The sequence below is a fragment of the Carboxydocella sporoproducens DSM 16521 genome, assembly GCF_900167165.1.
GTDB lineage: Bacteria > Bacillota.
In genome coordinates, this window is the sequence record NZ_FUXM01000019.1 from 1 (window position 1) to 41,535 (window position 41,535).

Below are 41,535 nucleotides of genomic sequence, written 5' to 3' on the forward strand. Positions count from 1 at the left end.
TTCTGTTTCTTCATTTTCTAACTTCAGCAGTTCTGTTTGGGAGTCCAGCAGGGCCTGTGCTTTAAGTCTGGCATCATCCGCATAGCGGGAGTTCAGCCCGAAAAGTTCTTGGCCTGACTTCTTGATTTCATGGCGGGAAACACCTCCCAGGAGCCGGTTAAAGGCCCACCGCATACAAGCACAGAAGAGACGCATCTCCGTAGTCAGCGGATCTTCTTCGCCCCGGCTCCACTTCGAAGACCGGTGAGCCGGGTAAATCTCTGGAAAAAACTCCCCGCACACAGTTATGCTAATTTGTTCTTCTCGTGTTTCTCTGGCATTCCTGATCAACTCCCGAAAACCCTGCCGGACTTTGTTGCTTCTCCAATGGATAATATTCCATGCTTTTATAATAGTAAAATAGTTAGGTACAATCAATTATAGTATAGTTTTCTGAAGCTGCTGCATACCTCCCTTGCTCTCCCTCATTATATACAACCAGAGCCAGCAGAAGCAAGTAACCCCCTGCCAGTGGGCAGAGGGTCACTTTATTATGATGCCGCAGTGGTAGTCGCTTGTTTGGCTGGTACGGATTCAACCACTTCCACTTCTACGTCCTCGACCTGCATCCTGGGTGCAATCACTGCGGCAATAATAGTATCGGGATCCTGGGCAATCTGGCAACCAGGCGGAACAGGGATATCCTTGACCCGGATCATTCCGCCTATTTTCAGGTGACTGATGTCAATGGTGATTTCCGCCGGAATATCCTGTGGCAAACATTCCACTTCCAGCTGGCGAACATTAAACTGAATAATGCCCCCGGCCTTTACCCCCTGGGCTTCTCCCACCAGGTGCACCGGTACCTGGGCATGAACTTTGCGGTTTGTTTCCACCTTTTGCAAATCCACATGCAGGAGCTCTTCCGTAACAGGATCCCACTGCACTTCCTTGATCAAAGCGTCAATAGGGCCCGTAGGCAAGCCGGAATCCAGTCTCAGCAAGCGGGTACGGCCGCCCGGACTGTTGAGCAGTTGCCGCAATTGTACTTTATCCACTGCGACCAAAATACTGCCATCAATACCATTACCATATACAACTCCCGGCACCCAGCCGGACCTGCGCAGGCGGCGATTATGCCCTTTTCCGTCTCTCTCCCGAATTCTGGCTGTCAGATTTTGACCAGTCAATGACTACACCTCCAAAAAAATAATACCAGCACCATTTGTTTGTGCTGGTATTATGCCCGTTTTAGATAAGTATTATACCTAGTCGAACAGCATACTCACTGACAGGTCCTCATGAACGCGCAAAATGGCTTCACCCAGAAGCGGCGCAACTGACAGGACCTTGATTTTGTTGCTGCGTTTTTCCTCTGAGAGGGGAATGGTATTGGTTACCACCAGTTCCTTGATGGGAGAGTTTTCAATGCGGGAGATAGCGGGACCGGATAAGACCGGATGGGTACAGCAGGCATAAACCTCTTTCGCCCCCCGCTCAATCAAGGCCTGGGCACCCAGGGTGATAGTCCCGGCGGTGTCGATGATATCATCGATCATGATCACTGTCTTGCCTTCGATATCGCCTATGATGTTCATTATCTCTGCTACATTCGGTTCCGGCCGCCGTTTGTCAATAATGGCAATGGCACTGCCCAGCCGGTCAGCCAGAGCCCGGGCCCGGGTTACTCCGCCCAGGTCAGGGCTGACAACAATAGCGTTCTCCAGGTTCTTGTTGCGGAAATATTCGGCCAGGATGGGAACCCCGGGCAAGTGGTCCACCGGAATGTCAAAAAAGCCCTGAATCTGACCAGCATGTAAATCCATGGTCATTACCCGACGAGCTCCCCCGACGGTAATCAGGTTAGCCACCAGTTTGGCAGTAATGGGATCCCGGCCCCGGGCTTTTCGATCCTGCCGGGCATAACCGTAATAAGGAATAACGGCAGTAATGCGGCGAGCAGAAGCCCGACGCAGGGCATCAATCATAATCAGCAGTTCCATCAAATGGTCATTGGCCGGGCTACAGGTGGGCTGAATGACAAATACATCCGCCCCCCGTACGCTCTCATTGATTTTGACCACGATTTCGCCATCACTAAAGCGGGAAACCTGAGCTTGTCCCAGATTAACCCCCAGATATTCGGCGATTTCCGCTGCCAACGCCGGGTTGGCATTACCGGTAAAAATTTTCATCTGGCGCACACCCATGATTTATGCTTTACCTCCTTCGATTGCTTCGCGCCGAGCTTTAGCCCAGCCTTCCCGGTTTTTTTGCGGCGCCCGGGCCACCCCCAGGGCATCAGCCGGTACATCCTTAACAATAGTGGAACCAGCGGCAACCAGGCTCCCGGCGCCAATAGTTACCGGTGCGACCAGGTTGCTGTTGCTGCCAATAAAGGCGCCATCGCCAATAATGGTTTTTGATTTTTTGTAACCATCATAATTGCAGGTGATGGTGCCAGCCCCGATATTAACCCCGGAGCCAATCTCCGCATCTCCTATATAACTGAGATGGGGCACTTTGCTGCCCTGGCCAATCACTGCATTTTTAATTTCCACAAAATCGCCCACCTTGACCCCGGCCGCCAGGTGGGTACCAGGGCGCAAGTAAGCAAAGGGCCCGATAGTACAGTCATTGCCGATCTCCGCCTGCAAAACCACGCTGAACTGGATCTCCACCCCATCTCCAATCTGGCTGTCCATAATTTTGGTATCAGGACCGATCTGGCAGCCAGCTCCGATAGTGGTTTTGCCTGTCAAGTGGGTATTGGGGTAAATGACGGTATCAGCGCCGATTTTGACCTCCGCCTCTATATAAGTAGTGGCCGGGTCAAGAATGGTTACTCCTGCCAGCATCTGCTGCCGGTTAATGCGTTCCCGGAACAGCCGGTTGGCTTCTGCCAGGGCCACCCGGTCATTGATACCCATCACCTCTGTATCATCTGACAGCTGCCAGGCCGCTACCTTTTGCCCTTGCTGCCGGAAAATAGCCAGCACATCCGTTAAATAATACTCCCCCTGGGCATTGTTGGGGGTGATTTGCTGCAGGGCGGCAAAGAGGGCCTGCGCCTGGAAGCAATATGTACCGGAGTTGACTTCCCTGATGGCTTTCTGCTCCGGGGTAGCATCCTTTTCCTCCACGATGGCTGCCACCTGGCCCTGTTCATCCCGGATAATCCGGCCATAACCTGTCGGATTTGCCATCGTCATGGTCAGTACCGTAGCCACTGCCTCTTGCTGGCGATGGTACTGGGCCAGAGCCGCCAGGGTTTCACCGCGCAACAAAGGGGTATCTCCACACACAACCAGAATATCTCCCTCAAAATCCCGCAATACAGTCTCTGCCTGCATGACAGCATGACCTGTACCCAGTTGTTCTTTCTGTTCTACATATACCTGCTCCGGCCCTAAAGTGGCCTGCACCTGTTCTGCTCCATGCCCGATAACCAGCACCACCGGTTGCGCTCCGGCAGTACGGCAAGCTGCCATGACATGGCTGACCATCGGTTGGCCCCCGACCGGATGTAATACTTTGGGCAGCCGGGACTTCATCCTTGTCCCTTTTCCTGCTGCCAGGATGACTGCTGCCAGCCCTTCCAAAAAAGACGCCTCCTTTATATGAGCTATCCATTTGTTATTATGCCTAACTTTTTGTATATTCAACAGCTTTCCCTTAATTCCTGCCCTTTTGTCGAGAAAAATGGAATTTTAAATAAAGAAGGAATCCCTTCATTTTTGTCGATTCGGTATCTGTGTTATCAATTTTCATGCAACTTCATCTCTCCAAAATATAAACACCCCGCTGACGCGGGGTGTTGCTGTTTAAGCACTGACCTGTTCCTCTACCATTGCCTGTTGATAGGCGTCCAGAACCACCTGGGAAATCAGCTGCCGGAAATCTGAAGTTATAGGATGGGCGATGTCACGGTAATGCCCCTCAGAAGTCTTGCGGCTGGGCATCGCCACGAATAAGCCCTTTTGACCCTCCACCACTTTGATGTCATGGACAACGAAGACATTGGACAGGGTGACAGAGGCAATTGCTTTCAGTTTTCCTTCCGGGCTCAGTTTCCGAATCCGTACATCGGTAATATTAAGCATAGTCTCACCACCTTCCTGGTTGCCTACTAGATATTATTTTCCAATACAGGTTATTTTATTCTCTCCATCCCAAAAAAATCCTGCTTATTTGTGCTAAAAGTTTCATACAAATTCTTACACAATTATTCACATAAGGCTATTACCTCAATCTCAATATCGACATCTTTCGGCAGGCGGGCTACCTCTACCAGGGAGCGGGCCGGCGGATTGGCAGTAAAGTATGTAGCGTAGATTTCATTAATGGTGACAAACTGATTCATATCCTTAATAAATACCGTTGCTTTTACCACCTTATCCAGAGAGCTGCCGGCAGCTTCCAGTAGACCCTTAATGTTATCCAGCACCCGGCGGGTCTGGGTTTGGATATCCCCGGTAACCAGCTGGCCAGTGACGGGATCAATGGGAATCTGACCGGAACAGAATAGCAAATTGCCCACCTTGACCGCCTGGGAATAGGGTCCGATGGCCTGGGGTGCTGCGGTAGTAGAAATAATTTCTTTTGTCATTGCTCGTTCCTCCTTTAACTAACTATTTCCACTTGATAGTGGTTATTCTGCAGTATCGCCAGAATTTCCCCAATATGTTGATTATCCTGGGTTTCCAGTTCCAGTATCACTTCCGCCTGGGTATAGGTTAAAGTCGGACGGGTACGATCATGGGTAATGGAGATGACATTGGCCCTGGTACCAGCGATCAGCTCCAGCAATTTTTGCAAGCTGCCGGGCTTATCCACCAGAATGGTGCGAAAGCGCAAACGGCGGCCAGCTTTGCTGAGACCGCGGTTAATAATGGTCGCCACCATGTTCACATCAATATTGCCACCGGAAAGGACAATCACTGTCCGACCGCTGAAAGGCAGCTTGCCTGCCAGCAGCGCCGCCACTCCTACTGCCCCGGCCCCTTCTACGATGGTTTTGCCCCGTTCCAGCAGCATGAGGATAGCCTGGGCAATTTCCTCATCCGTAACGGTCACAATCTCATCCACCAGGTCATTGATAATCTGAAAAGTTAGTTGTCCCGGTTTTTTAACTGCAATCCCATCGGCAATGGTATCCACCTGAATGGTCTCCTGCCAGCTGCCGGCCCGTTTGGACAGGTACATAGCCGGAGCTCCGGCCGCCTGAATCCCGATCACTTTAATGCGGGGATTGCGACCTTTGATAGCTGTAGCCAGTCCGGCCACCAGCCCCCCGCCGCCGATGGGGGCTACCACCACTTCCGGTTCAATCTCCTCTAGAATCTCCAGGCCGATGGTCCCCTGCCCCGCTATGACTTCCGGGTCATCAAAGGCATGAACGAAAGTGGCTCCGGTTTGTTTCTGAATCTCTTTGGCCTTCTGGTAAGCCTCATCATAGGAAATTCCGCTCAACACTACTCTAGCCCCATAACTGCGGGTAGCGGATACCTTGCTGAGAGGAGCTCCCTCCGGCATGACAATGGTAGCCGGAATGCCTGCAGCACTGGCCCCGTATGCTACTCCCTGGGCGTGGTTCCCTGCTGAGGCGGCTATTACCCCTTTGGCCTTATCTTCAGGGGACAGGGTTAAAATCCTGTTATAGGCGCCCCGCAATTTAAAAGAACCGGTTTTTTGCAGATTCTCATGTTTTAACCAGACTTCCCGACCACTCAGACGGCTGAAGGTAGTGGACAGGTCCAGGGGAGTGCGGTGAGCAACCCCTTGAAGGCGGACTGCCGCCTGCTCAATCATGGTCAAATCTACAATTGCCACAGACCTTCCTCCTCTGCCAGCGGCTGGGTTACCCAGGCCGCTGGCCGGATTTCCACCTGTTTCTTTTCCTCATCAATATTTACCAGCTCCAGCAGGGAGAAATAGTCTCCTACCAGTTTCTGTTCCGGCTCCACAGTAGCGATCAGGACGCCGGTTCCTACTACTTCCGCTTCAAATTCCTGGAGCAGTTCTTTCATGCCCCGGGCCGTACCCCCGGCTTTCATGAAATCATCAATGATCAGGACCCTGGCCTGCCGGGGCAAACTGCGCCGGGCCAGGGCCATGGTCTGAATGCGTCGGGTGGAACCGGAAACATAGTTGATACTCACCGATGACCCTTCGGTAACTTTGCTGTCATCCCGGGCGATGACCAGAGGCACCCCCAGAGCCCTGGCGGTCATCATAGCCAGGGGTATGCCTTTGGTTTCCACGGTCAGGACATATTCCGGCGGCTGGTAGACATAACGAGAAGCGAAGATCTGGCCGATCCAGCCGGCTATTTCCGGATCATAGATAATATCATTCATATACAAAAATCCGCCCGGAATGATGCGTTCCGGCTCCTGTAACCTCTGACAGAGCTCTTTCGCCAGTTTGGCCCGTTTTTCCGCCCCGATTAAAGGCAAAAAACGAACCCCACCGGCTGCTCCCGCTACAGTTTCCACTATCCCCAGCTGTAACCGGGCTATAGTTTCCTTGATCAGCCCAATATCCTCACTGAGGCTGGATTTGGCTACTCCCAGTTCATCAGCAAAATAGGTCAGGGGAAAGAGATGATGGGGTCGATTGAGCAGTTCCTGTACGATAATAATTGTTCTGGCACTGCGTTTAATTTTCACGGGAATCACTCTCCCATTTCCCGAATATTTTATCCATTTGAGGCAAAAAAATTTCATTTTTCCATCATTATAATAAAAAAAACATCCTCTGTCCATGAGGATGTTTAGAAATATTGGCCCTTTTCCAGCCAGAGCCAGTCTTCCTCCTTATCCAGGTCCAGGGCAATTTCCGGATGGGGACAAATCACCGCCTGACCGGAAAATCCTGTCAGTTGCTGGAGCTTGCGGGCAATATCGGCAATGGTCAGGGTTTGCCGCCACCAGCGCCACAGAAAAGTGGGCCCCAGCAATCGTGCCAGGCGCCAGGGCTGCTTGCGGGCGGAAATAAAGCGTTCCAGCAAATCCATGCAGTTATCCATTACCCCGGCCCGAATCAAAAAAACATTGCCTCCGGTAAAAGTGCCTTCAGCCAGACGGACATATGTCCGTCTTACCCCGGGATAAAGGCGGTCATTGTCCTCCTGGCGAACAATAGGATAATAGGCATCATGTTCCCCCTGGCAATCGGTAAGAAATTCCTGCAAATGCCGGGGGGACAACAAAGGCATATCTCCTGAGAGGAGCAGGATATATTCCCGGTTACCCACTCCTCGCCGCCGCAGGGCTTCCCAGCCAATTTGCAGGGATTGAGAAAGATTTTCGCCTCCCTGTACCCAGGCTATCCCCGGGGGCAGGGGCCAGGGCGACTGGGCCACCGGTCCCACAACCAGTGCCTCTTTGACCACCTGGGCTGACCAGAGGCATTCAATAATGCGCTTTAACATGGGCTCCTGGCCTAACGGACGTAAACATTTAGCATCACCGCCCAAAACCAGGGCACGCATTAGCCTTTCGCCCCTTCCTCCTCCATTTTGCGCATCATGTTCAGCATGGTGTTTTCCGCATTTTCGATATGTTCGCGAGCCAGTTGCTGGGCCAGTTCTACATTCCGTTCTGAAATGGCTTCCACGATTTTGCGGTGTTCCTCCAGGGCCACCCGCATCCGACCGGGATGGGACAGAGAAGTCATGCGGAAACGCTGGATCTGTTCCCGCAGGTTGCTGACAATCTGCACCAGCCGTTCATTGCGGCTGGCCCGGTAGAGAATATCATGGAAATCGGTATCAGCGGAAATCAGGGAAGTCAGGTCATCCGCTTCTGTCGATTCCGCTACCTTAACCAGACTGCGCTCTAACGCTTCCAGTTCTTCTTCGGTTATGCGCTCTGCCGCCAGGCCGGCAGCCAGACTCTCCAGCGCGGCCCGCACTTCAAAGACATCAGCAATATCCTTCAGGGAAATGCCAGCTACATAGGCCCCTTTCCGGGGTACCATTACTACAAAGCCTTCCAGTTCCAGCTTGCGGATGGCCTCCCGTACCGGTGTCCGGCTCACTCCCATTTCCTCGGCTAACTGAATTTCCATCAGCCGTTCCCCGGGTTTCAGGGTACCATTGATAATGGCTTCCCGCAGGGATTCAAAAACGATTTCCCTTAAAGGTTTGTAACTATCCAGTTTGACCGGGATTAATCTTCTTTCCATGGAACTATCCCCCTCTCCTGCTCCATTTTACTACATTTGCTCCTCTCCCGGCAATGGCAGGGGCAAACCGGTTTTTGTCCTGATTACCTGTCCGGCCTCCTGCCAGCGTTGAGCCAGTTCCTGATCCTGAGCTTCATCATTGATTAAAGCAAACAGCGTTGGGCCGCTGCCTGACATCAACACTCCAGGACATCCTGCCCTGCAGGCCGCTTCCTTTAGCTCTTTTAAGTCGGGAGCAAGGGCCAGAGTGATCTGTTCCAGGTCATTGGCCAGATGCCGGGCCACCTCCTGCCAGTTTCCGGTCCTTACAGCTGCCAGCATCCGTTCCGTTTGCCCCTGCTGACTTCGGCCCATTCGGGCATAAAGCCCGTAAATCTCTGCCGTAGATACTCCATAAGGTGGTTTTAACAGCAGCAGGGAATGCTGCGGCAGTGCCGGTAAGGGCTGAATCTGTTCTCCTCTGCCGGTGGCCAGGGCCGTTCCACCATAGAGGCAAAAAGGCACATCCGACCCCAGGCGAGCCCCCAGTTCGGCCAGCTTCTCCCTGGACCAGTTCAGGTTCCAGAGCTGATTCAGGGCCCGCAAAACCCCTGCCGCATCGGTGGACCCTCCGGCCAGGCCGGCCGCCACCGGGATGCGCTTCTCTACCAGGATTTCCGCCCCCAGTTTGACCCCACTGACTTCCTGCAGGAGCCAGGCCGCCCGCCAGGCCAGGTTAGTTTCATTCCATGCTACCTCCGGGTGATTTCCCTCCAGAAAGATTTTGCCATCTGAACGCAAACGACAGGTAATGGTATCTGCCAGTTCCAGGGACTGCATCACCATGGCTACTTCATGGTAGCCGTCGGGACGCCGGCCCTTGATTTCCAGAGTTAAATTGATTTTGGCCGGTGCTAATAGCGTAATCTCCATGTCCTACCTTCCTCTAATTTGCAGTTTCCCTTTCATCATAACATATTTATGGTATTCTGCCAATCGCACCGGCCTGGCTCCCAGTTCCTGCAAAAGTTTGACGAGCGGAGCCAGTTTTTCATAGAAAACCACCACCGTCTCGCCGGGAACAGCAGTAAGCAGAGCCTGCTTTACAGCCTCCAGTTCAGGCAAAATCACCTGTATATCCTGCGGGGAAAGCACTGTCCGCAAACCCTGACAGAGCAAAGCTGCCATTTCCCCCGGCTGCCGCCCCCGTAAATTGCTGTCCTCCTTGACTATGGCTCTATGTAAATATTTGCCCGCCACCATCCCGGCCCGGATAATATCCTGATTACGCCGGTCCCCCGGCATGCCAATCACAGCAGTTATAGGGCCAAAGCCCCCGGCTTGCAAGGCACTCAACACCCGGTCAAAACCGGCGGCATTGTGACCATAGTCCACCAGGACCTGGATTTTGCCCAGCTGCCAGAGGTTAAAACGGCCGGGATTGGTTTCCGGGTCACAGCTGAATGTACGTAAACCCCGGGCAATCAATTCCGGTTTGAGACCATAGGCCAGGGCCGCTCCCGCTGCTGCCAGCATATTCTCCAGGTTATGTAAAGCCAGCCCTCCCCAGGCTGCCGGCAGTTCCTTCACCTTTACCAGGGGCAGACACTGGTCCCCCTGAACCCAGAGTACCCAACCCTGCCGTACCAGTAATCCCTGTCCACCTAAGGCCAGATGCCGGGCCAGCCAGGGATTTTCCGCCCTGGTTGTGTACAGGAACAGCTGGCCCTGAAAGCGAGGCCCCATACTGAGTAACTGGGGATCATCAGCATTGAGGATTATCCAGCCCTGCCGGGAAACCACTTCCCCTACCAGAGCCTTAACATCTGCCAGTTCCGCCAGGGAATTGATCCCATCCTGGCCCAGGTGATCCCCGCTGAGATTGGTGTATACCGCCACATCACAATAGCTAAAGCCCAATCCCTGTCGCAGAATGCCACCTCTGGCAGTTTCCAGGACCGCTGCCTCCACCAGAGGATGTTGCAGGATTTCTCTGGCACTGAGAGGTCCACTCATATCCCCGGCCCGAATCAATTGCTTATCAAAATATATGCCATCAGAAGTAGTATATCCCACCTTCTTGCCTGCCAGAGCCAGCAAATGGGCCAGACAGCGCACCACCGTGGTTTTGCCATTAGTACCGGTAACCGCAAAGAGGGGAAGCTTTTGCGAGGGCTGAAGATCTAACCGTGTTATAATCCAATCTGCTATCTCCTTACCTCTCTTTCCGTTCAGATGCATCCGCAATCCGGGAGCAGCATTGATTTCCAGTATACCCTGCTGTTGATCAGCAGGCATGGGGGAATGCAAATCTTCAGCCAGAAAATCCACCCCACAGACATTCAGTCCACTGAGGCGAGCTGCCAGTTCCAGCTGTTTTTTTAATTCAGGGCCAACTTCTTCCGTAACGTCAACAGCTTCTCCGCCACCGGATAGATTGGCCTGAAAGCGCAAGTTCACTTCAGCCCCGGCCGGCAATACCTGCTCCAGAGTATATCCCTGACTGGTCAGACAGCGCAGTACTTCCGCATCAATTTCCACCCGGGTCAATTCCCGGCCATGGCCCTGACCGCGGCGCGGGTCTCTATTCAGTTCCTCGATCAGTTCCCTGATGGTTCGCTGCCCATCCCCTTTGACCCGTGGAGGCAAACGCTCAGCCACCGCTACCAGTTGACCATCCACCAGCAGGGCCCTGAAGTTACGCCCCCTGCCTTCCTTCTCCAGCAACCAGCTGCCTTCCTTCCCTTTCTGCCACCAGCATTCCGCCAGTTCTGCCCCATTCTGAAGATGACAATATACCTTTTTGCCCTGATGCCCAAAATTGTCTTTCAAAACTACCGGATAACCCAGCTGTTCTGCCCGCACCCAGGCTTCTTCCAGGGTTCTGACCGGATAACCGGGCAGTACCGGCAGGCCCTGTCGCTGTAAAATTTCTTTGGTGAGAGCTTTATCCTGAACCAGATCGGCAGAAAGACAAGAGGTATTTTCCAGCAGACTACCTGCCAGCCGCCGGGCATAACGGCCATAACCGATTTGCCAGATGCCTCCACCCAGCTCCATTACTGGCTGTCCCTGACGACGGGCCGCCTGTAACAAGGCCAGGGTCGATGGTCCCGGTCCGAAGCGGTCATAAACCGCTCCCAAATCCGCCAGCACTGTGGACAGATGCGGTACCGGCTTTCCAGTATACCAGAACCGCACCAGTTTTACCGCCCAGGCCAGAGCTGCCAACCCCACCTGAGGTACAAGGCATTCGACGATGATATCAACCAATCCTTCCACTCTCTCCTCGGTACGGCCAAAATAGACATCCTGTCCTAGCTGAACCTGCAGTTCCAGCGCGATATGTTCAATAATATGGCCGGGATATGTTCCTTCTCTCAGCCGTTCGGCAAAGCCGCCGGCATAGCCCCGGGAACAGTGGTGTTCCATAAGACCGGGAAGGTAAGCAAGGATGAGGGCTGCCAAACCAGGAATCCGATCGGAAGGGAGATTATGCTCCGGCGGAATCCGGATAGTGCCCTTCACCACCGGCCGAAAGCAATAAATATTTTTTTCCTCATAACATTGACTGCGGATAATTTTCATTTTCTCTCACCTTCTTTGGTTCAGGTCAAACTTATAACCGGCGGCCAGACTATGCAACCGTACATCAGTCACTGTCAGGGGCGTAAAACCATCCACTTCCGGGGCACTGGAAAAATCCATTTCGCGCCCATCCAGCACGGTGACTGTCCCTTCTCCTACCACTTCGCCAATATTTTCCCTGACGAACAGGGCGGTATTTTCATCCAGGCCCAGAGCCAGTATGCCGGGAAAAGTAGCCAGTACCGTGAGCAAGCGGTTAAACCGCCCGCGCTGGTTAAAATGCTGGTCAATGACAGTATTGGGTAGCCAGCCAAATCCCGGGGCCAGGCTGACCAGTTCCTTGCGAGGACTGGCTTCGGCCCTGCCCCCGGCTATCATTACTGAACCCAGCACAGCGGCTCCGGCGCTGGTTCCAGCCAGGGTACAGCCCTGTCGCCAGAGTTCAGTCAGGTAATCCAGCAATTCCGTCCCTGCCAGCAAAGCCGTGAGACGACTCTGGTCCCCGCCGGTGAAAAAAATCCCCGCTGGTGCTAAATCCTGATAAATAAACTGGCGCACCTGGGCCCGGTTATTGAAATGCAAAATCCTGACCTGTCGCCCCAGTTTTTGCAGGGCTTCTTCATACTGGTGACCGGTTTTCCCCGCCTGTGTAGAAGCAGCTGTGATAACCACCATCTCCCCTGGAGGTGATCTTTTTACCAGCTGCTCCAATATCTCACCCGGTGGATCTTTTTGCTCAGCTCCGCCAATGGCTACCAGCCAACCGGCTTGCATAGGTTCCATCACCTCTAAATTCTGGCAACAAGAAAAGCTTGCCCTGTTTAACTGCTTTTTATGCAGTCTAAAGGGCAAGCTTTAGTTATTTTCCCGTTTCTTTTAAAGCTACAGCGATTCTTAAATTACCATACTGGGTTTCCAGAGGGATAACCAGTTTTTTGATATTTACCGTTGAGATAATTACCCCTCGGCCTACAATTACCGTCGGTGGGGCGATATGACAAATAAACCCATTGGCTTCCAGCTGGGCACTGGCCAGACCGGAGATAACATTACCCAGTTCCGCCACGGCACTTTCCACCATATCATCAAAAACCGGGACCGGTTGTCCTAGCATGCGGGAAACCAGGTTTTTGGCTGTCCTCTCCGCCAGTGAATACATAACCACCCCGGCCAGCTGGCCTGTAACCCCGATTAATACCGTTACATCATCCTGAGTGGTCACAGAAGACTCTTCTATGCTCAGCTGTCCCTTTTTGATTTCCGCCTGGACCTCCTGTTCCAGCACATTATAGGCAGCTTTTACAAAGGGATTGATAAACTCCGCCCTCATTATCTTCTTCCTCCTTATTCATCGAGCAATCCTACAATTACCCTGGTCTGGTACTGGGGATCAGATAGATTAATATCTACTGGCTGGGCCAGGTTCTGTCCCTTTTCATCAGTAAAAAGGCGAATTCGCGGGCGAGTAGCCAGCCCTTTGCCCAGATCTATAATTACTCCCTTTTCTCCGGTAGATAGCAGCACCATTGAACCTACAGGATAGGGTACTGTACAGCGACTGAAAATATCGATCAGTTTATGGTCAAACTCAATGCCAGCTCCACCCATAATATACTCGATAGCTTCCTGGGGACTGATTATTTCCCGGTATGGCCGCCAGGAAACCATGGCACTGTATGTTTCCGCAATTCCAACCAGCTGAGCCAGGGGATGGATTTTTTCCCCTTTTAGGCCCTGAGGATAGCCGGAGCCATCCAAGCGTTCATGGTGTTGCTGGATTATTACTTTTACATGCGCACGGAGATTGGGAAAATTGTTGTTTGCGATTTGCAGAGAGTACTCCACATGTTTTTGTACCTGTATTTTTTCCTCTGGCAGTAAAGCTCCTGGCTTAAACAGGATCTCCTTCGGAATCAGGGCCAGGCCCAGATTCATTAAAAGGGTCCCGGTCACCACATCCTTACTGTTCTGGACAAACCCGCCCAGTCGGGCCATATTAGTTGCGAGAATAGCAGTATTCAGTGCCTGTAAAGGCAAGTAATCCTCTCCGGCCTGGACTTTATAAAGGTTTATTTCCCTAGCCCTCCCATAGATTAATTCTTCATGGAGCTCATGAATTACTTCTTCTATTGCCTTGCTATTCAGGCTGACCGCAAGGCCTTTCTTGCCTATTTCCTGCATGGCTTCCTGCAAGACCTTGATTACCTTAATCCGGGTAATTTCCCGGATGGGTTCTTCTATTTGCAAATCAGCAACCCGGGGATCATCCAGATATACCTGTTGTACTCCCTGTTTTAACAACCGCTCAATATGCTCCCGGGTCAAAGGCAAATTGGCCGGCATAATTAGCCCGCCTGCAGTGCCATAAACCGGTTTGGCCAGTTTATCTCCCGGCTGCAAACGATTAGTGCTGATAACTCGCATTTTGCCTCCCGCCTATCCAATAAACCGTTTAATGGTGGACAGGATTTTGTCCGGCTGATAGGGCTTAACGATAAAATCCTTGGCACCAGCCTTAATGGAATTCATCACCATGGTCTGTTGTCCTAGGGCACTTAACATCACAATAATCGCATTGGGGTCATGTTTTTTGATTTCCTGTACGGCAGCAATACCATCCATTACCGGCATGGTGATATCCATTAACACCAGATCCGGTTTTTCTGCCAGATACTTATCCACTCCTTCCTTGCCATCCCCGGCTTCAATCACCTCATATCCGTTTTCAGTCAGCAATTTAACTACCCGCATCCGCATAAATGCAGCATCATCTACAACCAGTATTTTTGCCATCGAAAGGCTCTCCTTTCCTATATTTCCACTTCAGGTTTCCCTACCACTTTTACAGTTACTTTACCGCTATCTATAAACAGGGATAAAGTGCGGCCATGGTTACCCCCTGTATCCTCAGCGCTTATTCTAAGCCCTGATTTGCGCACGGCTTCTTTTACTGCCTGTACATTTTTATTGCCAATATCCATACGGGCCGCCCCGGCTACTGCCAGTACCTGGGCCCCGCCAGCTATTTTTATTTGTAACCGCTGGCGCTCTGCCCCCAGGCGTTCCAGCTCTGCCAGCAGGGCAGGCACACAGGTATCGGCATATTTATAGACACTGTCACCTGGCCGCATGATACTGCTGTCTGGCAATACCACATGGGCCATAGCTCCCAGTTTTTTCACCGGATCATAGGCAGCAATTCCTACACAGGACCCCAATCCATAACAAACTAAAGCGGTATTGGGTGTACGAGACCAGTGCATTTCCCCCAGGCCGACCCCAATTTTTGTCTCATTCATGTATAACCGCTCCTACAAGTGGGCCAACAGAATTTGCAAACTTTCCGGATTTGGCATGAAAAAGAAGTGTCCTTTCATTTCCTGTTCACCCACATGAAATTCTGTTTCTACGACCAGTGCCTGGTTGCCGGAAAGGCTTAAATCTGCCACTATATCACTAAAAATCGCCCCCAGCATTTCATAAACAACCGCTGGTGTGGACGGAACAATCTCCAGACCGGTCATATCAGCCAGGGCATTCATAAAGAAGGATCCGGTTACATTGCTCAGTTCCGCCAGAGCCGATCTTTCCATCTCCCCCAGCTCCCTGGTTGTACCCGGTGGCTGCATCAGGAGAAAATCCGCCAGGCGAAAACCCTGTCCCTCTTCAAAAAACAGCAAGAGGTGACCGCTGATGTTCCCCGTTACAGCCTGGTAAAGGCCCAGTCCCACTGTTTCCGGGCCCCCGGCCCAGCTCAACACCTCTTTTAAGTTCAGCAAATCCAGACGGGGGCTGATTATCCTGACTTCCAGGCCCAGCATTTCAGAAAACACCTGGCCGGAATTTTGTAAAGCATCTTTGATCGCTTGTTCCAGTTTTTCCAACTGCACCCTTCAGGCCCCCTAACTGATTTGCATAACCTTTTTCATCAAACTGGGAACATCCATGATCAGGGCTACCCGCCCATCTCCCAGGATAGTAGCTCCGGCTATGCCCTGCACATCCCCAATATACCGGCCCAGGGACTTGATTACTACCTCCTGTTCACCAATCAGGTAGTCCACAACCAGTCCTACCTGTTTACCCCCAACATTCACTACAACTACAAAAATTTTGGCCTTTTCTTCTTCTGCGCTCCCATGATTATACAACTCACGCAGGTAAAGCAAGGGCAAGACCTGTCCTCTGACCACAATAGCCTCATGCTTGTTAACAATCCGGATTTGCTCTTTTTCCACCCGAATAGTTTCCAGCACTGATGTGAGGGGAATGGCATAGACCCGTTCATCCACTTTAACCATCAAAGCCCGGATAATAGCCAATGTTAGCGGCAGCTTTATCTTGAAGACAGTGCCCACCCCGACCCGGGTATCAATTTCAATGGAACCATTGACCTTTTCCAGATTGGTGCGTACCACATCCATGCCGACACCGCGGCCGGAAATATCACTAACTTTAGTGGCTGTGCTCAAACCAGAAGCAAAAATCAAATTGATAGCTTCCTCATCATTCAGCCGTTTGGCCGCTTCATCGGAGATAATTCCCTTCCGCACCGCAGACTCCTTTATTTTATTGGGGTCAATGCCGCGCCCATCATCTTGTACCAGGATCACAATATGGTTTTCCTCATGCCGGGCAATTAATTTCACTACACCTTTACGCGGTTTACCCAGCTTTTCCCTTTCTTCTGGCGGTTCAATCGCATGATCCACCGCATTGCGCAAGAGATGGATGAGAGGATCTCCTATCTCCTCAATAATGGAGCGGTCCAGCTCGGTTTCCTGGCCCTCCATAATAAAGTCAAATTCCTTACCTGCTTTCTGGCTCAAGTCCCGCATCATGCGCGGAAACTTGTTGAACAGGCTTTCCACCGGAATCATGCGGGCCTTCATGATCTCTTCCTGCAACATGGTAGTGACACGGCCAATATGCACAGAAGTGCGATTCAAATCTTCCGTCAGATCATTTACATCATATTTAGCTTCAATTTCAGTAATAATCTGAGCCAGGCGGGTCCGGTCTATAACCAGCTCCCCGACCAGGTTCATCAGGTTATCCAGCAACTCTACGTCTATTCTGACGGTACGGCTGGCTTTGCTCAGGGTTGCCCTGTTTTTGTTTCCCTCAATCTTCTTTGCTGCCTTTTGTTCTTGGGGTGCCTGTTCCTCTTGTTTGGCCAGCTCAAAAGGCTCTACCTTAACATTAATAATATCCGGCAACTCTTGCAGGGCTTTGCTGATTTCCTCCGCCCCACAGGAACTGAGCACAATGGCGCGCAAAGTGGTTTTGGCCTGTTCCTGTTCAATCTCTTCGGCTGTCGGCTCGGATTTGATAATATCCCCTTTTTCCCGCAGTGTCATCAGGGTAATCAAAGCCCTTACCGGTAACATATCGCTGTTTTCAGCGAAAAATACATTAACCTGCCAGAACTGGCCTCTTTTTTGCTGAGCCAATTCAGCAGCCATTTTTTGGTCCTGCCAATCCAATTGCAAAACCGGTTGCTGCTGAGGCACCTCTTTTTTGCTGGCAGCAGCTTGTACCCCTTCGCCACTGGCCATAGCTGACAGCCGTTGCAAAATCCCCTCCAAGTCTATACCGCTCTCTTCCATGGTTTCAATTTCATTTTTCAGGATTTTCAAATTATCCAGTGCCTCAAAAAGTACATTCATTATTTCTATATTAACTGTCAGTTGCTGTTTGCGAAATTTGTCGAAAACGTTTTCCATAGCGTGGGTCAAATGGGCCATTTTCTGGTGGCCCAGAGTAGCAGAAGAACCCTTTAATGTGTGAGCAGAACGAAAAATTTCCTGCAATAACTCCTGGTTATCTCCCTCGTTTTCCAGCCTGACCAAATCCTCTTCCAGTAGTTGTAAATGTTCTTCCGCTTCTTCCAGAAACAGTTTCAACTCCTCAGGCGAGGCATCCAATTGCAGACCCATCATTTCACCTTCCCTTTACTGCATTTGTTCCAGGGCCTGTTTTTCCTGTTTATTCAGGACCTTATCCAGATTGAGCAAAATAATCAGACGGTCTTCCAGTTTGGCCACACCTTCCAGATATTCAGAATCCACGTCAGTAATAGCCGGCGGGGGCGCTTCCACAATATCACTGCTAATCCGCAACACTTCCGAAACTCCATCCACGATCATGCCCAGGGTATTGCCCTCAATCTCCACTACCACAATCCGGGTAGAACGGGTGTATTCGGTAGCCGGCAAGTCAAAGCGCTTGCGCAGATCCAGAACCGGTATAACCCGCCCCCGCAAATTGATAATCCCCTCGATAAAACTGGCTGTATGGGGAACTTTAGTTATGGGTTGCATGGTGATAATTTCCCAGACCTTGGCAATATCGATGCCGTAGGTCTCTTTTCCCAGCTGAAAAACAACAAATTGCTTTTCATTTGTCATAGTAACCGCTCCTTCAATTTGTAATGTTAACCATGAAAATTCGACACTTTAAATAATTATCCTTCATTAAATTTTAAATTCAAAATTTTATTCACAATAGACAAAAAACTACCTAAAAATTCTTACCCTTCCCTTCTCAGGAAATCAGTAAGAATTATCAGGTAGTCGTGTGGTTCTGTTAAACCCTCATGACTTTTGTTTTATACATTGTTCTATATACCATATATACGATATATTTTTATAAATTCCTGCTAAAAATTACCCAAACTTGTACTGTACCCCGAATCCGCCCCGGGGATTTTTCCAGGCGATATTGTCAAAGGGACAGCCATATTTGCAGGTCCCGCATTCCAGGCAGCCTTCAAAGGCGATTTGCATATGTTCCTCTTCCCAGGAATAGACTTTGGCCGGACAAAAGAGGGTACAAACTTTATCGGGACAATAAGTTTTACAGACATTTTCATCGATTATTTTCAAATGGCTTTCAGAAGCGGGGATAAAGCGGGTCAGGTAAAGTTTGTCATCAATTTTTTTCATCCCAGAACCCTCCATAATTTAAACATATCACCGGCTACCTGCCGCAGGGAGCGATGCTGGCGGATAATTTCCAGCATTTTTTTCTGCTTTTCCTTTTTGGGCACATTATCCACAGTAAAGAATTCATGCATTACCTGGTTCAACATAGCCGGATACTGGCTGAAATACTGGGGATTTTCCTCAAACAGCCCGGTAGCGTTCTGGTATTTCTGTAAATCCTGCAAGACAAAGGAATTCTGCAGGCGTTCCTGGTAACGGGCCAGCATCTGGTTGCTGAAATCCCCGGTACTGATGGCATCTATGGCTGTCTGGGCAGCAAACTTGCCGCTCATCATGGCCAGGTTGGAGCCTTCCCGGTGAATGCCATTGACCAGCATCGCCGAGTCCCCGGCTACCAGTACCCCGGAGGCATAAAGCCTGGGCATGGCTTTGTAACCACCTTCAGGAATTAAATGGGCCAGATACTCTTTGCTTTCTCCCCCTTCAATCAGCGGCCGCACCAGGGGATGTTGCTTCATATGTTCCAGCAACTCATTGGGATTGATTTTGCGCTGCACTACTTCTGAGAGCAAGGCACCTACGCCGATAGAGATGCTTTCCCGGTTGGTATAGATGAAACCGGTTCCCATCATGCCATAGGTAGGATCACCGATCAGTTCGATAACCGCTCCCTGACCTTTTTCCAGCCCAAAACGGTCTTCAATTTTTTCCGCCGGCAGGTAAATTATCTCCTTGACTGCCACTGCCAGATGCTCAGGAGGAATATCTCCTCTTAAACCAGCTTTCTGGGTCAGCAGGCTGTTAACCCCTTCACAGATAATCACCATTTCTGCCCTTAAATCCCCTTCCGGGCGATCAGTGCGCACTCCTACCACCCGGTCCCGCTCGTAAAGCAAATCCTCTACTACAGTTTCATTGATAATAAGGGCACCGGCTTTTTCCACCTGTTTGGCCAGCCAGCGGTCAAATTTGGCCCGCAAGACAGTGAAGTTATTGTAGGGCTCTTCCCCGAACTTCTCGCTGCGGTAGCCCATTTTTACCCCGGATTTATCAGTGAGGAACCAGTAATTTTGCTCTACAATAGGCCGCTCTAAGGGCGCTTCCTTATAGAAACCGGGAATTATCTCTTCCGTTGCCTGGCGGTAGAGAACACCCCCCATGACATTCTTGCTGCCGGGATATTCGCCCCGTTCAAAGACAATCGTCTTCAACCCGGCTTTGGCACAGGTATAGGCTGCAGCCAGTCCGGCCGGGCCAGCGCCAACAACAATCACATCAAATTTTTCCATGTTCTCTACCTCCTCCCTGCCAGCTGTTGCTTGAAGTTTTCAACCAGAGCCGGCAGGATTTGAGCTGCATCGCCCACAATCCCGTAATCGGCTATTTTGAAAATTGGAGCATTAGCGTCATTGTTGATAGCTACGATGGTGTCGGAAGTCTGCATCCCCACCAGATGCTGGATGGCACCGGAAATGCCTACCGCAAAATAGACCTTAGGTCGTACGGTATAGCCGGTCTGCCCAACCTGTTGTGCCGGCGAGGCCCAGCCCGCTTCTACAGCTGCCCGGCTGGCTCCAACCGTGCCACCTAATACCCGGGCCAACTCTTCCAGCAAAGGCCAGTTTTTCGCCCCTACGCCCCGGCCACCGGCCACGATGATTTCCGCCTTATCCAGGTAAACTCCAGCCGCTCCAGCGGTAATGTATTCCAGTACCTTGGTCTGAATCTCCTCTTCTTTTAGGCCCAGTTCTTCCCGGATCACCTGGCCGCTGCGCCCTTCCTGGCGGGGCGGCATGGCCATCACCCGGGGACGGACGGTTGCCATCTGGGGCCGGCGGGTACGGCAGAGAATGGTAGCCATGATGTTGCCACCGAAAGCAGGACGGGTCTGTTCCAGCAAACGGGTTTCAGGATTAATATCCAGTACCGTGCAGTCTGCTGTTAATCCGGTCCGCAACTCTGTGGCCACTGTCCCGGACAGGTCCCGGCCCAGGGTAGTAGCTCCCATCAAAACGATTTCCGGCCGGTATTGCCTGATCAATTTCACCAACCCGTGCAAATAGGGCTCAGTCCGGTAGCGGGCCAGAACGGGGTCATCGATAATATAGACTTTATCGGCACCATAAGCAAAGGCCTCCGGAACCAGGTGTTCAACCTGAGCGCCCAGAATTACCCCGGCCAATTCCACTCCCAGTTTATCGGCCAGTTTCCGCCCTTCCCCCATCAGCTCCCAGGAAACGGGAGCCGCTTCGCCTTCCATTTGTTCGACAAAAACCCAAACCCCCTGATAGTCACCCTCAGCAGCAGGGGCAGCTTTCTTTACTGCCGGCTCAGCCGGAGTAGCGGGCTGTTTTTTCTGGGCTGCTAAAGGTTTGTCCAGAGTGATAGCATTGGTGGGACAAACCTTGACACAGGCTCCACAATCCACACACTGTTTGGGATCTACTACTGATACCCCGTCCACCAGGGAGAGGGCCTGAACAGGACAGGTATCCACACAAATTCCGCACCCGATACAGGCTTTGGCATTAATCTCTACGGCCATGGTTCCCCTTCCTTTCCCGCCTTATTTATTTGCTACAATCTTCTCCTTCACCAGGAGTTCCACCAGTTTGGGCACAGCCTCGATTCCGCCCAGGATTTCACCACCGGGCCGCTGGGGTGGGGCAAAGATGCGGCTAACGGTGGTTGGACTGCCTTTTAAACCGATTTCATTATCATCCAGGTCAAAATCTTTTTTGCCCCAGACAGTTATGGGCATCTGAGCAGCTCTAATCATATTGGGCAAGGAGGCGTAACGGATTTCATTAATGCTTTTCTCCACAGTGATCAAGGCTGGTAATTTTGCCTTGACCACCGCTTTTACCGCTTCCAGCTTCCGCTGTACGGTAACAGTCCCTTCCTCTGGATTTACTTCAACTACTTTATCCACAAAAGTCAACTGGGGCCAGCCCAGCCGGGCCGCTATTCCCGGGCCCACCTGAGCCGTATCCCCGTCTATGGCCTGTTTACCGCAGAAAATCAGGTCTACCGGCTCTCTTTCCATCAGTTTGCGAATAGCCTGGGTGAGGATATAACTGGTGGCCAGGGTATCAGAACCGGCAAAGGCGCGGTCACTGAGCAAGATAGCCTGGTCTGCTCCATAGGAAAGACCCTTGCGTACCGCTTCCTCTGCCTGAGGAGGTCCCATGGTGATAATGGTGACTTTTCCCCCCAGCTCATCCTTGATTCGCAGTGCCTCTTCTAAGGCATGGGCATCATAGGGATTGATGATGGATGGTACCCCTTCCCGCACCAGGGTATTGGTTTTGGGATCGATTTTTACTTCCGTAGCATCGGGTACCTGTTTCAAACAAACAACTATGTGCATTCTTGCTACCTCCTCACCACTTTACTTTAAAACGCTTAAGCCGCAGAGCATTGGTGACAACCGAAACGGAGCTGAAAGCCATGGCTGCTCCGGCAATAATCGGATTGAGCATACCGGCAGCTGCAACCGGAATACCGATAATGTTATAAATCAGGGCCCAGAACAGATTCTGTTTAATATTGCTCATTGTAGCCCGGCTCAATTCCACTGCTGTCACAATCCCCAGCAGATCCCCCCGCATCAGGGTTATGGCTGCCGCTTCCATGGCCACATCCGTACCCGTACCCATGGCAATCCCGACATCGGCTGCGGCCAGGGCCGGGGCATCATTGATGCCATCTCCCGCCATAGCCACCACTTTACCCTGTTGCTGCAAGGCTTTTACTTTTTCCGCTTTATCCTGAGGCAATACCTCGGCCATCACATTAGTAATCCCTACTTGCCGGGCTATTGCCTCTGCTGTGCGGCGGTTATCTCCGGTAATCATCCAGACTTCAATATTCATTTCCTGTAAATGTTTGATGGCCTGAGCGGAGTTTTCCTTGACAGTATCCGCAACAGCCAGTAACCCTGCCAGTTCACCAGCAATAGCTACCAGCATGACAGTTTTGCCCTGGCCTTCCAGCTCATCTTTCATGGGTAGGGCTTCTGCCATATCAATCCCAGTTTCCTCCAGTAACCGCACCGTACCTATCAGTACCGGCTGTTGTCCAACCTTAGCCTTAATACCTTTACCGGCCAGAGCTTGAAACTCCTCCACGCTGACCAGGGGCAATTGCTGTTCTTCTGCCCAGGCAGTAATAGCCTGGGCCAGAGGGTGTTCTGACATTCGCTCACAGGAGGCCGCAATGGACAGCCATTCCCTTTCCCGTTCCTGCCATGAACCAAAACTGCGGTAATCGGTAAGAGTGGGTTTCCCTTTTGTGATTGTACCCGTTTTATCCAGAATTATGGCATTGATTTTATGGGTTTTCTCCAGATATTCACCGCCGCGGAACAAAACCCCCAGTTCCGCTCCCCGCCCGGTACCGACCATAATCGAAGTAGGCGTAGCCAGCCCCAGAGCACAGGGACAGGCAATCACCAGAACAGCGGTAAAGTTTAGCAAAGAAGTGGTAAAGTCACCGGTGCGCCAGTACCAGTAAATAAAGGTCAAGACAGCGATTGCGACTACCACAGGTACAAAATAACCGGAAACCACATCGGCCAGCCTTTGAATCGGCGCTTTGGAACCCTGAGCTTCCTCCACCACCCGGATAATCTGGGCCAGGGCCGTATCCTTTCCCACCCGGGTTGCCTCGATTACCAGCACTCCCTGGCCATTAACAGTGGCCCCGGTAACTGGGTCCCCCGGTCCTTTGTCTACCGGCAGGCTTTCCCCCGTCAACATGGATTCATCCACTGCCGATGTACCTTCCACTACCTTGCCGTCCACAGGTATTTTTTCTCCGGGCCTTACTACAACCAGATCGCCGACCTGTACCTCTTCTACCGGAATCTCCATTTCCGTCCCGTCCCGGCGGATCCTGGCCTGTTTGGCCCCCAGGCTCATCAGTTTGCGAATCGCTTCCGATGTCCGTCCTTTAGCTATGGCCTCCAGCATTTTGCCCAGCAGAATCAGGGTAATAAGCACCGCACTGATCTCATAATAGACCTGGCCGCCGGGCAGAAAGAAGGTAAAGGCAACACTGTAAAAGTAAGCGGCACTGGTACCCAGAGCCACCAGCACATCCATATTGGCACTGCCATTTTTTAATGCTTTATAGGCTCCCCGGTAAAACTGCCAGCCAGTACCAAATTGAACAGGGGTAGCCAGAATAAACTGAAAATAGGTGTTGGTCAATAAATCAGGCAGATGCCAGCCCAGTCCGTGGGATAACATGGCCAAGAACAAGGGGAAACTTAAAAGGGCAGAAATGATTACTTTCAACTTTTGCTCCCGTATTTCCCGTTCCCGTTCGGCTTTCTCCCGGTCCACCACAGCCTTTCCTGTTTCAGTCAGAGTTTCCGCCCCATAGCCTAAATCGGTAACTTTAGCCTTAATCTGCTGAAAATCCAGTTGAGCCGGCAGATAAGTAACTGTAGCCCGTTCAGTAGCCAGATTTACCTGGGCCATCACTACTCCCGGTAACCGGTTTAAACCCTTTTCCACCCGGGCGGAGCAGGCAGCACAGGTCATACCTTTGACCCGGAATTCTACTTTTTCCGTAACTGGACGATAACCCAGATCTTCGATCTTGGCCAGGATCTGCGCAACCTGAATCTGAGCAGGGTCAAATTCCACTGTTGCCTGCTCAGCCGCCAGGTTGACTGCTGCTGTATGTACTCCAGGCAGTTTCCCTAATCCCTTTTCTATCCGGGAGGCGCATGCTGCACAGGTCATCCCCCGAATTCCCAGCTGTATCCTCTGCAGATTTTTTTCGACACCATTCATTTCCGTTCCCCCTCTCTTAATCTCACCATACTACATACTGTAGTTTCAAGTCAAGTTATTAACAAAATTTAAAACCCTCCCTTAGCATGGGAGGGTTTCAACAAAATTATTCTGCCAGCTGGGGTGCACCAACTGGACAAACATCGGCACAGCCGCCACATTCAATGCACTTTTCCTCATCAATGACGTACTTGTCATCACCTTCACTGATAGCATCGACGGGGCATTCGGGAGCGCAAGCGCCACAGCTGATGCATTCATCACTAATCCGATAGGACATTCTTTTCACCCCCTTCAGTGGTATCGCTGATATTTTACCATGGAAGGCAGGCTTTTTCATCATTTTCCTGAGCTTTTATTGAAAAAAATTTTTTGTTTTGGGTTTACCTTTTCTTAATTTACCTCTTGTTTCTAGCCCACCAATTCCTGCTACCCCGGAAATAGTCGCTTTAATTACCTCTTCCACCGGCACCGTCATCTGGAAGGGGGAGTAGGCCACGCGCTCTACTACCAGTACAGGGTCAAAGGCATGGATTAATATGCGCTGGGGTGCGCTGGCATAATTGGCCCCCGCTTGCAGTAAAGCCTCATAATAGGACTGGCAAGCGCCGGCAAAAATCACCAGAGCATCTTTATCCTGCTGCCAGGAACGGGCCGCCTTGACAGCTTCGATAAAATAACGGGAATTACGGTAGGAGTCCAGGTTTTTCCAGTCACTGTTTTTTTTCAGCAAACCATCATGGCCGGTCAGAACCAGAATATCCGGTTGATATTTGGCCAGTAACTCCTTCACCCGTTGCGGCTGCTCCATTTCCGGCACCATGAAGCCCCAGCAGTTTATTTTCAGCTGCTGATAGGAATTGAGACAGAGGTTAAGATACTCCTGGTCCCCATCCAGGTGCAATACCCGGCCTGGCAATTCAAAAAAATCCTGTTCCTCCTGGCCATTGGCCGCCTGGCGCACCAGAATCTGCCGCAAATGCTCATGATGGTGTTTGATAAATTCCAGCCGCCGCCGACGCACTTCTTCATCACTCAATAAAACCAGATCATCCAAAGGAGCATCAGCTTCCAGCCTGACATCTATCCCGCGCAATAAAGCGTGATTATCCCGAATTCTGACGATGCGAAAAAATACATCGGCCTGATATGAACGGCGCGCTACAATATCCCCTACCTTAAAGGCTGTCACACCCATCCCTCCGGTGCCCATCGCTTTCTTTATCCTATGCACCGGTCAGGGCAGGGTTGACACTTAATTCCCTACTTATACGGGCAAATTCCTCCAGGCTCAGGGTTTCACCCCGGCGGCCGGGTTCAATCTGACAGCTCTCCAGCAGCTGTAACCATTCCTCCCGGGTTAAATTAAAGCCTGCTTTGCTCAAGGTATTAAGCAGAGTTTTGCGCCGCTGAGCAAAAGCAGCTTTCACCACCCGGAAAAAGATTTTTTCATCCCCTGGATCAACCGGGGGCTGGTTGTGTTTTTTCAGGTGGATCACCGCCGATTCCACTTCCGGGGTCGGTATAAAGGAAGTGGCCGGTACCTGTACGAAAATTCTGGCCTGGCAGTAATACTGGACCGCTACAGTTATGGCCCCGTATTCCTTGCCACCGGGCTGGGCACAGATTCTTTCTGCTACTTCCTTCTGTACCATCAGGGCCATTTCACTGATCCGGTACCGGTTTTCCAGTAAATGCATCAGAATCGGGGTAGTTATGTAGTAGGGCAAATTGGCAGCCAGTTTATACCGGGTTGCTCCTGTCTGTTCCTGAACCAATTGATCCAGGTTCACTTTCAGAACGTCCTGGTTGACCAGTTTCAGGTTGGAGTAGTCGCGAAACAGATCCTGCAATACCGGGATCAATTCCCGATCCAGTTCAATCGCCACTACCTGCCCTGCTTTTTGCAGCAGCTCTTCAGTCAAAGAGCCGATTCCCGGGCCAATTTCTACCACCACATCATCGGGTTGTAAATCGATAGCTCGTACAATTGCCGAGGTTACCCTTTCACTGATAAGAAAGTTCTGACCCAGTTTCTTTTTGGCCCGCAACTGATATTGATTAAGAATGGCCCTGGTCCGGGCCGGAGTGGCAATTTTCATGGTTCTCCTCCTCGTCAATCTCCTGTACAGCAGCTTCTATATCCTCTCTGCTGATTCCATAAGCATTTAGCCTTTGTAAAAACTGTTTGGCATTGGCATAGCCGATACCCAGGCGATCCCCCACCTGTTCCCGGCGCCAGGCAGCATCAGCTGTTCCGGCCAGGCCCCAGAGGTTTAAATCCTCAGCAGTGAATGTCTCCTGCCGTTCCTTTACCAGCGTCTTGACCTGAGCCAATGCCGCCTGAATGGCTTCAGGACTGGCATTTTCCACTCCGATATTGCCCTCTCTGGTGCCTGCCGCCCGGGGTAAATAGGCATGTTTGGCCCCTGGCACTAGTTCAGCCAGCCGCCTGCGAATAGCCGCTCCGGCGGCATCGGGATCGGTAAGAATGATAACCCCCTGCCTGGCCTGAGCTGTGCGAATCCGTTCTATCACCTTTTTGCTGATCCGGCAACCACCTGTAGCGATTACCTCCGCATCTACTGCCGCTTTGACAGCCGCAATATCATCCCGGCCTTCAACTACTATGATTTCCTTGATTTTCATCATCAAACCTCCCGTAAAAGAGGAAAAGGAAAGGGAATACTCCCTCTCCTTACAGTTTTGCTTAACGTTCCAGAACATATACAGTTACATTGCGCATACCCCAGTTGATGGCCTCTCCGTAACTGTCGAAAAACAGGTCAATGTGGTTGCCTTTAATACCACTGCCCATATCGGCTGCAATCCCTTCCCCGTACCCTTCAATCCAGAGACGGGTGCCAAAAGGTATCACCCTGGGATCCACCGCCACTACTCCCCGATGGGGCCAGATACCTGTAGCTGTGCGCCGACCTGTATGGGTATAAGCAGTAGCCAGGACATTCATTACTTTAGCCACATCCCGTTCGCCACCCCGGGAAATCACCCCGCCGCGGGAAGCCACTTTGTTGCCTCCCTTTACTATCAGGGCTGGCCGGGCAGCTGCCACAACCCGCTGTTTTACTAACTGTTTTTGGATGAGCTTGTTATTTTGATATACCAGACGATATTTCTTTTCGATTTTTCCCGGTTTAGCCTGACGCAATACCTGTCGCCAGCCTGCCGGTTTCTTGGGGTCATACTGAACCAGCGGCTGGGCTGTAAAAGTGGTGTACTCGTACTTATAGACCGTTTGGGTTTTAATTTTGGTACGGGAGGGCCTTTTCACCGTTTTCCCCCAGGCAGCACTGCCGCTGATCACCAGAACAAAGGCTAACAGCAGGGCCAGTGTTGTCCGGAGTTTGCGGTTTATTACCATTGCATCCACTCCTTTCGCTTATACTATATTCGCCAAAGGAGGGATGAATTCCTGCCGGAGAAAAAATTACCAGTGGCAAAAGTTTCCGACTAAATCCGGAAAAGCTGGCAAGCATTGTCGAAAGTGCGTACTGCCAGTTCCTCCGGATCCATCTGCCTTAGTTCCGCAATTTTGCGCAACACCCAGACAACATAGGCTGATTCGTTCCGTTTACCCCGATAAGGCTCAGGGGTAAGATAAGGCGCATCGGTTTCAATCAACAGGCGCTCTAGCGGTACTTTGGCGGCAACCTCGGTTAACTTGCGGGCATTATGAAACGTCACCGGACCGGCAATGGATATATAAAACCCCAGGTCCAGGCAAACTTTAGCCATTTCCCAGCTGCCGGAAAAGCAATGGAAGACACCACCGTTCTTTTCTCCAATCCGGGATTCCTTTACCATTGCCAGCAGATCGGCATGAGCATCCCGGTCATGGATAATCACCGGTTTACCTACCTGTTGAGCCAGTTCCATCTGGTGAGCAAAAACCCCTTGCTGTACCGGCCTGGGAGACAAGTCCCGGTAATAATCCAGGCCCATCTCTCCCAGAGCTACCACCTTGGGGTGAGCCGCTAGTTCCAGCAATTGTTTCCAGGTATCCTCATTAGCAGTTGCTGAATCATGGGGATGAATGCCCACCGCCGCATAGATAAAATCATATTTTTCCGCCAGGGCCAGGGAACGCCGGGAGGAGGAAAGGTCATAACCCACATTGACAATCCGCTCCACTCCGGCCTCCCGGGCCCGTTGTAACATTTCCTCCCGGTCCTGGTCATATTTGCGGTCATCCAGGTGGGCATGGGTATCAAAGAGTTTCAGTTTCGCCATTTTATTCGCCCCTTATTTTACTTTCGACCCGGGTTTAATATCTTTTTGGACAGTCAGTACCTCCAGCCCGTTTTCATCAGAAGCTGCCAGAATCATACCCTGACTTTCAATTCCCCGTAGCCTGGCAGGTTTCAGGTTGGCTACCAGCACAACTCGTTTGCCTACCAGTTCTTCAGGAGCATAGTGCTGGGCGATCCCGGACACGATGGTGCGGATTTCATCACCCAGCTTAACCTCTAATTTCAGCAGTTTATCAGCTTTAGGCACCTTTTCGGCGGCAATAACTTCTACAACCCGCAAATCCACTTTACCAAAATCTTCAATAGTGATATAATTATTGTCAACAGATACTGCTTTTTCTACTTTTTCCACTGTCACTTTTTCTGCCTCCGTTTCTGTTCCTTTCCAATCAATCCGCGGGAAAAGGGCCTGGCCCTTGACTACTTTCAAACCAGCCGGTAAACCTCCCCAGACCTGTACCGAATCCCAATCTGCCTTATTCAAATCCGTCAGGCCCAGTTGTTGCCAGACCCGCGGAGCCAGTAAAGGCATAAAGGGTGAGAGCATTACTGTAACTATGCGGATCACTTCAGCCAGATTATAGAGAACTGTATTCAGTCTATCCTGTTGTTCCTGATCTTTGGCCAGTACCCAGGGGGCGGTTTCGTCAATATATTTATTGGCCCGGGCTATTAGTGGCCACAGTTCGGACAGGGCATTGGCCAGCTCCAGATTATCCATGGCCCGCGTATATCCAGCCAGAGCCTGCCGGTAGGTTTCAATCAGATCCTGGTCAACTGCCTGAAGGGGACCAGGGGCGGGCACGATCCCATCCCGGTATTTTTCAATCATGGCCACCGTGCGGGAAACCAGATTGCCCAGGTCATTGGCCAGATCAGCATTGATGCGATTGACCAGAGCTTCTTCCGAATAGTAGCCATCAGAACCAAAGGGCAATTCCCGCAAGAGGAAATAGCGTACAGCATCTACCCCGTATTTTTCCACCAGCTGAACGGGATCCACCACATTGCCCTTGGATTTGGACATCTTGCCCCCGGCCAGCAGTAGCCAGCCATGTCCGACTACCTTTTCCGGCAGAGGTATACCGGCTGCCATCAGGATTATGGGCCAGATGATGGTGTGGAAACGCACAATATCTTTCCCCACCAGGTGTACCGCCGGCCAGTACTTGCCCAGTTTCTCCCATTCCGGTCCGCCATAACCCAGGGCGGAGATATAGTTGGTCAGGGCGTCAAACCAGACGTAGATGACATGCTTGGGATCCCAGGGCACAGGAATACCCCAGTCAAAAGTGGTCCGGGAAACACAGAGGTCCTCCAGACCCTGTTTGATGAAATTAATCATTTCATTGCGCCGGGAAACAGGCTGAATGAATTCAGGATGTTCCTCAATGTACTGTAACAAACGGTCGGCATATTTGGACATACGGAAAAAGTAGCTTTCTTCCCGCACCAGCTCTACCGGTCGGCCGCAATCGGGACAATTGCCATCTACCAGTTTGTTTTCCGTCCAGAAGGTTTCACAGGGAGTGCAGTACCAGCCTTCATATTCTGATTTATAGATATCTCCCTGGTCATAAATCTTCTGAAAAATAGCCTGCACTACCTTTTTATGCCGTTCCTCGGTGGTGCGAATAAAATCATCATAATCCACATACAGGAGACGCCACAGCTTCTGAAACCCGGCAACAATCTGATCTACATGTTCCTGAGGAGTAAGGCCACGAGCCTTAGCGGTTCGCTGGATTTTCTGGCCATGTTCATCAGATCCGGTCAAAAACCGGACATCATACCCTCTCAACTTCTTGTACCTGGCAATGGTGTCTGCGGCCACCGTAGTATAGGCATGGCCGATATGTAAGTTATCGCTGGGATAATAAATGGGGGTGGTGATATAAAATGTAGGTTTGGCCATTTTCTTACCTCCTCATTCGGAAAAAATAAACCCCTCACTGAAGGGGTAAGAGGTTGTTCACGGCATTCCCGGGGACAACCTGCTGTCAAACTCCTCTTCACATCATTTTTACCCATACGGGTAATACTATTACTGATAATAGCTGATACAAAAAAAATTGTCAAGAAATGCAAATGCCCCCTTGACTTTAAATGGAAAGCTTGGTATCATAAGTCTGACGGTTGATGTAGTAATTTGTCGAAACTTGTCGAAGGGAGAGACGTCTGTGATGAAGTCTACTGGTATCGTAAGAAAAGTTGATGAACTGGGCCGGGTGGTTATTCCCATCGAGTTGCGCAGAACTCTGGGCATTGATGAAAAGGATGCCCTGGAAATCTATGTAGATGCGGAAAAAATCATCCTGAAGAAATACGAGCCGGCCTGTGTTTTCTGCGGCAATGCCGGTAACATCACCCATTTCCGGGGCAAAAATGTCTGCATGGACTGTGCCAAGGAAATGGGCGAACTGGCCAGCAAGTAGGGCTAAAACAAATAAGGGGGCAATAAGCCCCCTTATTCTTTTGCCAGCAACCGCTGGTATATTTCCCGGCGACTAAAACCGGTTTCTGCCGCCGCCTGTCGCGCCGCTTCTTTCAGGCTCATCCCAGTCTCCATAAGTTGCCGGGCCCGCATCAATGCCCTATCTTCAGTATGGGTCTCTGTTTCTTCCTCATTCTGCCCTTCTTTTTTCCCCGGATTTAGTATTACTACAAACTCACCCCGGGGCTGTTTCTCTTCCCACCAGTGCATAATTTCTTCCACCTGGCCCCTTACAATCTCTTCATGTACCTTGGTCAGCTCCCGGGCAATGGCTATTTGTGCTGTTGGGCAATACTCACGGATTTCTTCCAACAGCAACCGCAGACGATGAGGGGCTTCATAAAAAACCAGGGTGTAGGGATGCTGTCGCAGTTTTTGCCAGAGCTGGCGCCGTTCTTTTTTGTGATGGGGCAGAAAACCGAAAAAGGTAAAGGGCAATTCCGCCATACCCGCAGCTACCAGTGCTGTCAAACCTGCATTGGGGCCCGGCAACACTTCCACTTTAATCCCGGCCTGCCAGGCCAGATCAATCAAATGCAAACCCGGATCGGAAATTCCCGGCATGCCTGCATCCGATACCAGGGCAATCTTTTTCCCTTTCTGGAGCTGGTCAATCAATTTGGGCCCCTTACTGGTTTCATTATGTTCATGATAACTGGTCAGAGGAGTGGAAATCTGAAAATGATTAAGTAGCTTAATGGTGTGCCGGGTATCCTCAGCCGCAATCAGGTCTACTTCCTTTAATACTCTGAGTACCCGCAAGGTTATATCTTCCAGATTGCCAATGGGGGTTGGGCAAACATAAAGCACTCCCTTACTCAAGGCCTACACTCCTCAGATCTTTATAAATAGCAAGCATGGCTGATGTATAATGCCCCTGTTCATCGTAGATGAACAGGGGAGGTAATACCTTTAACCCTGGGCCCCCATCTTTATATGCCTCCAGCAAAACCTGAGTGGCTATCCTGCTTTCCTTGCCATGTACAAACCACAGGCGCTTCACCTGAAAACGGTATTGGACCAGCAGCACCATTAGCTCAGCCAGTCTTTCCGGACGATAAACCATAGCCAGGCGGCCTCTGGTCCCCAGGGCCCTGGCTGCCGCTTTAATGACATCCTCCAGAGTACAGGTAAGTTCATGGCGAGCCATGCCGATCTTTTTCGTTGCGCTCAGTTTTCCTTGTCCCAGGGGGCGATAGGGTGGGTTGGCCACCACCAGGTTATAATGCCTGCCGGGTTTCCAGCTGCGCAAATCAGCATTAACAACTTCAATTCTCTCCTGCAGTTTATTAAGCCTGATGCTGCGCTGTGCCCGTTCAGCCACCTGTTCGTTTAATTCCAGGGCCGTAAAGGACAAATCCGGTTGACGCTGGATCATTAGAAGAGGAATGATGCCCGTCCCGGTACCCAGATCCAGGATAGTATCCCCCCGCTGGACAGTTGCAAACCAGCTGAGCAAAACAGCATCAATGGTATAGCGAAACTGATCTTCTGCCTGAATGATCTGCAATCCGTCAGTAGTCAAAGTATCAATTCTTTCTCCTGGCTCCAATCGGACCAAGTTGGTTTTCCTCCCTTTCCAGGGATTTTTTTAAGAAGCCCATACAAAAGAGACAGTCCCCTTCCTGGCGCATTTGCCCAAAATGCAGATTGCAAATATGAAAACCCTCATTATATAAACGAGCCAGGTTATCATAACCTTCGCCCCCCACCGGTTTCAAGGGCTTCCTTTCCGTCTTTTTTATCTGTACTTCTCCTTGCAGATAATTCTGGTAGATTTCTGTCACTTCCCGGCGCAGTTTTTCATTTTCCTCTTCCAGGTTTAATGCCTTTTCTTTTAATTCCTGTAACTCATCCAGCAAATGTTTGATGATAATTTCCAGCTCGGTGATTTTTTTGATGAGCTGCATGCTCTCACTCCTTGTTGTTGAGGAGTCTTTTCGCTTCATCCAGAGGAACTTCCACAATGTGTTTGCTTTCCTTCATTTCCACACTAACGGTTTTCTTTAAAATATTAGCAGCAACTATTTTTCCTTCTCCCGCCGGAAGGTTAACCCAGGTTCCCAGAGGTGGATAATCCTTTTTCTCTTCTTCATAAACATCATTTTCATACTTAAGGCAACACATCAAACGCCCACAGATACCGGAAATTTTAGTCGGGTTAAGGGATAAGTTCTGTTCTTTAGCCATTTTGATGGAAACAGGGACAAATTCCCCCAGGAATGTTTTACAACACAAGACCCGACCACAGCTGGCCAGCCCGCCCAGCATCTTGGCCTCATCCCTTACCCCGATTTGCCTTAACTCAATCCGGGTACGGAAAATAGCGGCCAGGTCCCGGACCAGGGCCCGGAAATCAATCCGGCCATCCGCAGTAAAATAGAAAATGATTTTACTGCGGTCAAAGGTGTATTCCACCCCTACCAGTTTCATGGGCAAGCCATGTTCCTGAATCTTTTCCAAACAGATTTTGAAGGCCTGTTTTTCCTTTTCTTCATTTTCTTTTACAATTTCCGCATCTTCGGGATTTGCAATCCGAATAACCTGTTTTAAAGGCTGAACTACATCTTCCTCCGCAATTTCCCTGATCCCGGTCACACATTGACCATATTCAATCCCGCGGGCTGTTTCCACAATCACATGATCACCGGCTTTTACCTCCCAGGGCCCGGGATCAAAATAATAGATCTTGCCCGCTTCCTTAAAGCGCACTCCTACTACTTTTACCATTTATTCTAACCTCCGTATCTGGCGATTTGCAGAAACAGCCATTCCAGCAAGAGCCGGATGTTTACATTGGTAGTCAGCAGGCGCTGGGCCTTTAGGATACTGTCTGTGATAACCAGTATCTGTTCCCGCTGTAGACGCTGTTTCATTTCCTTTAACAATGGCTCACAATCCCTATTTAAGGTCAGTTGATTTTCTGCTGCCAGCTCATGAACCAGCAAATCCCGAAAAATACTCAGGAGAATTTCCAGTTTGACAGACAGCAGTTCCTTTTCTTTTTCCCATTCCTCTGCCTGTCTAAAACAGCAACTAACCCCCTGGGCTAAAATATCTTTTAATCCCGTGATAACCTGTTGACGAGTCAAAGCCAGACCTTTTTCCTGCAAAAATTCCTCCAGTTTGCCCGGAATCCCTTCTGCCAGCAACAAGAGGGTCTCAATCTCCCCCTGCCAGCCTTCCGGCATCACCTTGCCGGCAAATTCCCGCATTTCCTCATTATTGAGAGGGTAAAACTGCAAAGTCTGACAGCGGGAACGAATGGTTTCCAGTAAAGCAAAAGGCCGGTCAGTCAGGAGAAGAAATACGGTTCTTTCCGGCGGCTCTTCCAGAATTTTTAGCAGGCTATTGGCACTTTCCTCAGTCATCCCATCAGCCTGCTGGATCAAAACGACTCGTCCCCGCTCCAGCACAGGTTTCAATGTCAGGGTCTGCTGTAACTGCCGAACCTGCTCTATCTTAATAGAGTTACCTTCCGGCTGGATTTGGATAAACTCAGGATGAGTCCCGGCTTGAAAAAGATAACAAGCCTGGCAACTCTGACAGGCATCCCCATCCTCCCGGGGCTGAAGGCATAAAAAAGCCTGGGCAAAAGCCTGGGCTACCACCCTTTTCCCAATTCCCACCGGTCCTTGAAAAATGTAAGCATGGGCCATTTGCTGGTTTTTGAGGTTTTTTAAAAGAAAACGGACTAACTGTTTATGCCCGATAATTTCCTTCAACATCATGTTCACCACTTAATTCAGGTATACATATCTACCAGTAAGCCCCGAATTTCATCTACCCGGGCCAGTATTTCCACCTGGCTTTTTTCTTTTTGCAAAATCTCCTCGGTCAATTCCTCCAGTTTGGCATTGACTTTATCCACCAGGACATGCACTTTATATCGGCCTCGACGGTCCCAGCCCGTTTCTTCCCGGACCTGATAGCCAGATGAAACTACCTCCCGCAAAAAGTTACGCACCATTTCCTTATATCTTTTCAGTTCCACCAGGGTTCGGTGATTGGCCAGCCGCTGGCCCTGTACTTCAATATCTTTGATTAATTTATCCAGCTGTTTTCTGGTTTCCGTGGTCTGGGCCTTGATGAGCTGCTCATTAAAATCAGCCCTGCGAGCCTCGCCATCTTTTTCCCGCCCGGGACCATCAATTCCCGGCAAACCCCCGGGCCCACGGCGTAAATCAGATATTTTCATTTTCTCTCATCCTTTGCTGCAGGATCTGCCAAACCGAATCTACCACTTCAGCCAGGTCGCGACTGCCATCGATGATTTCCCAGTTTTGCTCTCTGGCCAATTCCAGATAACCTTGCCGCACCCTTTGGTGAAAGGCCAGCTCTTCCTGTTCCAGACGGTCAGGGGCTTGTCCCTGGCGATTTTTCTTAACCCGGCTTAATCCCAGCTCTGGTTCAATATCAAAGAGGAAAACCAGGTCCGGCTCCACTCCCAGGGTAGCCATCTGGTTAATTTGCCGTAAAAAGGTCAAATTCCAGCCTCGTCCGTAACCCTGATAAGCCAGTGTGCTGTAATAGTATCGGTCACTGAGCACTATTTTCCCTTCTGCCAGCGCCGGCAAAATCAAGCGCCTGACATGCTGCACTCGGTCAGCACAGTATAGAAAGGCCTCAGCCTCACCACACCATTCGTAATCAGTTCTAAGCAACAATTCCCGCAATAGCTGTCCTTCTCTGGTCCCCCCGGGTTCCCTGGTGGTAAGATAACTGACACCAGTCTGTTGCAGTTTACTGGTTATTTCCTGTAATACCGTCGATTTTCCCGCTCCATCCGGTCCTTCAAATACGATAAATTTTCCTGTCCGCAACTATTTCACCACCCAAATTTCCTCAATACCCCAGGCCTCCAGTGCAGCGATGGTATCAGCCTGAATTACTTCCCCGGGACAAACTATTGCCAAACCCGGTGGGCATGGTGCTACCGTTTGGGCTGCCACTCTGTCTTTGGCCTGATTTGTTGCTACCCGTTCTTTCTTGGCCAGCCAGGCTTCCCGGGGCAACATGACCAGGCGGTTCTCCTCAGGATAAAATTGTTCTTTCCAGCAGTTAGGTTTCCCCGTTTTTGGTTTTAATTGGCCTAAAGCCTCGATTAATCTTTTCCCCTGTTCTGGATTGAAGTCATAGTTTATCAATAACAGGACCCGATCTGCCTCGTATTTTTCTACCACTATCCCCTTCTGTCTTAAATGAGTAGCCACTTCTACTCCTGTATATCCTTCCAACCTCAACAAAAGCCTGGTCCTATCCAGCTGGTAGCCGGCTGGTAATTGCTCTGGTTTTAATACTTCTATCCCTATCCTCTCCAGCTCCCAGCGCAATTGTTCCGCCCACTCCAGCATCTGCTCGATTTTTTCCCGGCCATGAAAATACAGCTCCCTGCGCGCTAGATCCAGTGCCGCCATAAACAAATAGGAAGGGCTGGTTGTAGTGAGTAGCGATAGGTTCTTTCGCACCCAGTCAGCCTTTAGTTTCGCAGTGGGCAGGTGCAGATAACCCGTCTGTGTCAGAGCCGGACCGGTTTTATGCAACCCATGCACCACCCCGTCACAGCCTGAAGTGATGGCACTTACAGGCATCCTTTCATGCCAGGGAAATAATGCGCCATGGGCCTCATCTACCAGAACAGGTGCAGTGGTGTTGTAGCTATTTGCCAGCATCCAGTCTTTAAGAGGCCAGGCTACCCCTTCATAGGAAGGGTACAAAAAGAAAATACCATCACTATCCAGCGCAACCCCTTCAGTTTCTGGCCCGATAATCAGCTGCCATTCCGGCAAAAAAACTGGAGGGTAAAATACCGGTTCCGCCCCCGTCAGCACCAGAGCATGGAAGACACTGGCATGAGCCCAGCGCGGTATAGCTATTCTGTTTCCATTTTGCGAGACCACCGCTGCCATCATGGCCCAGATTCCCGCTGAAGCTCCTTCCACCAGAAAAAAGGAAGCCTGGGTTTGATATGCCTCTGCCAGCAGTTTTTCCGCAGCTGCAATACAACCCTCTGGCTGATGCCAGCTATCCAGTCCCGGGATCTCGGTGACATCCCAGCGGGCAACCGCAGCCAGCTCTGGCCAAAGGGATTGAAAAGCCCGGCCCTGACCATGGCCCGGCATATGCCAGCAATCTCCCTTTTGGGCCAGATATTCATTTATGGCATCAAAAATTGGACAATCTGCTTGTTTGTTCATAATTTTTATTTTACCATAAGCCCGCAGCTGTGCCAAAAGTTTTAACTCATATCAGAAAAGGAAAAGCGAAAAATAGTTGTACCGGGGAAAATGGAGGGATTCTTATGAAGAAAAAACGGGAAGACATTATCGATTTTGCTAAATTAAGCAAAAAGTATCGTACCAATGTCAAACGGATAGTATCGCTCTGGCAAAAAGGCAAAGATGACTTTGAAGTTTCCAGCAGCCTGGGTATTGATTACTTCACTTTAAAACAGCTGCGCTATGAAATCGAACAGGCTCATCTCCGCCACCGATATCAGTCCTGGATAAATTCTCATTCTTTACAGAGATGAACCTTTGGTTTAAACTAAGAGTAGAGGTGATAGCGGTGGATATTGAACTGCTCCTGTTTCTCTGGCGCTGGCAGATTTTGACCTCTACTTTTAGTCAAAACCAGTTACCTAATTCTCTTAATACTGACAATACTGCCAGTTTTGCTGAGATCTTGCAATCTGCTGTTGCGCAGGCCGAGCAAAAAGCGGAAACTACGCGACAGCAAGTTTCAGGTGCGATTAAAGCCCCTGCTGCTTTCGCTCCATTAATTCAGCAAGCGGCACAAAAATACGGGGTTGATCCGGATCTGATCACTGCTGTAATTCAAGCGGAGTCCAGTTTTAATCCCCATGCTATTTCCCGCGTCGGGGCCCAGGGGCTGATGCAGTTAATGCCTGCTACTGCCCGCGCGCTTGGAGTAACCAATGCTTTCGATCCAGCCCAGAATATCGAAGGGGGTACAAAATATTTAAGGCAACTGCTGGACCAGTTTGGGGGCAATGAAGCCCTGGCTGTAGCGGCCTATAATGCTGGTCCCCATGCTGTGAAAAAGTACGGTAATAATATTCCCCCTTATCAGGAAACGCAAAACTATGTGAAACGGGTTTTGTCTAATAAGTTGGAGCTGGAAGCCTAAAAGGACTGTCGCTGGGACAGTCCTTTTACTTTTTTATACTATATCTAATTTTACTCAAGTCCTCATTTGGTTTCGGTTTTCTAAAAACAAACAAATGCTCATGCATAATTAAATAAAAATCCAGTTGATTAGCTTTATTGCGCCATATTCCTTCTGTAGTTTTACAATTATGCTGAATTTTTATTATATCTTCTTTAAGGGCAAATCCTTGATTTAAAAAACGTTCCATCACATAATAAGCTAAAGGAACGTAATGTCTGCCCTTTCTGGTATCACCAATTAAAATCGCACAATACCTATTAGGTTTTAGAACGCGATATAACTCTGCAATTATTATTTCAAGCTCATCACAAAATTTTTTGACACCAGAAATATTAGACAAATCGCCATCTATTTTACCTTCAGAATAAGATATTATATTCAAATAAGGCGGGTGAGTTAAAATTAAATCTATACTTTCGTCTTTAATAAAATATAAATTACGAGCATCAGCATTAAATAATTTAAAGTTGCTTTCTGTATTATTATAATCAATTTTTATTCTTTCCCTAGTTATGTTTATTGCTTTTTCATTTATATCAACACCTATGCCTTTCCTGCCTAAAATTTTAGCTTCAATGAGTGTAGTCCCACTGCCTACCATAGGGTCTAAAATTAATTCACCTTCTGAAGAATATTTCAGTATTACATTTCTAGCAATTTGTGGAGCAAAATTTCCCCTATAATCACCTTTATGCGTCGCCCAATTACCCCTGTCCGGAAAAGACCAAACCGTAGTTGTTTCTAGATTAATCTCTTGAAATAAGTCATCTTTTTTGTCCATAAATAATTTCTCCTAAACAAATATTTCAAACTTTATATTTGAACTCCTTATATCATATTTGTATTTTATTAACTTTAATCCAGTCCAGGTTTTTGATTGGATGGGTCTTCTTCCTTTTAAGTAGTTTCTTTGTATTATATTTGTTAAATTTTGTATAGCATCATTAGAAAAATCATAAGCAACTAAAAATGCATTTATCATTGAATAATCACCAAAAGCATATTCATCTCTAATCCAGTCTACATACTTCATTAATTGTTCAATATCTTCCAATCTTGCTATATCTTTTTTGTTTTCAATTACAATATACTCCGATTTTGTATTTTTAAATCCCTTAATATAGGAGTATCCGAAAATATCCATTTTATCCATATAATCAATTGGCTTAAAAGGAGACGCAATTACTTGATGAGATAAATAATCCCATTCGCCAAATATCTTGATTGTATTAGGTTCTTTCTGAGAAAGCTGAAAAAGAATTCCTGCTTCTAGAGCCATTTCGTGAGAAAGACGATCTCCATCGGCACAGCTTTTTAGAATGTCGTTACAATTAAATAAATAATCTGGCGTAATTTTTTTACTTAACAAAGAATGATGATTTATGTAATCACTAAAAAAACATTCATGGGATTTTGGATTAGTTAAAATATTTTTGTTACGCCGCAAGAATATATCAATTAAAGCCTGGTTTTCATCATCATCAACTTTTATAAATGATACCTTCCAAAAAGCTCTTAACATACGAAATACTGGCGGGTTTGAGGCAAGAACATCATCCATATCTATTCCTTCTTTAAAAAAATATGGACTTGGTTTAAATACGCATATCCATCGTTGGTTTATACTTCCTTGGCCTTCATTCCATAACAACTTTTTTTCCAATTCTGAATATGGAGGTAATAATGGCTTATTAGCATCAGGATAGTTTAAAAACTTGCAATCTCCGTTTATATTTACTAATTCCCCAATTCCATAAATTTTGCGGTCAATAAAAAAATATATATTGTCTCCTGGTTTCATTGTAGCATAATCAGCAAAAGTGGCTTCATGATGTATTCTCCAATATCCATTCGGGGGTGATAACAAAGTAGAATAAACTCCATTCTTAATATATAGTTCTAAAGCACTATTTGAATTTAGGTTAATAATATAACCTGCCATTTTTCTCACCTATTCTACTTCTTCATTAGCTATAATTTCTAATTATTAATTCAGAAATGGGGCCACGTTTATCCGGACGACAATTTATAGCTCTTTTGGCATAAACTTTAACTATGTTATATCCTTTATAAAGTTCCTTAATAAACGGAGTATCAGAGTTACTTAACATTAGTTTACTCCCTCTTCTATCTAATTCACAAAAAATATTTGCTAACCTGATCTGGTCTTTCTCTGTAAAATCGTCGCTTGTATAACTAGTAAAAGACGATGTTTCTGAAAGCGGATGATAGGGGGGATCAAAATAGATAAAGGTATTTTTGTCTGCATAATCTAAACACATATCAAAATCACCAAATAATATTTCAGTTCTTTTTAATAATTCTCTTGCGCGCATTAAGTTTTCTCTATCAATTAATTTAGGGTTTTTATATTTTCCAAAAGGTACATTAAATTCTCCCTTTTTATTTACCCTCCAAAGCCCATTATATCCAGTTTTGTTTAAGTAAAGAAATCTTGCTGCTCTTTGTATATTTGTTAATTGGTGTGGCTGTAACTTTCTAATATAATAATAAAACTCCGCATCATTTTTATAACTTGTTAATTCTTCAATCATTTCGTCCAAATTATCCCTAACCACTCTATAAAAATTGATAAGTTCATGGTTTTTATCAATTATTATTGGCTTTTCTGGCTCTAAGAAAAAATACAAAGCTCCTCCCCCAATAAATGGTTCTATATATCTATCAAAACTTTCAGGCAAAAATTTTGTTATTGTATCTAAAAGTTGTGTCTTACCACCTGCCCATTTTACTAATGGCTTTATTTGAACCTTATAATTAACCATCTTATAATTAATCAAATTTAAATTCCCCCTAAAAATTAGTTTTATCCTTTACCTCTTTTATTCAGCAAAATATTCTATTCTACACTTACAGTTAACTTCCTTCCGGTAGTCAATTTAATTCGATAAAAATGGAATATAAATAAAATACCCACCAAGCATTTCTGCTTGATGGGTTAACTCGTGTCCGGCAGCGACCTACTCTCCCAGGACCCTGCGGTCCAAGTACCATCGGCGCTGGTGGGCTTAACTGCCGTGTTCGGTATGGGTACGGGTGTTGCCCCACCGCCATTGCCACCGGACTATTCT

45 protein-coding genes, 1 rRNA gene and 1 pseudogene are annotated in these 41,535 nt (G+C 49.1%); 3 read left to right on the forward strand and 44 right to left on the reverse strand.

What is annotated here, in order from left to right:
- The 32 genes and pseudogenes from B5D20_RS08040 to metG all read right to left on the reverse strand — a co-directional run.
- Positions 1–330 (reverse strand): annotated as a pseudogene (locus B5D20_RS08040) (IS200/IS605 family accessory protein TnpB-related protein); the annotation flags it as partial.
- A 200-nt stretch (positions 331–530) separates the two neighbouring features.
- Complete coding sequence (locus tag B5D20_RS08045) at positions 531–1,169, reverse strand: 50S ribosomal protein L25 (RefSeq protein ID WP_078665721.1); 639 nt, start codon at positions 1,167–1,169, stop codon at positions 531–533.
- A gap of 78 nt (positions 1,170–1,247) precedes the next feature.
- Positions 1,248–2,189, reverse strand: a complete 942-nt coding sequence (locus B5D20_RS08050) for a ribose-phosphate pyrophosphokinase (RefSeq protein ID WP_078665722.1) — start codon at positions 2,187–2,189, stop codon at positions 1,248–1,250.
- 3 nt (positions 2,190–2,192) lie between these two features.
- Positions 2,193–3,581, reverse strand: coding sequence for a bifunctional UDP-N-acetylglucosamine diphosphorylase/glucosamine-1-phosphate N-acetyltransferase GlmU (gene glmU, locus B5D20_RS08055; protein ID WP_078665723.1), 1,389 nt, complete (start codon positions 3,579–3,581; stop codon positions 2,193–2,195).
- Between the two features lie 222 nt (positions 3,582–3,803).
- Positions 3,804–4,082, reverse strand: a complete 279-nt coding sequence (gene spoVG / locus B5D20_RS08060) for a septation regulator SpoVG (RefSeq protein WP_078665724.1) — start codon at positions 4,080–4,082, stop codon at positions 3,804–3,806.
- A gap of 122 nt (positions 4,083–4,204) precedes the next feature.
- Positions 4,205–4,588 carry a RidA family protein gene (locus B5D20_RS08065; protein ID WP_078665725.1) on the reverse strand — a complete coding sequence of 128 codons (384 nt, stop codon included), beginning with the start codon at positions 4,586–4,588 and terminating at the stop codon, positions 4,205–4,207.
- A gap of 14 nt (positions 4,589–4,602) precedes the next feature.
- On the reverse strand, positions 4,603–5,790 hold the full coding sequence (gene ilvA, locus B5D20_RS08070; protein WP_078665764.1) for a threonine ammonia-lyase: 1,188 nt from the start codon (positions 5,788–5,790) through the stop codon (positions 4,603–4,605).
- An 8-nt stretch (positions 5,791–5,798) separates the two neighbouring features.
- Complete coding sequence (gene purR / locus B5D20_RS08075) at positions 5,799–6,650, reverse strand: pur operon repressor (protein ID WP_242952056.1); 852 nt, start codon at positions 6,648–6,650, stop codon at positions 5,799–5,801.
- 104 nt (positions 6,651–6,754) lie between these two features.
- Positions 6,755–7,474 (reverse strand): NTP transferase domain-containing protein, encoded by a 720-nt coding sequence (locus B5D20_RS08080; protein WP_078665726.1) that lies wholly within the window; start codon positions 7,472–7,474, stop codon positions 6,755–6,757.
- Positions 7,474–8,169: a GntR family transcriptional regulator gene (locus B5D20_RS08085; RefSeq protein ID WP_078665727.1), complete on the reverse strand. Its 696-nt coding sequence runs from the start codon at positions 8,167–8,169 to the stop codon at positions 7,474–7,476. The genes B5D20_RS08080 and B5D20_RS08085 overlap by 1 nt, the downstream gene beginning before the upstream one ends.
- Before the next feature lie 30 nt (positions 8,170–8,199).
- Positions 8,200–9,081, reverse strand: coding sequence for a 4-(cytidine 5'-diphospho)-2-C-methyl-D-erythritol kinase (ispE, locus tag B5D20_RS08090; RefSeq protein WP_078665728.1), 882 nt, complete (start codon positions 9,079–9,081; stop codon positions 8,200–8,202).
- A gap of 3 nt (positions 9,082–9,084) precedes the next feature.
- Positions 9,085–11,736, reverse strand: coding sequence for a cyanophycin synthetase (cphA, locus tag B5D20_RS08095; protein ID WP_078665729.1), 2,652 nt, complete (start codon positions 11,734–11,736; stop codon positions 9,085–9,087).
- Between the two features lie 6 nt (positions 11,737–11,742).
- A complete protein-coding gene (locus tag B5D20_RS08100; RefSeq protein WP_159071759.1) occupies positions 11,743–12,510 on the reverse strand; it encodes a cyanophycinase in 768 nt (255 codons plus the stop codon).
- A gap of 85 nt (positions 12,511–12,595) precedes the next feature.
- Positions 12,596–13,066 (reverse strand): chemotaxis protein CheX, encoded by a 471-nt coding sequence (locus tag B5D20_RS08105; protein ID WP_078665731.1) that lies wholly within the window; start codon positions 13,064–13,066, stop codon positions 12,596–12,598.
- A 14-nt stretch (positions 13,067–13,080) separates the two neighbouring features.
- On the reverse strand, positions 13,081–14,160 hold the full coding sequence (locus B5D20_RS08110; RefSeq protein ID WP_078665732.1) for an HD-GYP domain-containing protein: 1,080 nt from the start codon (positions 14,158–14,160) through the stop codon (positions 13,081–13,083).
- A gap of 12 nt (positions 14,161–14,172) precedes the next feature.
- Positions 14,173–14,529: a response regulator gene (locus tag B5D20_RS08115; RefSeq protein ID WP_078665733.1), complete on the reverse strand. Its 357-nt coding sequence runs from the start codon at positions 14,527–14,529 to the stop codon at positions 14,173–14,175.
- Between the two features lie 17 nt (positions 14,530–14,546).
- Positions 14,547–15,035 carry a chemotaxis protein CheD gene (locus B5D20_RS08120; protein ID WP_078665734.1) on the reverse strand — a complete coding sequence of 163 codons (489 nt, stop codon included), beginning with the start codon at positions 15,033–15,035 and terminating at the stop codon, positions 14,547–14,549.
- Positions 15,036–15,047: 12 nt separating this feature from the next.
- On the reverse strand, positions 15,048–15,626 hold the full coding sequence (locus tag B5D20_RS08125) for a chemotaxis protein CheC (protein WP_078665735.1): 579 nt from the start codon (positions 15,624–15,626) through the stop codon (positions 15,048–15,050).
- 12 nt (positions 15,627–15,638) lie between these two features.
- On the reverse strand, positions 15,639–17,675 hold the full coding sequence (locus B5D20_RS08130) for a chemotaxis protein CheA (RefSeq protein ID WP_078665736.1): 2,037 nt from the start codon (positions 17,673–17,675) through the stop codon (positions 15,639–15,641).
- Positions 17,676–17,690: 15 nt separating this feature from the next.
- The gene (locus tag B5D20_RS08135; protein WP_078665737.1) at positions 17,691–18,146 is read right to left on the reverse strand and encodes a chemotaxis protein CheW; all 456 of its coding nucleotides are present in this window, start codon (positions 18,144–18,146) and stop codon (positions 17,691–17,693) included.
- A 258-nt stretch (positions 18,147–18,404) separates the two neighbouring features.
- On the reverse strand, positions 18,405–18,683 hold the full coding sequence (locus B5D20_RS08140) for a ferredoxin family protein (RefSeq protein ID WP_200803484.1): 279 nt from the start codon (positions 18,681–18,683) through the stop codon (positions 18,405–18,407).
- On the reverse strand, positions 18,680–19,972 hold the full coding sequence (locus B5D20_RS08145; RefSeq protein WP_078665739.1) for an FAD-dependent oxidoreductase: 1,293 nt from the start codon (positions 19,970–19,972) through the stop codon (positions 18,680–18,682). Before B5D20_RS08145 ends, B5D20_RS08140 begins: the two co-directional genes overlap by 4 nt.
- A 5-nt stretch (positions 19,973–19,977) precedes the next feature.
- Positions 19,978–21,228, reverse strand: a complete 1,251-nt coding sequence (locus tag B5D20_RS08150) for an electron transfer flavoprotein subunit alpha (RefSeq protein WP_078665740.1) — start codon at positions 21,226–21,228, stop codon at positions 19,978–19,980.
- 21 nt (positions 21,229–21,249) lie between these two features.
- On the reverse strand, positions 21,250–22,053 hold the full coding sequence (locus B5D20_RS08155) for an electron transfer flavoprotein subunit beta/FixA family protein (RefSeq protein WP_078665741.1): 804 nt from the start codon (positions 22,051–22,053) through the stop codon (positions 21,250–21,252).
- 13 nt (positions 22,054–22,066) lie between these two features.
- The gene (locus B5D20_RS08160; RefSeq protein WP_078665742.1) at positions 22,067–24,487 is read right to left on the reverse strand and encodes a heavy metal translocating P-type ATPase; all 2,421 of its coding nucleotides are present in this window, start codon (positions 24,485–24,487) and stop codon (positions 22,067–22,069) included.
- A gap of 106 nt (positions 24,488–24,593) precedes the next feature.
- The gene (locus B5D20_RS08165) at positions 24,594–24,767 is read right to left on the reverse strand and encodes a DUF362 domain-containing protein (protein WP_078665743.1); all 174 of its coding nucleotides are present in this window, start codon (positions 24,765–24,767) and stop codon (positions 24,594–24,596) included.
- 75 nt (positions 24,768–24,842) lie between these two features.
- Complete coding sequence (yabG, locus tag B5D20_RS08170) at positions 24,843–25,679, reverse strand: sporulation peptidase YabG (RefSeq protein ID WP_242952057.1); 837 nt, start codon at positions 25,677–25,679, stop codon at positions 24,843–24,845.
- 34 nt (positions 25,680–25,713) lie between these two features.
- Complete coding sequence (rsmA, locus tag B5D20_RS08175) at positions 25,714–26,589, reverse strand: 16S rRNA (adenine(1518)-N(6)/adenine(1519)-N(6))-dimethyltransferase RsmA (protein WP_078665745.1); 876 nt, start codon at positions 26,587–26,589, stop codon at positions 25,714–25,716.
- Entirely contained in the window at positions 26,549–27,136 is a 588-nt protein-coding gene (gene rnmV, locus B5D20_RS08180; RefSeq protein ID WP_200803485.1) for a ribonuclease M5, read from the reverse strand. The genes rsmA and rnmV overlap by 41 nt, the downstream gene beginning before the upstream one ends.
- A 61-nt stretch (positions 27,137–27,197) precedes the next feature.
- Positions 27,198–27,869 (reverse strand): G5 and 3D domain-containing protein, encoded by a 672-nt coding sequence (locus B5D20_RS08185; RefSeq protein ID WP_078665747.1) that lies wholly within the window; start codon positions 27,867–27,869, stop codon positions 27,198–27,200.
- A gap of 89 nt (positions 27,870–27,958) precedes the next feature.
- Positions 27,959–28,738 carry a TatD family hydrolase gene (locus B5D20_RS08190; protein ID WP_078665748.1) on the reverse strand — a complete coding sequence of 260 codons (780 nt, stop codon included), beginning with the start codon at positions 28,736–28,738 and terminating at the stop codon, positions 27,959–27,961.
- Positions 28,739–28,750: 12 nt separating this feature from the next.
- Entirely contained in the window at positions 28,751–30,673 is a 1,923-nt protein-coding gene (gene metG / locus B5D20_RS08195) for a methionine--tRNA ligase (RefSeq protein WP_078665749.1), read from the reverse strand.
- Between the two features lie 268 nt (positions 30,674–30,941).
- Here metG and B5D20_RS08200 point away from each other — a divergent pair, with 268 nt between their 5' ends.
- Positions 30,942–31,193 (forward strand): AbrB/MazE/SpoVT family DNA-binding domain-containing protein, encoded by a 252-nt coding sequence (locus B5D20_RS08200; RefSeq protein WP_078665750.1) that lies wholly within the window; start codon positions 30,942–30,944, stop codon positions 31,191–31,193.
- A 32-nt stretch (positions 31,194–31,225) separates the two neighbouring features.
- On the opposite strand, the gene rsmI is transcribed toward B5D20_RS08200, so the two are convergent.
- The 8 genes from rsmI to B5D20_RS08240 are packed head-to-tail and all read right to left on the reverse strand — an operon-like array spanning position 31,226 to position 37,485.
- Positions 31,226–32,074 (reverse strand): 16S rRNA (cytidine(1402)-2'-O)-methyltransferase, encoded by an 849-nt coding sequence (rsmI, locus tag B5D20_RS08205; protein ID WP_078665751.1) that lies wholly within the window; start codon positions 32,072–32,074, stop codon positions 31,226–31,228.
- Positions 32,067–32,813, reverse strand: coding sequence for a tRNA1(Val) (adenine(37)-N6)-methyltransferase (locus B5D20_RS08210; protein WP_078665752.1), 747 nt, complete (start codon positions 32,811–32,813; stop codon positions 32,067–32,069). Before B5D20_RS08210 ends, rsmI begins: the two co-directional genes overlap by 8 nt.
- A complete protein-coding gene (locus B5D20_RS08215; RefSeq protein ID WP_078665753.1) occupies positions 32,782–33,162 on the reverse strand; it encodes an initiation-control protein YabA in 381 nt (126 codons plus the stop codon). Before B5D20_RS08215 ends, B5D20_RS08210 begins: the two co-directional genes overlap by 32 nt.
- 4 nt (positions 33,163–33,166) lie before the next feature.
- Positions 33,167–33,982 (reverse strand): PSP1 domain-containing protein, encoded by an 816-nt coding sequence (locus B5D20_RS08220; RefSeq protein ID WP_078665754.1) that lies wholly within the window; start codon positions 33,980–33,982, stop codon positions 33,167–33,169.
- Between the two features lie 5 nt (positions 33,983–33,987).
- A complete protein-coding gene (gene holB, locus B5D20_RS08225) occupies positions 33,988–34,980 on the reverse strand; it encodes a DNA polymerase III subunit delta' (RefSeq protein ID WP_159071758.1) in 993 nt (330 codons plus the stop codon).
- Between the two features lie 17 nt (positions 34,981–34,997).
- Positions 34,998–35,450 carry a YaaR family protein gene (locus B5D20_RS08230; RefSeq protein WP_078665756.1) on the reverse strand — a complete coding sequence of 151 codons (453 nt, stop codon included), beginning with the start codon at positions 35,448–35,450 and terminating at the stop codon, positions 34,998–35,000.
- Positions 35,437–36,075: a dTMP kinase gene (gene tmk / locus B5D20_RS08235; protein ID WP_078665757.1), complete on the reverse strand. Its 639-nt coding sequence runs from the start codon at positions 36,073–36,075 to the stop codon at positions 35,437–35,439. The genes B5D20_RS08230 and tmk overlap by 14 nt, the downstream gene beginning before the upstream one ends.
- The gene (locus tag B5D20_RS08240) at positions 36,076–37,485 is read right to left on the reverse strand and encodes an aminotransferase class I/II-fold pyridoxal phosphate-dependent enzyme (RefSeq protein ID WP_078665758.1); all 1,410 of its coding nucleotides are present in this window, start codon (positions 37,483–37,485) and stop codon (positions 36,076–36,078) included. It abuts the gene before it with no gap.
- Positions 37,486–37,553: 68 nt separating this feature from the next.
- On the opposite strand from B5D20_RS08240, the gene B5D20_RS08245 reads away from it, so the two are divergent.
- Both B5D20_RS08245 and B5D20_RS14215 read left to right on the forward strand, forming a co-directional pair.
- The gene (locus B5D20_RS08245) at positions 37,554–37,784 is read left to right on the forward strand and encodes a hypothetical protein (RefSeq protein WP_078665759.1); all 231 of its coding nucleotides are present in this window, start codon (positions 37,554–37,556) and stop codon (positions 37,782–37,784) included.
- A gap of 35 nt (positions 37,785–37,819) precedes the next feature.
- Positions 37,820–38,401 carry a lytic transglycosylase domain-containing protein gene (locus B5D20_RS14215; protein WP_278308219.1) on the forward strand — a complete coding sequence of 194 codons (582 nt, stop codon included), beginning with the start codon at positions 37,820–37,822 and terminating at the stop codon, positions 38,399–38,401.
- Positions 38,402–38,426: 25 nt separating this feature from the next.
- On the opposite strand, the gene B5D20_RS08255 is transcribed toward B5D20_RS14215, so the two are convergent.
- The 4 genes from B5D20_RS08255 to rrf form a co-directional block, all read right to left on the reverse strand.
- Positions 38,427–39,224: a TRM11 family SAM-dependent methyltransferase gene (locus tag B5D20_RS08255; RefSeq protein WP_078665761.1), complete on the reverse strand. Its 798-nt coding sequence runs from the start codon at positions 39,222–39,224 to the stop codon at positions 38,427–38,429.
- 12 nt (positions 39,225–39,236) lie between these two features.
- On the reverse strand, positions 39,237–40,385 hold the full coding sequence (locus B5D20_RS08260) for a PDDEXK family nuclease (RefSeq protein WP_078665762.1): 1,149 nt from the start codon (positions 40,383–40,385) through the stop codon (positions 39,237–39,239).
- Between the two features lie 25 nt (positions 40,386–40,410).
- Positions 40,411–41,244: a DNA adenine methylase gene (locus B5D20_RS08265; RefSeq protein WP_242947918.1), complete on the reverse strand. Its 834-nt coding sequence runs from the start codon at positions 41,242–41,244 to the stop codon at positions 40,411–40,413.
- A gap of 167 nt (positions 41,245–41,411) precedes the next feature.
- Positions 41,412–41,528, reverse strand: a 5S ribosomal RNA gene (gene rrf / locus B5D20_RS08270).
- Positions 41,529–41,535: the final 7 nt, after the last annotated feature.

Coding starts and splice junctions, on each gene's coding strand:
- B5D20_RS08050 (WP_078665722.1), bottom strand. CDS start 2,189: ATGGGTGTGCGCCAGATGAAAATTTTTACCGGTAATGCCAACCCGGCG.
- spoVG (WP_078665724.1), bottom strand. CDS start 4,082: ATGCTTAATATTACCGATGTACGGATTCGGAAACTGAGCCCGGAAGGA.
- B5D20_RS08065 (WP_078665725.1), bottom strand. CDS start 4,588: ATGACAAAAGAAATTATTTCTACTACCGCAGCACCCCAGGCCATCGGA.
- ilvA (WP_078665764.1), bottom strand. CDS start 5,790: ATGATTGAGCAGGCGGCAGTCCGCCTTCAAGGGGTTGCTCACCGCACT.
- B5D20_RS08080 (WP_078665726.1), bottom strand. CDS start 7,474: ATGCGTGCCCTGGTTTTGGGCGGTGATGCTAAATGTTTACGTCCGTTA.
- B5D20_RS08085 (WP_078665727.1), bottom strand. CDS start 8,169: ATGGAAAGAAGATTAATCCCGGTCAAACTGGATAGTTACAAACCTTTA.
- ispE (WP_078665728.1), bottom strand. CDS start 9,081: ATGGAGATTACGCTATTAGCACCGGCCAAAATCAATTTAACTCTGGAA.
- cphA (WP_078665729.1), bottom strand. CDS start 11,736: ATGAAAATTATCCGCAGTCAATGTTATGAGGAAAAAAATATTTATTGC.
- B5D20_RS08100 (WP_159071759.1), bottom strand. CDS start 12,510: ATGCAAGCCGGTTGGCTGGTAGCCATTGGCGGAGCTGAGCAAAAAGAT.
- B5D20_RS08105 (WP_078665731.1), bottom strand. CDS start 13,066: ATGAGGGCGGAGTTTATCAATCCCTTTGTAAAAGCTGCCTATAATGTG.
- B5D20_RS08110 (WP_078665732.1), bottom strand. CDS start 14,160: ATGCGAGTTATCAGCACTAATCGTTTGCAGCCGGGAGATAAACTGGCC.
- B5D20_RS08115 (WP_078665733.1), bottom strand. CDS start 14,529: ATGGCAAAAATACTGGTTGTAGATGATGCTGCATTTATGCGGATGCGG.
- B5D20_RS08120 (WP_078665734.1), bottom strand. CDS start 15,035: ATGAATGAGACAAAAATTGGGGTCGGCCTGGGGGAAATGCACTGGTCT.
- B5D20_RS08130 (WP_078665736.1), bottom strand. CDS start 17,675: ATGGGTCTGCAATTGGATGCCTCGCCTGAGGAGTTGAAACTGTTTCTG.
- B5D20_RS08135 (WP_078665737.1), bottom strand. CDS start 18,146: ATGACAAATGAAAAGCAATTTGTTGTTTTTCAGCTGGGAAAAGAGACC.
- B5D20_RS08140 (WP_200803484.1), bottom strand. CDS start 18,683: ATGAAAAAAATTGATGACAAACTTTACCTGACCCGCTTTATCCCCGCT.
- B5D20_RS08145 (WP_078665739.1), bottom strand. CDS start 19,972: ATGGAAAAATTTGATGTGATTGTTGTTGGCGCTGGCCCGGCCGGACTG.
- B5D20_RS08150 (WP_078665740.1), bottom strand. CDS start 21,228: ATGGCCGTAGAGATTAATGCCAAAGCCTGTATCGGGTGCGGAATTTGT.
- B5D20_RS08155 (WP_078665741.1), bottom strand. CDS start 22,053: ATGCACATAGTTGTTTGTTTGAAACAGGTACCCGATGCTACGGAAGTA.
- B5D20_RS08160 (WP_078665742.1), bottom strand. CDS start 24,487: ATGAATGGTGTCGAAAAAAATCTGCAGAGGATACAGCTGGGAATTCGG.
- B5D20_RS08165 (WP_078665743.1), bottom strand. CDS start 24,767: ATGTCCTATCGGATTAGTGATGAATGCATCAGCTGTGGCGCTTGCGCT.
- rsmA (WP_078665745.1), bottom strand. CDS start 26,589: ATGAAAATTGCCACTCCGGCCCGGACCAGGGCCATTCTTAATCAATAT.
- rnmV (WP_200803485.1), bottom strand. CDS start 27,136: ATGAAAATCAAGGAAATCATAGTAGTTGAAGGCCGGGATGATATTGCG.
- B5D20_RS08185 (WP_078665747.1), bottom strand. CDS start 27,869: ATGGTAATAAACCGCAAACTCCGGACAACACTGGCCCTGCTGTTAGCC.
- B5D20_RS08190 (WP_078665748.1), bottom strand. CDS start 28,738: ATGGCGAAACTGAAACTCTTTGATACCCATGCCCACCTGGATGACCGC.
- metG (WP_078665749.1), bottom strand. CDS start 30,673: ATGGCCAAACCTACATTTTATATCACCACCCCCATTTATTATCCCAGC.
- B5D20_RS08200 (WP_078665750.1), top strand. CDS start 30,942: ATGAAGTCTACTGGTATCGTAAGAAAAGTTGATGAACTGGGCCGGGTG.
- B5D20_RS08215 (WP_078665753.1), bottom strand. CDS start 33,162: ATGCAGCTCATCAAAAAAATCACCGAGCTGGAAATTATCATCAAACAT.
- B5D20_RS08220 (WP_078665754.1), bottom strand. CDS start 33,982: ATGGTAAAAGTAGTAGGAGTGCGCTTTAAGGAAGCGGGCAAGATCTAT.
- holB (WP_159071758.1), bottom strand. CDS start 34,980: ATGTTGAAGGAAATTATCGGGCATAAACAGTTAGTCCGTTTTCTTTTA.
- B5D20_RS08230 (WP_078665756.1), bottom strand. CDS start 35,450: ATGAAAATATCTGATTTACGCCGTGGGCCCGGGGGTTTGCCGGGAATT.
- B5D20_RS08245 (WP_078665759.1), top strand. CDS start 37,554: ATGAAGAAAAAACGGGAAGACATTATCGATTTTGCTAAATTAAGCAAA.
- B5D20_RS08255 (WP_078665761.1), bottom strand. CDS start 39,224: ATGGACAAAAAAGATGACTTATTTCAAGAGATTAATCTAGAAACAACT.
- B5D20_RS08260 (WP_078665762.1), bottom strand. CDS start 40,385: ATGGCAGGTTATATTATTAACCTAAATTCAAATAGTGCTTTAGAACTA.